The organism is Flavobacterium sedimenticola (assembly GCF_030053345.1).
GTDB lineage: Bacteria > Bacteroidota > Bacteroidia > Flavobacteriales > Flavobacteriaceae > Flavobacterium > Flavobacterium sedimenticola.
Genome location: NZ_JASGBP010000008.1, coordinates 1 through 57,671, shown reverse-complemented (window position 1 = coordinate 57,671; position 57,671 = coordinate 1). Strand labels below are relative to the sequence as shown.

Annotated in this window: 49 protein-coding genes, 1 tRNA gene and 1 rRNA gene (1 of these 51 running past the window's edge); 21 read left to right on the top strand and 30 right to left on the bottom strand. The window is 41.4% G+C overall.

Annotation, left to right across the window (positions count from 1 at the left end; genetic code table 11):
• The 4 genes from obgE to hpt form a co-directional block, all read right to left on the bottom strand.
• Positions 1 to 169, bottom strand: the beginning of a protein-coding gene (obgE, locus tag QHT84_RS11495; RefSeq protein WP_283239716.1) for a GTPase ObgE. Its footprint begins 866 nt before the window's first position; only the first 169 of its 1,035 coding nucleotides appear in the window; its start codon is at positions 167 to 169; its stop codon lies beyond the left edge, outside the window.
• Positions 170 to 237: 68 nt separating this feature from the next.
• On the bottom strand, positions 238 to 1,461 hold the full coding sequence (locus tag QHT84_RS11490; protein WP_407649245.1) for a hemolysin family protein: 1,224 nt from the start codon (positions 1,459 to 1,461) through the stop codon (positions 238 to 240).
• A gap of 144 nt (positions 1,462 to 1,605) precedes the next feature.
• Positions 1,606 to 2,178 (bottom strand): adenylate kinase, encoded by a 573-nt coding sequence (locus tag QHT84_RS11485; RefSeq protein ID WP_283239714.1) that lies wholly within the window; start codon positions 2,176 to 2,178, stop codon positions 1,606 to 1,608.
• Between the two features lie 123 nt (positions 2,179 to 2,301).
• Positions 2,302 to 2,832 carry a hypoxanthine phosphoribosyltransferase gene (gene hpt / locus QHT84_RS11480; protein WP_283239713.1) on the bottom strand — a complete coding sequence of 177 codons (531 nt, stop codon included), beginning with the start codon at positions 2,830 to 2,832 and terminating at the stop codon, positions 2,302 to 2,304.
• 96 nt (positions 2,833 to 2,928) lie between these two features.
• Between hpt and QHT84_RS11475 the strand changes: the two genes are divergently transcribed.
• The 4 genes from QHT84_RS11475 (at position 2,929) to QHT84_RS11460 (ending at position 7,363) form a co-directional block, all read left to right on the top strand.
• Positions 2,929 to 3,462 carry a hypothetical protein gene (locus QHT84_RS11475; protein WP_283239712.1) on the top strand — a complete coding sequence of 178 codons (534 nt, stop codon included), beginning with the start codon at positions 2,929 to 2,931 and terminating at the stop codon, positions 3,460 to 3,462.
• A gap of 46 nt (positions 3,463 to 3,508) precedes the next feature.
• Entirely contained in the window at positions 3,509 to 4,666 is a 1,158-nt protein-coding gene (locus QHT84_RS11470) for a 5-(carboxyamino)imidazole ribonucleotide synthase (RefSeq protein ID WP_283239711.1), read from the top strand.
• Between the two features lie 71 nt (positions 4,667 to 4,737).
• A complete protein-coding gene (gene purE, locus QHT84_RS11465) occupies positions 4,738 to 5,223 on the top strand; it encodes a 5-(carboxyamino)imidazole ribonucleotide mutase (protein ID WP_283239710.1) in 486 nt (161 codons plus the stop codon).
• Between the two features lie 115 nt (positions 5,224 to 5,338).
• On the top strand, positions 5,339 to 7,363 hold the full coding sequence (locus QHT84_RS11460; protein ID WP_283239709.1) for a M3 family metallopeptidase: 2,025 nt from the start codon (positions 5,339 to 5,341) through the stop codon (positions 7,361 to 7,363).
• Positions 7,364 to 7,634: 271 nt separating this feature from the next.
• Here QHT84_RS11460 and QHT84_RS11455 read toward each other — a convergent pair whose 3' ends face one another.
• The 3 genes from QHT84_RS11455 to QHT84_RS11445 all read right to left on the bottom strand — a co-directional run bounded on the left by QHT84_RS11455 (position 7,635) and on the right by QHT84_RS11445 (position 13,118).
• Positions 7,635 to 11,639 (bottom strand): Ig-like domain-containing protein, encoded by a 4,005-nt coding sequence (locus tag QHT84_RS11455; RefSeq protein ID WP_283239708.1) that lies wholly within the window; start codon positions 11,637 to 11,639, stop codon positions 7,635 to 7,637.
• Positions 11,640 to 11,900: 261 nt separating this feature from the next.
• Positions 11,901 to 12,299: a hypothetical protein gene (locus QHT84_RS11450; protein ID WP_283239707.1), complete on the bottom strand. Its 399-nt coding sequence runs from the start codon at positions 12,297 to 12,299 to the stop codon at positions 11,901 to 11,903.
• A 3-nt stretch (positions 12,300 to 12,302) separates the two neighbouring features.
• Entirely contained in the window at positions 12,303 to 13,118 is an 816-nt protein-coding gene (locus QHT84_RS11445; RefSeq protein ID WP_283239706.1) for a UbiA prenyltransferase family protein, read from the bottom strand.
• A gap of 175 nt (positions 13,119 to 13,293) precedes the next feature.
• On the opposite strand from QHT84_RS11445, the gene gcvP reads away from it, so the two are divergent.
• Both gcvP and QHT84_RS11435 read left to right on the top strand, forming a co-directional pair.
• A complete protein-coding gene (gene gcvP / locus QHT84_RS11440; protein ID WP_283239705.1) occupies positions 13,294 to 16,137 on the top strand; it encodes an aminomethyl-transferring glycine dehydrogenase in 2,844 nt (947 codons plus the stop codon).
• 78 nt (positions 16,138 to 16,215) lie between these two features.
• On the top strand, positions 16,216 to 16,593 hold the full coding sequence (locus QHT84_RS11435; protein ID WP_283239704.1) for a group III truncated hemoglobin: 378 nt from the start codon (positions 16,216 to 16,218) through the stop codon (positions 16,591 to 16,593).
• Positions 16,594 to 16,609: 16 nt separating this feature from the next.
• On the opposite strand, the gene QHT84_RS11430 is transcribed toward QHT84_RS11435, so the two are convergent.
• A complete protein-coding gene (locus tag QHT84_RS11430) occupies positions 16,610 to 18,109 on the bottom strand; it encodes a T9SS type A sorting domain-containing protein (RefSeq protein ID WP_283239703.1) in 1,500 nt (499 codons plus the stop codon).
• Between the two features lie 178 nt (positions 18,110 to 18,287).
• Here QHT84_RS11430 and QHT84_RS11425 point away from each other — a divergent pair, with 178 nt between their 5' ends.
• From QHT84_RS11425 to QHT84_RS11405, 5 genes are all read left to right on the top strand, one after another.
• Positions 18,288 to 19,346: a 3-oxoacyl-ACP synthase III family protein gene (locus QHT84_RS11425; protein ID WP_283239702.1), complete on the top strand. Its 1,059-nt coding sequence runs from the start codon at positions 18,288 to 18,290 to the stop codon at positions 19,344 to 19,346.
• 109 nt (positions 19,347 to 19,455) lie between these two features.
• On the top strand, positions 19,456 to 19,977 hold the full coding sequence (locus QHT84_RS11420; protein WP_283239701.1) for a class I SAM-dependent methyltransferase: 522 nt from the start codon (positions 19,456 to 19,458) through the stop codon (positions 19,975 to 19,977).
• A gap of 29 nt (positions 19,978 to 20,006) precedes the next feature.
• Positions 20,007 to 20,855, top strand: a complete 849-nt coding sequence (locus tag QHT84_RS11415; protein WP_283239700.1) for a glycosyltransferase family 2 protein — start codon at positions 20,007 to 20,009, stop codon at positions 20,853 to 20,855.
• A 206-nt stretch (positions 20,856 to 21,061) separates the two neighbouring features.
• Positions 21,062 to 21,808 (top strand): MlaE family ABC transporter permease, encoded by a 747-nt coding sequence (locus QHT84_RS11410; RefSeq protein WP_283239699.1) that lies wholly within the window; start codon positions 21,062 to 21,064, stop codon positions 21,806 to 21,808.
• Positions 21,808 to 22,575 (top strand): ABC transporter ATP-binding protein, encoded by a 768-nt coding sequence (locus QHT84_RS11405; protein WP_283239698.1) that lies wholly within the window; start codon positions 21,808 to 21,810, stop codon positions 22,573 to 22,575. Before QHT84_RS11410 ends, QHT84_RS11405 begins: the two co-directional genes overlap by 1 nt.
• Here QHT84_RS11405 and QHT84_RS11400 read toward each other — a convergent pair whose 3' ends face one another.
• The 15 genes from QHT84_RS11400 to QHT84_RS11330 all read right to left on the bottom strand — a co-directional run bounded on the left by QHT84_RS11400 (position 22,576) and on the right by QHT84_RS11330 (position 36,312).
• Positions 22,576 to 26,031: a T9SS type B sorting domain-containing protein gene (locus QHT84_RS11400; RefSeq protein ID WP_283239697.1), complete on the bottom strand. Its 3,456-nt coding sequence runs from the start codon at positions 26,029 to 26,031 to the stop codon at positions 22,576 to 22,578.
• A 114-nt stretch (positions 26,032 to 26,145) separates the two neighbouring features.
• Positions 26,146 to 27,207, bottom strand: coding sequence for a mannose-1-phosphate guanylyltransferase (locus tag QHT84_RS11395; protein ID WP_283239696.1), 1,062 nt, complete (start codon positions 27,205 to 27,207; stop codon positions 26,146 to 26,148).
• A gap of 57 nt (positions 27,208 to 27,264) precedes the next feature.
• The gene (locus QHT84_RS11390) at positions 27,265 to 27,867 is read right to left on the bottom strand and encodes a SprT-like domain-containing protein (protein WP_283239695.1); all 603 of its coding nucleotides are present in this window, start codon (positions 27,865 to 27,867) and stop codon (positions 27,265 to 27,267) included.
• Positions 27,868 to 27,905: 38 nt separating this feature from the next.
• On the bottom strand, positions 27,906 to 28,586 hold the full coding sequence (locus QHT84_RS11385) for an SDR family NAD(P)-dependent oxidoreductase (protein WP_283239694.1): 681 nt from the start codon (positions 28,584 to 28,586) through the stop codon (positions 27,906 to 27,908).
• A 68-nt stretch (positions 28,587 to 28,654) separates the two neighbouring features.
• Entirely contained in the window at positions 28,655 to 29,302 is a 648-nt protein-coding gene (locus QHT84_RS11380) for a hypothetical protein (protein ID WP_283239693.1), read from the bottom strand.
• Positions 29,302 to 30,336: an ATP-grasp domain-containing protein gene (locus QHT84_RS11375; RefSeq protein ID WP_283239692.1), complete on the bottom strand. Its 1,035-nt coding sequence runs from the start codon at positions 30,334 to 30,336 to the stop codon at positions 29,302 to 29,304. Before QHT84_RS11375 ends, QHT84_RS11380 begins: the two co-directional genes overlap by 1 nt.
• 52 nt (positions 30,337 to 30,388) lie before the next feature.
• Positions 30,389 to 31,099: an NRDE family protein gene (locus tag QHT84_RS11370; protein ID WP_283239691.1), complete on the bottom strand. Its 711-nt coding sequence runs from the start codon at positions 31,097 to 31,099 to the stop codon at positions 30,389 to 30,391.
• Entirely contained in the window at positions 31,087 to 31,575 is a 489-nt protein-coding gene (locus QHT84_RS11365) for a DinB family protein (RefSeq protein WP_283239690.1), read from the bottom strand. The genes QHT84_RS11370 and QHT84_RS11365 overlap by 13 nt, the downstream gene beginning before the upstream one ends.
• Positions 31,576 to 31,624: 49 nt before the next feature.
• Positions 31,625 to 32,014, bottom strand: a complete 390-nt coding sequence (locus QHT84_RS11360) for a DoxX family protein (protein WP_283239689.1) — start codon at positions 32,012 to 32,014, stop codon at positions 31,625 to 31,627.
• 6 nt (positions 32,015 to 32,020) lie between these two features.
• A complete protein-coding gene (locus QHT84_RS11355; RefSeq protein WP_283239688.1) occupies positions 32,021 to 32,488 on the bottom strand; it encodes a YHS domain-containing (seleno)protein in 468 nt (155 codons plus the stop codon).
• Positions 32,489 to 32,572: 84 nt separating this feature from the next.
• Positions 32,573 to 32,998 carry a YHS domain-containing (seleno)protein gene (locus QHT84_RS11350; protein ID WP_283239687.1) on the bottom strand — a complete coding sequence of 142 codons (426 nt, stop codon included), beginning with the start codon at positions 32,996 to 32,998 and terminating at the stop codon, positions 32,573 to 32,575.
• Positions 32,999 to 33,013: 15 nt separating this feature from the next.
• Positions 33,014 to 33,913, bottom strand: a complete 900-nt coding sequence (locus QHT84_RS11345; protein WP_283239686.1) for a PorP/SprF family type IX secretion system membrane protein — start codon at positions 33,911 to 33,913, stop codon at positions 33,014 to 33,016.
• Positions 33,914 to 33,918: 5 nt separating this feature from the next.
• On the bottom strand, positions 33,919 to 34,332 hold the full coding sequence (locus QHT84_RS11340) for a DM13 domain-containing protein (RefSeq protein WP_283239685.1): 414 nt from the start codon (positions 34,330 to 34,332) through the stop codon (positions 33,919 to 33,921).
• Positions 34,333 to 34,413: 81 nt separating this feature from the next.
• Positions 34,414 to 35,091: a Crp/Fnr family transcriptional regulator gene (locus QHT84_RS11335; RefSeq protein WP_283239684.1), complete on the bottom strand. Its 678-nt coding sequence runs from the start codon at positions 35,089 to 35,091 to the stop codon at positions 34,414 to 34,416.
• A gap of 81 nt (positions 35,092 to 35,172) precedes the next feature.
• Positions 35,173 to 36,312 carry an acyl-CoA dehydrogenase family protein gene (locus tag QHT84_RS11330; RefSeq protein WP_283239683.1) on the bottom strand — a complete coding sequence of 380 codons (1,140 nt, stop codon included), beginning with the start codon at positions 36,310 to 36,312 and terminating at the stop codon, positions 35,173 to 35,175.
• A 96-nt stretch (positions 36,313 to 36,408) separates the two neighbouring features.
• On the opposite strand from QHT84_RS11330, the gene QHT84_RS11325 reads away from it, so the two are divergent.
• The 3 genes from QHT84_RS11325 to QHT84_RS11315 all read left to right on the top strand — a co-directional run bounded on the left by QHT84_RS11325 (position 36,409) and on the right by QHT84_RS11315 (position 39,821).
• Entirely contained in the window at positions 36,409 to 37,476 is a 1,068-nt protein-coding gene (locus QHT84_RS11325; RefSeq protein ID WP_283239682.1) for an anhydro-N-acetylmuramic acid kinase, read from the top strand.
• 153 nt (positions 37,477 to 37,629) lie between these two features.
• The gene (locus QHT84_RS11320; RefSeq protein WP_283239681.1) at positions 37,630 to 38,856 is read left to right on the top strand and encodes a Glu/Leu/Phe/Val dehydrogenase dimerization domain-containing protein; all 1,227 of its coding nucleotides are present in this window, start codon (positions 37,630 to 37,632) and stop codon (positions 38,854 to 38,856) included.
• Between the two features lie 77 nt (positions 38,857 to 38,933).
• Positions 38,934 to 39,821, top strand: coding sequence for an energy transducer TonB family protein (locus QHT84_RS11315; protein WP_283239680.1), 888 nt, complete (start codon positions 38,934 to 38,936; stop codon positions 39,819 to 39,821).
• A 57-nt stretch (positions 39,822 to 39,878) separates the two neighbouring features.
• Here QHT84_RS11315 and QHT84_RS11310 read toward each other — a convergent pair whose 3' ends face one another.
• The 3 genes from QHT84_RS11310 to QHT84_RS11300 are packed head-to-tail and all read right to left on the bottom strand — an operon-like array spanning position 39,879 to position 41,523.
• Positions 39,879 to 40,415 (bottom strand): hypothetical protein, encoded by a 537-nt coding sequence (locus QHT84_RS11310; protein WP_283239679.1) that lies wholly within the window; start codon positions 40,413 to 40,415, stop codon positions 39,879 to 39,881.
• 18 nt (positions 40,416 to 40,433) lie between these two features.
• Complete coding sequence (locus QHT84_RS11305) at positions 40,434 to 40,829, bottom strand: ExbD/TolR family protein (protein ID WP_283239678.1); 396 nt, start codon at positions 40,827 to 40,829, stop codon at positions 40,434 to 40,436.
• Positions 40,810 to 41,523 (bottom strand): MotA/TolQ/ExbB proton channel family protein, encoded by a 714-nt coding sequence (locus tag QHT84_RS11300; protein ID WP_407649244.1) that lies wholly within the window; start codon positions 41,521 to 41,523, stop codon positions 40,810 to 40,812. Before QHT84_RS11300 ends, QHT84_RS11305 begins: the two co-directional genes overlap by 20 nt.
• A gap of 130 nt (positions 41,524 to 41,653) precedes the next feature.
• Here QHT84_RS11300 and QHT84_RS11295 point away from each other — a divergent pair, with 130 nt between their 5' ends.
• Positions 41,654 to 42,874, top strand: a complete 1,221-nt coding sequence (locus QHT84_RS11295) for a bifunctional folylpolyglutamate synthase/dihydrofolate synthase (protein WP_283239676.1) — start codon at positions 41,654 to 41,656, stop codon at positions 42,872 to 42,874.
• A 68-nt stretch (positions 42,875 to 42,942) separates the two neighbouring features.
• A tRNA-Val gene (locus tag QHT84_RS11290) sits at positions 42,943 to 43,017 on the top strand.
• A gap of 637 nt (positions 43,018 to 43,654) precedes the next feature.
• Here QHT84_RS11290 and QHT84_RS11285 read toward each other — a convergent pair.
• From QHT84_RS11285 to gldJ, 3 genes are all read right to left on the bottom strand, one after another.
• Entirely contained in the window at positions 43,655 to 45,526 is a 1,872-nt protein-coding gene (locus QHT84_RS11285) for an OmpA family protein (protein ID WP_283239675.1), read from the bottom strand.
• A 68-nt stretch (positions 45,527 to 45,594) separates the two neighbouring features.
• Entirely contained in the window at positions 45,595 to 46,881 is a 1,287-nt protein-coding gene (locus QHT84_RS11280; protein ID WP_283239674.1) for a UDP-N-acetylmuramoyl-tripeptide--D-alanyl-D-alanine ligase, read from the bottom strand.
• Positions 46,882 to 46,942: 61 nt separating this feature from the next.
• Complete coding sequence (gldJ, locus tag QHT84_RS11275; protein WP_283239673.1) at positions 46,943 to 48,670, bottom strand: gliding motility lipoprotein GldJ; 1,728 nt, start codon at positions 48,668 to 48,670, stop codon at positions 46,943 to 46,945.
• A 209-nt stretch (positions 48,671 to 48,879) separates the two neighbouring features.
• On the opposite strand from gldJ, the gene porU reads away from it, so the two are divergent.
• The 5 genes from porU (at position 48,880) to QHT84_RS11250 (ending at position 57,287) form a co-directional block, all read left to right on the top strand.
• The gene (gene porU, locus QHT84_RS11270) at positions 48,880 to 52,740 is read left to right on the top strand and encodes a type IX secretion system sortase PorU (RefSeq protein ID WP_283239672.1); all 3,861 of its coding nucleotides are present in this window, start codon (positions 48,880 to 48,882) and stop codon (positions 52,738 to 52,740) included.
• 37 nt (positions 52,741 to 52,777) lie between these two features.
• On the top strand, positions 52,778 to 53,968 hold the full coding sequence (gene porV / locus QHT84_RS11265) for a type IX secretion system outer membrane channel protein PorV (protein WP_283239671.1): 1,191 nt from the start codon (positions 52,778 to 52,780) through the stop codon (positions 53,966 to 53,968).
• A gap of 67 nt (positions 53,969 to 54,035) precedes the next feature.
• The gene (cdd, locus tag QHT84_RS11260) at positions 54,036 to 54,518 is read left to right on the top strand and encodes a cytidine deaminase (RefSeq protein WP_283239670.1); all 483 of its coding nucleotides are present in this window, start codon (positions 54,036 to 54,038) and stop codon (positions 54,516 to 54,518) included.
• 148 nt (positions 54,519 to 54,666) lie between these two features.
• Positions 54,667 to 55,665 carry a pyruvate dehydrogenase (acetyl-transferring) E1 component subunit alpha gene (pdhA, locus tag QHT84_RS11255; RefSeq protein WP_283239669.1) on the top strand — a complete coding sequence of 333 codons (999 nt, stop codon included), beginning with the start codon at positions 54,667 to 54,669 and terminating at the stop codon, positions 55,663 to 55,665.
• A 2-nt stretch (positions 55,666 to 55,667) separates the two neighbouring features.
• The gene (locus QHT84_RS11250) at positions 55,668 to 57,287 is read left to right on the top strand and encodes a pyruvate dehydrogenase complex dihydrolipoamide acetyltransferase (RefSeq protein ID WP_283239668.1); all 1,620 of its coding nucleotides are present in this window, start codon (positions 55,668 to 55,670) and stop codon (positions 57,285 to 57,287) included.
• Between the two features lie 310 nt (positions 57,288 to 57,597).
• On the opposite strand, the gene rrf is transcribed toward QHT84_RS11250, so the two are convergent.
• Positions 57,598 to 57,671: ribosomal RNA gene (gene rrf / locus QHT84_RS14190) — 5S ribosomal RNA — on the bottom strand; the annotation flags it as partial.

Below are 57,671 nucleotides of genomic sequence, written 5' to 3'. Positions count from 1 at the left end.
ACAGTCCTTTATTCCCTTTGATAATAATGTGACCGCCTCGACCACCATCTCCCCCATCGGGGCCGCCTTTTTCAATAAATTTTTCGCGATGTAAATGCGTAGATCCTTTTCCTCCTTTTCCGGAAGAAACATATATTTTTACGTAATCTACGAAATTTCCTTCTGTCATTATTTCTAGTATTTAGTATTCCGTGTCCCGTGTTCAGTAATTCTGTTTACTGCCTACTGACCCGCTAACTATTCTTTTATCGCTTTTACCAGCACTTTATCAATCTTAACGCCATCCATATCGATGACTTCTATTTCAAACTTGTTCCAGATAAGTTTTTCACCGGTCGTTGGAATATTTCCCAATTCGGTCATAATTAAACCGCTTACTGTGGTGACGTCGTAATCGTTGATGAGTTCATCCATATCGAAATACGTCAGGAAATCGTGCAACGAATAATGGCCGTCTACCAGCCAAGTGCCGTCTTCCCGAGCAATGAGTTTAAACTCGTCTTCGTAAAAATCGGCCGCATCGCCCACCAAGGCTTCCAAAATATCGTTCAACGTGATAATCCCTTGAAAAACACCGTATTCATCGGTCACCAAAGCATAATGCACTTTCGATTTTTTAAAATTCTCTAAGGCTTTATAGGCTGAAGTATGTTCGATAAGATAAACCGGATCTTTAGTAATGCTTTTCAAATCGAATGGTCCTTTTTCAAAAGCGGTGAATAAATCTTTGAGCAACACTATACCGACCACATCGTCTAAATTTTCCTGGCATACCGGATACACCGAATGCAATTCGTCTAACACTTTGGCCTTGATTTCTTCGATAGTGTCATCAAGAGACAAATACACGATAGATTTACGATGTGTCATGAGCGAATTCACTTTGCGATCGCCGATATGAAACACGCGCTCTACAATGTCTTGCTCTATTTCCTGTACTTCTCCGCCTTCGGTTCCTTCTTTGATGATCGCTTTGATTTCTTCCTCGGTGACTTTACCATCAGCAGTAGGTTTGATTTTGAAGACATCCAAAATAAACTCGGTTGATACGGTAAGCAGCCAAATGAACGGCATGGTTACTATGGAAATCATTTTCATCGGAACCGCCACTGCTTTGGCGATGGCTTCGGGATAATTAAGTCCGATTCTTTTGGGCAATAGTTCGCCCAAGACCAAAGAGAAAAAAGTTAAAATCACCACTACAATACCCACGGCCAATGTTTCGGAATACGGTTTTAACGCTGCATATCCTTCTACAAAAAGCTTTACATCGGCGGTAATTTTGTCTCCCGAATAAATACCGGTTAAAATCCCGATAAGAGTAATCCCGATTTGTACTGTAGACAAAAACTTATTCGGCGCATTAGCCAATTCTAAAGCAACTTTGGCATTGGTATTTCCTTTTTTGGCTGCCGTTTCCAAACGATTTTTGCGCGCCGAAATCAATGCGATTTCCGACATCGAAAAAACGCCGTTGAGCAGAATTAAAAAAAGAATAATCAGTAGTTCCATTTGTTATTGGCTGCGAGTTTTGGTTTTGTAAGGTTGCGGGTTCAACTCGACCCGAGCAAAGCGAATTGGCGTAGCAAACACGCAACTCGAAACTTATAAAGTGTCAAATACGTTCGTTAATCTTGCCGTTACTTCCTCAATCGTTCCGATACCGTTTACGGCGTGAAATTTACCTTGTGCTTTGTAAAAATCCATCAAAGGCGCTGTTTTTTCATTGTATTCCTGATAGCGGTTGCGGATTTTTTCTTCGTCCTGATCGTCGGGTCTGCCCGAAGTTTTCCCTCGTTCCAACAAACGAGCCACCAAGATATTATCATCGGCCTCTAAAGCCACCGTGGCGGTAATTTCTTGATTTTTGGTAGCCAAAAAAGCGTCTAAAGCCTCGGCTTGGGCAATCGTTCTGGGAAAACCGTCAAATAAAAAACCGGCCGATTGCGGGTTTTTGTCGACTTCGCTTTGCAACATTTGTATTGTTACTTCATCGGGTACCAGATCGCCTTTGTCCATGTAGGTTTTGGCCAACAATCCTAATTCGGTATTGTTTTTAATATTGAATCGGAAAATATCTCCGGTAGACAAATGGGTGAGGTTGTATTTTTCTTTTAAAAATTCAGCTTGAGTACCTTTTCCGGCACCCGGTTTTCCGAAAAGAACGATATTAATCATTTTGTAAAAGTTATATGTTGTAAGTTGTATGTTATAAGTTATTGTGTTGTGAGTTGTGAGTTGTTGATTAAATCATAGTTAGGGGGTCGTGTACCAAATTTTAACCTAGAACCTACAACAAAATTATTGTGCTAATTGGTAAATATCCGGCAAGTTTCTTCCCAAACCGTCGTAGTCCAAACCATAACCTACGATAAATTTGTCGGGAATTCGGATGCCGACATAGTCGATTTTAATTTCCTTTTTATACGCTTCGGGTTTGAAAAACAGGGTAGCAATTTTTAAGTGCTTTACCTTCTTTTCTTTGAGCATGGTTTTGAGTACTTCGATGGTGTTTCCGGTATCGATAATATCTTCTACAATCACCACGGTTCTTCCTTCCAGATTGTGATTTAAGCCGATAAGTTCTTTTACTTCATTGGTGGTTTGCGTTCCTTCGTAAGACGCCATTTTAACGAAACTCACTTCACACATGCCGCGGTATTTTTTCATTAAGTCGCTCAACACCATAAAAGAGCCGTTTAAAACTCCGATAAAAACAGGTACTTCATCAAAAAAATCATCATCCATTTGCTTGGCCATGTTAGCAATAGCAAAATCAATTTCTTCCGAAGAAATAAAGGGTTCAAAAGTTTTGTCGTGAAGGTGTATCATGATTTTCGGAATTTAAATAAGCTGCAAATTTAAAGAAGTATTAAGTATTAAGGACTAAGTATTAGTACTTTTTTGCAAATTAGATATATTTACGAAATGAATACCGCCTATTACCATTCGATTGCCAACAGCACTGCTCATCGAAAAAGTCGCGATGACCATAAAGATTTTGTTTTGAGTCATCCCGAGTATTTGAAAGACTTGGTGGAAATAGGATTGAACACCCAAGACAAAAACCACCACAAAGCCTGTTGGATTTTAGAGTTGGTATGGGAAGAACGTCTCGAGCTAATCAGGCCTTTTTTGGATGATTTTTGCCATACCTTGTCGAATGTTACCTCGGATTCCGCCATCCGTTCATTGTCGAAAATTTGCTTGTTTTTGGCTCAAAACAAAACCTTAACCCTAACCGAAACCCAAGAAGAACAAATCGTTGAAGCCTGCTTGGATTGGCTTATTCAAACCGATAAAGCCGCGAACGCCGCCTACAGCATGAGAGCGCTGTATTATTTCGGAAAAAAACAGCCTTGGATACACGAAGAATTGAAGCATATAGTATCTCGGGAATTTGTGAATCAAACACCCGGTTATCGCTCGGCTGTGAAAGACCTTTTAAAACGATTGCGATAGTTTTACGGAATACTTATCTTTGTGCCAACAACTACAACAACACAGCATGAACTATTTCTCGTCCGATTTTAAACTCGGTATCCTCGGTGGCGGACAATTAGGCAAAATGATTTTGTCTGAAACCCGAAAATTTGACATTCAAACCTACATTCTCGATTCGAGTAAAGAAGCACCATCACAATTCGGTGCAACCCAATTTTATGTGGGAAGTCTCATGGATTTTGACACGGTATACCAATTTGGCAAACGGGTCGACTTATTGACCATTGAAATCGAAAATGTCAATTTGGATGCGTTAGACCAATTGGAATCGGAAGGCTTACCGGTTTTTCCATCGTCCAAAACGCTGCGCCTTATTCAAAATAAAGGCAAACAGAAGGATTTTTACGTGGCCAATAATATTCCCACTTCACCGCATCAACGATTTGTAGACTTAAAGGCATTAAAAGATGCCGTCACATCGAGCACAGTCGAGATGCCGTTTGTTTGGAAAGCGGCCCAATTTGGCTACGACGGTAACGGAGTAAAAATAGTACGCTCGGCCATAGATTTACACAATCTACCGGAAGCAGAATGCATCGCAGAGCAAATGGTTCCTTTCAAAAATGAATTGGCAGTGATTGTGGCGCGATCGGTTTCCGGTGAAATCAAAACGTATCCGGTGGTGGAAATGGAATTCCACCCCGAAGCCAACCAAGTGGAATACGTCATTTGTCCGGCACGTATTGATGAGAAAGTAGCCCAAAAAGCTACTGATATCGCCTTACAAGTGTCGCAAGCCTTCAACCATGTGGGTCTGTTAGCCGTAGAAATGTTCCAAACCGAAGATGATGAAATTCTGGTAAACGAAGTCGCACCCAGACCACACAACTCCGGTCATTACAGCATAGAAGCCAGTTACACCTCGCAGTTCGAAAATCATTTGCGCGCGATTTTAAATTTGCCTTTGGGAAGCACGGTGAGTAAAGTCGCCGGAATTATGGTAAATTTGGTTGGCGAAGAAGGGTATTCCGGACCGGTGGTTTACCAAAACATCGAAAAAATCTTGGCAATTGACGGTGTTACACCTCACATTTACGGCAAACGCGAAACGCGACCCTTCCGAAAGATGGGACATGTGACTATCGTCAATGAAAATATGATTGAAGCCAGAAAGATTGCGGAAGAAGTGAAAAATAGTATTAGAGTGATCAGTGTTCAGTGATCAGTGTTCAGTCGCAGTTGGTAGTTAAAATTACAACAACTTGAAACATTAAACTTGAAACAAAAAATAAAATGAGTAAAGTAGCCATCATCATGGGTTCGAAATCGGATTTACCGGTTATGCAGGAAGCCATCGACATCTTAAACGGATTTGACATCGAAACGGAAGTCGACATCGTTTCCGCACACCGAACCCCCGAAAAATTATTCGAGTTCAGCAAAAATGCCCACCACCGCGGCATTTCGGTGATTATTGCCGGTGCCGGCGGTGCCGCCCATTTACCGGGTATGGTCGCTTCTATGAGTCCGTTACCGGTGATTGGCGTTCCCGTAAAATCGAGCAATTCCATCGACGGTTGGGATTCGGTTTTGTCAATTTTACAAATGCCGGGCGGCATTCCTGTAGCGACAGTAGCTTTAAACGGCGCCAAAAATGCCGGTATCTTAGCCGCACAAATCATCGGAAGTCACGACAAATGCGTACTCGATAAAATCATCTTCTACAAAGAAAGTTTAAAAGAAGCCGTGCATAAATCTTCGGAGGAACTGAAAAAATAATATTTTTTAGGAGCTGTTTCCCGCTTTCCACAGTATCTCTTCGAGGATACTTGCTCCACACGAACGAAGTGACTGCCGAAGGAATCGGGGCTATAAAACATTTAGCATAAAACACATGAAAATCTTAACCTCAACATTCCACACCAAACACAATACGGCGCCATTCTCCCAAATCAGAATTGAGGATTACCAACCGGCGTTTGAAGAAAGCATTGCCAAAGCCCGAGCCGAAATCGATGCCATAACCCACAATCCGGAAGCGCCAACCTTTGAAAATACCATCGAAGCCTTGGATTTTGCCGGACAAGCCTTAGACCGATTGTCATCTATTTTCTTCAACTTAAATTCGGCTGAGACGTGCGACGAAATGCAAAAAATCGCCCAAGACGTTTCGCCTTTATTGACGGCTTTTGGCAACGACATTACCTTAAACGAAGATTTATTCCAAAGAGTGAAAGCTGTTTACGATCAAAAAGACCGTTTGAATTTAACGCCGGAACAAGCCACTTTACTCGATAAAAAATACAAAAGCTTCACCCGAAACGGGGCGTTGCTTTCGGAAGATAAAAAGGAAATTTTACGTGAAATCGACAAAACCTTAGCCAAACTCAAACTCACTTTCGGTGAAAATGTGTTGGCCGAAACCAACAGTTACAAATTGCACATTTCCAACGAAGCCGATTTAAAAGGGTTACCCGATGGCGCCAAAGAAATGGCCCGTTCCTTAGCCAAAGCCGATGATTTAGACGGCTGGCTGTTCACTTTAGATTTCCCGAGTTATTTGCCGTTTGTAACCTATATAGACAACCGCGAATTGCGCAAAGAAATGGCCCTGGCCGCCGGTAAAAAAGCCTTTCAGGAAAACGATTACGACAATCAGGAAAACGTGAAAAACATTGTGAAATTGCGTCACGAAAGAGCCCAATTATTAGGCTACGAATCGCATGCGCATTTTGTATTGGAAGAACGTATGGCACAAAATCCGGAGAAAGTACAATCGTTTTTGAATGATTTACTGGAAAAAGCCAAACCGGCAGCCCAAAAAGAATTTGCCGAACTGACTGCATTCGCGAAGGAATTAGACGGATTAGAAAGTTTGGAAAAATGGGACGGCGCGTACTATTCGGAAAAATTGAAACAAAAACTATTCAGTTTAGACGATGAGCTATTAAAACCGTATTTCCAATTGGAGAACGTGTTAAACGGTGCGTTTACGGTGGCAGAAAAATTGTTCGGCATTACCTTCAAAGAAGTATTTGATATTGACACCTACCACAAAGACGTACAAACTTTTGAAGTATTGGATTTTGAAGGCCAATTGGTGGCCGTTTTCTATGCCGATTTCTTCCCGAGAAAGGGGAAACGCAATGGCGCTTGGATGACGTCGTTCAAACCGCAATACATCAAAAACGGTGTCAACGAAAGACCTCATGTTTCCATTGTATGCAATTTTACACCACCTACCGAAACCAAACCTTCCCTTTTAACCTTTAATGAGGTAACGACTTTGTTTCACGAATTCGGGCATGCGTTGCACGGGATGTTAGCCAATACGACGTATCCGAGTTTATCAGGAACCTCGGTGTATTGGGATTTTGTGGAATTGCCGAGTCAGATTATGGAAAACTGGTGTTACGAACCGGAAGCCTTGGCCTTGTTTGCCCAACATTACCAAACCGGTGAAGTTATTCCGCAAGAGTATGTCGATAAAATCAAGGAAAGCGCCAGCTTTTTGGAAGGCATGGCTACGTTACGCCAATTGAGTTTCGGGATTTTAGACATGGCGTATCACGCCAAAGCACAAACGATAGATCAGGTAAAAGATTTTGAAAAACAAGCTATGGCCATTGCTACTTTGTATCCGGATGTGGCGGAGAATTGTATGAGTACTTCTTTTTCGCATATTTTCCAAGGCGGTTATTCTTCGGGCTATTACAGTTATAAATGGGCGGAAGTATTAGATGCCGATGCCTTTGCGTATTTCCAGGAGAAAGGGATTTTCAACCCGGAAGTCGCCACCAAATTCAAAGACAACGTACTCTCGAAAGGCGGTACCGAATTGCCGATGGAATTGTACAAGCGTTTCCGTGGGCAAGAACCGAAACCGGAAGCTTTGTTAAAACGCGCCGGATTGATTTAGACTACTTAGACCGTTAGACAAGTTAGAATAATTAGAAACCGGAGTTAAGGCTTCGGTTTTTTTGGTACTCCGGGGTGCGCGTTAGCGATTGAAGCGGTATCCTTTTGTTTTGTCATGCTGAGCTTGTCGAAGCACAAAACAAAAGATTAAGCGAAAAGCGCGGCCCAAAGGACACGAGGCTGGAAGCCGACTGTTCGAAGGGAAACGCCCTAATCTTTTTAAAACAAAAAAGCCACCTTGCGGTGGCTTTCTTTATGAGGAAAAACTCGATTTAGTTTTTCATAATTTTAAGGGTTCTTGAACCATTTTCAGCTTGTACTTTTACAAAGTACGTACCGGCGGCCAAGCGAGCCATATCGATACTTGTGGTAATCGCATTCACATTTTGCGTCGCGATTTTTTGCCCCAACGTATTGAAGATTTCGATAGAAGCAATCGTTCCGTTGTATTCCACATGCAACACATTAGTCACCGGATTCGGATAGTATTGTAATCCGGCCAAGTTGAATGAGTCATTTCCTAAAGTTACGGTTACAGTCACCGCCAAAGCCGTGATGCTGCGACAACCTTCCACTGACGTTTGTACCGCGTAATAGGTTGCTCCATTCACTAATTGCGTAGTAGAAGCCAATTCGTTTACATCGTCTATAGCATCTTCTTCGGAAGCATACCATTGGATGTTGTTTCCAACAGCAACCAAGTCGGCCACAGTGGCATCAGCCAAATCCGTTACTTCAAAAGTCTGTACCGCATCACCGGTTGGTGCCGGAGACGGATTTACAGTGATATCAACAGTATCTTCGGTATAACATCCGGTTACCGGGTTGGTTCCTCTAACGGTATACGTGGCAGAAGCCGAAGGGCTAACAGTGACACTGTTCCCGGTTAAAGCACCCGGGTTCCAAGTCCACGTTAAGTTACCGGCTCCGGTAGAACCCACTTGCCCGGCTAATATTACATTCAAACGTTGCGTAGAAGTAGCCGGCGTTACTGAACCTGCCGTTACCAAATTTTGGATGCTATTCGTAGCCAAAGTAGTACTGGTTACTGCTGAAATCGTCATTGCCCCCGCCGTTGCAGTGTAATAAGTAATAGCATTATTGATACTGTCAGCACCGGTTTGTCTGATATCAACAACTATGTTAGAAGTACCATCCCAAACATAAGGGGTGTCAAATACAATCGTATTTACCCCTACGCTGTGTGCGTAAGTTGCTGGCCCGTACACCGTTGACAATCCTGTAGTTACAAAAGACGTAAGTGTTGTGTTGGTTGTTGTACCGATGCGAATCGCAAAGTTGCCCACATTCGCTCCGTCACCTAAAGTAGTGGTAGTGTAAGCGATAGACGTGATGTTACCTGCTTTCAATCCTAAAGCTTGCAATTCGGCGGCTGTGAATACCGTTTGGTTCCAATATTGTGCCCAACGGTTACAGAAAGCGGTTGGCTGTGTAGTTGCACCGGTTAAAGTGGTGGCAGTTCCTACATTGATGGTTCCCGGAACAGTCGTCTCAGTTAACGCAGTCAAAGTAGTTGATGAACCTTCACAGAATACGGTATTGGTTGCTGAAGCATTGACAACCGGGTTCGGATTGATAGTAACGGTTAAGTCGGTCGTTTCAACACAAGAAGCTCCGGAAGATTGTGACGCTGTCAAAGTATAAACCGTAGTCGTTGCAGGATTGAAAACCCATCCGTTTGTGGCATCTCCGCTCACTCCGGTAGCCGGAGACCAAACATAGGTATCGTAATCAGCACCACCGGTTGCTATAGTAACAGCAGCACTCGAATCGCCTGAACAAACCGCTGCAGTACTGTTAGTACTCAAAGCCAATGTCGGCGGAGCAGTTACCGTAGCTACGACTTCAGTTCTTGCTGAAGTACAAACACTGCTGTATTTTAAATCGTAAAAATAGTAGTAGTTGGCCGTAGTGGTTCCTCCCCATTCAGAAGAAACTACATTTAGGACACCATCAGTTCCGTTATATGGAAAAGTAACGCCTGCGTTATCGCGTATTAAACTAGCACCTGACGTCGCTTTGATCAAAATACGATATCCGTTGCCGGCAGGTACTGCAAAATTCAACGGTATGATGTTAGGTGTAGTAGTTCCTCCTGCCACGACAGCTACATCACCGGTAGCATACAACTCTGTCAAAGCAGCGTTTGTTACCTTGATATTTACTGTTCCGACAGCTGTTGAATATACGGCAACACTTTGCAATTGTACCGGTGCAGTGGCATTGAAAACAATTCCCCAATTATTGAAAGTAGAAGCAGTTGCAGCCGGTGCCGGTGCCGCTTTACCACTTGTTTGGGTCGCTCCCAATGAAGAAGCTTCCGCATAGTAAGAGGTGGTACTCGTGATTGAAGGAGTTGTAAAAGTATTCCCTGTTCCCAGCGCATTGCCACCGGTAGCAGCAGCATACCACTTGATGGTTCCTTCATTGGAAGCAGCCGCTAATGCCACTGTGCCTTGTCCGCAAACCGAGCCCGGAGTAGTCCCTGTAATAACCGGAGGATTACAAGGTGTAGTGAAAGAAACCGTTGCAGAGGTCCAGATACTTGTGGTTCCTGAACCACAATTACTTCTCACCCATACATAATAAGTAGTCGTTGGATCCAAACTAGACACGGAAGCACTAATATTGCCTGCGGTTACATTCCCTGTTGGCGTGGTTCCTGCCGTAGGAGCGACGTTTGTAGTCGACACATAATAATCATACCCATCGGTTGGGTTTGATGTAGAAGCCGTCCAATTCAATGTTGCTGTAAAAGGTGAATTGGCCGTGGCCGTTAACCCTGATGGTGGCAAGCAAGACGGTTGTGCAATTACAGTCAGTTTGTAATCTTCAGCCTCTGTTCTGGTATTGGTACTAGCACAAGCATCGGGTGCAATGGCATTGAAGTCAATTCTGACTCTCATGCGGTAGTCTCCAAGTGCTGTTCCGTTAGGCACAGTAAAACTTCCGGTTTGATTAAATCCGTAAGCTGTAGTAACAAATACTCTTTCAGTGGTGTTATCAAAAATCAAATCGTTATTCCAGTCTACCCAAATGCTGGTTCCAACTGAACCGCCTACAATATCAGAGGCAAAGTTGATGGTTCCTGTTGCATACTGACTTACTGTAGCCGTATCAAAATTATTTTGATATCCGCCGGTAGTATACCCTGAGCCTAAATTTGAAATATTGGTGGCACCTCCTGTCGTGGAGAAATTATTTATGTAGGAAGCATTTGACGTTGACGAAGGTATACAGTAACCGGTAAAAAACGTTACTGAAGCCCATGAACTAAAGTCACCTGCACCACAACTTGACCTTATATAATAGGTATAACTTGTATTGGCCGATAACCCATTTAGATTCGCAGACACTGTTCCAAGAGCATGTACACCACTTGATACCAATCCGGTGGCTCCGCTTCCGGCAGCACCACTGGTTCTGAGCTCATACTCATAACCTTGAGATGGAGCTGATGCAGGTGCCGTCCAGTTTACCACAGCCGAAGCTAAGGTTACTGAACCCGCATTTAAGGCTGTTGGGGCAAAACATGTAGGAACCACTGCAGTAAGTGAGATATTATCCAACGACGCCGGTGGATTTGTTCCTCCACTACCATCATTTTTCCATACAAACACCAAACGTTTGGTCGCACCGGAAACATACGCCAACTGGGCAGCCGTAAATGAATACGTTACCGCAGTTGTTGTGGTTGGAACGGCTGTTCCGTTGCGCTGTAATAAATAATATCCGGTTGTTCCGTTGGTATAACCAGTCCAACCCGTAGTAGTTGTGTTGGTAGTGGTTGGTCCGGCAGTGGTTGGTGTTATAGAGGTATCCATTACATACACCAATAAGTTATCCCAATTACCGTCGTTACCATTTGCTCTCCAATCAAAATTTAAAGTGACGGAAGTGGCACCGGCAGGAAACGTGATATCTCTGTAAAAAGAAGGACGAGAAATAGAACTGTTAGTGTAAGCCCATGAGATTCCCGCATCATTCGAAACATAAGCACCTGCAGTACCCGAGAACCATCCCGGCACTGTTCCCACACTCCAATTATTTGGAGTAGCATTCACCGTTGTCCATCCGTTAGCTGCAAAAGTAGATCCGTTTTCAAATCCACCCTCAGCATTGGGATTAATCAAGACCGTTTGTGCATTGATGCTTTGTCCTATCAACAATACAGCAAAGGTCAAAAAAGAAAAAATGCTCTTCGAGGTCGGGGGCAATTGCCATCGAGAACATTTAGAAAAAGTAAGTTTTTTCATGCAATAAAAAGATTTGGTTAATAGGGCTAATATACTGCTTTTTAAGAGGAAAAAAAACAAAACCAAAAGCTTTAACCATTTTAACTTTGGATAATTAATAAAAACAAAGATTTAACACATTATTGTTCAACTAAAGTTAAAAATGCTGTATATTATTCACTTTCTTAGTATTTAGAGCCTATTAAAGAATCAAGAAAAGTCTTAAACCAATACTGTATTTTATATAATAATTCTTATAAAAACTTAACCCCATGAACCTTATTATTTGTTAATTTTTATTGCTTTAACCAGGAAAGCGTGATACAAGAAAACACTAAATGTGATAATTAGGAAATGATCTAAGAACAACCATAAATCCATCACTCGAAACCAACTATATACCCAAGTGCTTAACAAACCCACAGTCAGCAGCATGGTGTTTTGAAAATACACTACACTCTTTTTGTGAACCATAAACACCAATAAAATAATAAGCAGCAACACCCGATTGACCACTCCCGCAAAAAGCAAAGCCGCCACGGTGTAACCGATAAATACGCCAACCATAGTGTCAAGAAATGCAGGCCAAAGGAAGAGTATTGACAGTGTCCACGCTAAAGTCAGCATACTGAATCTCAATACGGTAAATTGACACCCGAAAAAAAACACAACGTTATTCATAAACTATCCGAGTGAGAGTAACAAAATCATCCAGACTATCGGTATACTCTCTACCCAAAAAGCACTATAGTACTTTGATCTTTGTTCATTTGCAAGCAGCAGAAACAGCATGACGGTTACAGCAATCCCTGTTTTCAAAACAAATACAGTGGGATTGAAATGCACGAACAAAAATTCCAAACCAATAAAAAACAGCATCAAAAAAAGGCCCAACTTTTTGGTTCTACTCACTCCAATTTGTTGCGGCACGGTCTGCAAATGCGGATCATCTTCTTTAAGGTCTATAATTTCAAAAATCAAGATTAACACAAAAATCAAAATAAAACGTTGCACGCCAACGATAAAGACTTCTGTTGAAAATGAGAGTCCGGCATTGATGATTGGTAAAAACAATGTCACTCCTACCCAACACACAGCTACTATGTAAATTTTAACTCCGGCCCAGTTTCTGGCATTTTTGGCATTTGGAAAGAATGGCAACGTGTATAATAGTGTCAATATTAAAAATACCACCGCGATAATTTTAGTAATTTGTGCCAATTGCAAAAAATAAAATACCGCACCCAAAAAAGACACCAAGCTCAACAAAGCAATGGCTTTCAAGGAAGAACTCACTCTTTTTTTTTGAGTGCGCACCAAAGCGTCATACTTAACAAAATTATAGGCCGATATGGTCCCGAAAAAAGCAAAATACGCACAAGCCTGAATTTCAGAAATACCAAACAAAAATCCGGTCATTCGGACTAAAGCATATACTGACAATGCTACATGAATACTGCTGCCAATATAAAAATCGAGGACTTGTTTTACATACCGCATACCTCAAAAATAGTAAAACTGTTAACAACAACCCTTTTCGGTTGAAAAATTATCAAAAATTGACATCCTTTTAACCAAAAAATAAGAGTTTAATAATTACTTTTGTTGCGTTAAAAATCACAACCGATCCGCATCGGTTAAAACACAACTAAACACCTTTAGAAGCAACAATTTAATGAGAACAGACGCCTTTGCATTACGCCACATAGGTCCGCGTGAAAGCGACCTCAACCACATGTTCAAAACCATTGGAGTTGAAAATTTTGACCAACTCATCTACGAAACCATACCGGATGACATTCGCTTGAAAAGCGATTTGAATTTGGACGCTCCGATGACCGAATACGAATACCTGACACATATTCAGGAATTGGGTAAAAAAAATAAAGTATTCAAATCCTATATCGGTTTGGGCTATCACCCAACCATTGTCCCGGCTGTTATTCAACGAAACATTTTTGAAAACCCGGGTTGGTATACCGCTTATACGCCGTATCAAGCTGAAATTGCACAAGGCCGTTTGGAAGCCATTTTGAATTTCCAAACTACGGTTATCGAATTAACCGGAATGGAAATTGCCAATGCTTCGTTGTTAGACGAAGGAACTGCGGCAGCAGAAGCCATGGCTTTATTATTTGATGTTCGCACTCGTGATCAAAAAAAGAATAACGCCAATAAATTCTTCGTTTCTGAAGAAATTTTACCGCAAACCCTGTCGGTTTTGCAAACCCGCTCCACCCCGATTGGTGTGGAATTGGTGGTTGGCAACCACGAAACTTTTGATTTTTCGAATGACTATTTCGGAGCCATTTTACAGTATCCCGGAAAATACGGTCAGGTAAATGATTACAGCGGATTTATCGCTAAAGCGAAATCGGCTGATATCAAAGTAGCGGTAGCCGCCGATATTTTGGCCTTAGCCAAATTAACGCCACCCGGAGAAATGGGTGCCGATGTAGTGGTAGGAACGACGCAGCGTTTTGGTATTCCAATGGGCTACGGTGGTCCGCACGCGGCTTATTTTGCGACCAAAGAAGAATACAAACGCTCTATGCCGGGCAGAATTATCGGTGTTACCATCGACACCAACGGCAATCGTGCTTTGCGTATGGCTTTGCAAACCCGTGAACAACATATCAAACGTGAAAAAGCGACTTCTAACATTTGTACCGCTCAGGTTTTATTGGCGGTAATGGCCGGAATGTATGCCGTATACCACGGACCAAAAGGGTTGCAATACATCGCCAACAAAGTACACGCTTCGGCCGTAACTTTGGCGGAAGCTTTAAATAAATTAGGCGTTTACCAAACCAACTCGGCTTTCTTTGACACCATTTTGGTGAAAGCTGATGCCGCTAAAGTGAAAGCCATCGCTGAGAAAAATGAAGTTAACTTCTTCTATGCCGATGCAGAAACCATTTCCATCTCCATAAACGAAACGACTTCGATAGCCGATTTGAATCAAATCATTACCATTTTTGCAGAAGCAACCGGCAAAGAAGCATTCGTAATTTCGGACTTGAATACCAACACTAATTTCCCGGCTTCATTAGAAAGAACCACCACATTCCTGCAACATGAAGTCTTCAACAACCATCATTCTGAATCCCAGTTGATGCGTTATATCAAAAAATTAGAACGCAAAGATTTGTCGCTTAACCATTCGATGATTTCGTTGGGTTCCTGCACGATGAAACTCAATGCCGCAGCCGAAATGTTGCCTTTATCTATGGCAAATTGGAACAGTATACACCCGTTTGCCCCTGTAGAGCAAGCCGAAGGGTATATCACCATGCTGAAAAAATTGGAGCAACAGCTAAATGTTATTACCGGATTTGCCGGCACTACATTACAACCGAACTCAGGTGCACAAGGCGAATACGCCGGTTTAATGGCCATCCGTGCTTACCATTTATCCCGTGGAGATAACCACCGAAATGTATGTTTGATTCCGGCTTCGGCACACGGAACCAATCCGGCTTCGGCGGCAATGGCCGGCATGCACATCATTGTGACGAAAACCATGGAAAACGGCAATATTGATGTCGAAGATTTGAGAGCAAAAGCTATCGAACACGCGGCGAACTTATCGTGTTTGATGGTGACTTATCCTTCTACACATGGTGTTTTTGAAAGTGCTATTTGCGAAATCACAAAAATCATTCACGACAACGGTGGTTTAGTGTATATGGATGGTGCCAATATGAATGCTCAGGTTGGTTTGACCAATCCGGCCACCATTGGAGCCGATGTTTGTCACCTCAACTTACACAAAACGTTTGCCATTCCTCACGGCGGTGGCGGACCGGGTGTGGGTCCTATTTGTGTAAACGAAAAATTAGTTCCGTTTTTACCGACCAACCCTATTATTAAAGTGGGCGGTGACCAAGCCATCACTGCCATTTCAGCAGCACCGTACGGTTCGGCTTTAGTCTGTTTGATTTCCTATGGTTACATCACCATGTTGGGTGCCGAAGGGCTGAAAAAATCGACAGAGCACGCTATCTTGAACGCCAATTATATGAAAACCCGCTTGGAAGCGCACTACCCGATTTTGTATACGGGAGAATGTGGTCGTGCGGCTCACGAGATGATTTTAGATTGCCGTTCGTTTAAACAAAACGGTATCGAAGTAACCGATATTGCCAAACGTTTGATGGATTACGGCTTCCATGCCCCAACGGTTTCTTTCCCGGTAGCCGGTACGTTGATGGTGGAACCAACCGAATCAGAAGATTTAGCCGAGTTGGATCGTTTTTGTGATGCGCTGATTTCAATCAGAAAAGAAATTGACGCTGCTTCCGCTGATGACGCCAACAATGTATTAAAGAATGCGCCGCATACGTTGGCCATGTTAACTACAGACACTTGGACATTCCCATACACAAGAGAGCAAGCGGCTTATCCGTTAGACTATTTAACCGATAACAAATTTTGGCCAAGCGTTCGCCGAGTAGATGATGCTTATGGCGACCGAAACTTGGTTTGTTCTTGCGCACCGATTGAAGCGTATATGTAACCTATGAATGGCTAATACGAAAATCCCAAATTCTCCCGAAATGTCGGAATAGAGTTTGGGATTTTTACGTTAAAAAAAATGAAAGATTTTCAAACCCAAGACGACTTGTATTTACTCGTGGATGCGTTTTACAAAAAATTGTTGGCGGACAATTCCATTAGTTACATTTTCACTGATGTCGTCAAAATAAAACTTGAAGCGCATTTGCCCATCTTGGTCACGTTTTGGTCACAAGCCATTTTAGGTACCGGCGGCTATACCAAAAACCTGACACAAATTCATTTAGACGTCAATGCCAAATCCTATTTATCACCGGAATTGTTCGCTATTTGGCTTCGTCATTTTTACAATACTGTAGACGAAAACTTCAAAGGAGAAAAGGCCGAACAAATTAAAACCCAAGCATTAAGTATCGGAACGATTATGCAAGTTAAAATAAAAAACGAGAGGAGTTAACCTCTCGTTTCTTTTGTTATTGTTTGATAATCCTTTTTACAATTGAACCCGAATCGTTGGCTAGCTTGAGCACATAAATACCGGCTTGTAAATCTTGTACATTAATTAGATTACTATTTAGTTTATCCTTTCGTATCATTTGTCCCAAATGATTGTATAACTCATAACCGGTCAAAATTTCAACGTTACTTACTTGTAAAAAATCATTTGCCGGATTAGGGTAAACCACTACGTTTTGAAGCGAATTTTCAGGAGAACTCAGTGTCGTATCTACCACACAAATATTAAAACTTGAAGTTGTTATTGGAGTCGAATATTCATTTACCACTCGCACATAATACTCGTTCCCAACCGTATAAGCGCCATAAGTATATGTTTCGCCAGATCCATTGCCATTTGCATTTCTGCAATACACTAACGTTCCGTTACATCCTCCTTCATAAACTTGATAACCATTACTAACATCGACAACAGTGGACAATGAAATGGTCAAGGTGGCATTGGTTGCTGTAAACTTATACCAGACATCTTGTGATGGATTAGGCGAACACAGAAATATAGAACTCACACCATCTAAGGTTGAACCGCTTAAGGCTACCGTATTGGCGGTACAACTACTATTGGGCTGAATCGTGATAGCATTTGAACAATTATCATTTGCAGGCTGTGGATAGCTTTGCACACAAATCGTAAAAGTATTGATAGATGTGGTTGTAAAAGCATTAAAGACTCTGACAAAATAGGTTGTCCCTATTTCAAAGTTATTGAACAGAACACTCTCACTGGAACCACTGGCATTGTTGGAATTTCTACAAAGGAATGACAATCCGCTGCAATTACCAGTTAAAACTTCAAAGCCATTACTTATCCCCGAAGTTCCTGATAAATGAATCCCCATTGTTTTTTCAGTTGCTACAAAACTATACCAAACATCTTGAGATGCATCCGTGGCACATCCGGGAGCAGCATTAGTTATTGTCGCACCGGAAAATGTTCCTTCAACTGCATTACAAGAGGTTGAGGTATTCAAAACAATAGCATTGGCACAATTGTCATTGACCGGCGCCGGATAACTTTGCAAACAAATAGAGAATGTATTGGAAGAAGTTGCTATAAAAGCATTAAAAACTCGAATATAATAGGTGGTTCCTATTTCAAAGTTATTATACAGTAGACTTTCACCCGAACCCGTTGTATTATTAACATTCCTGCAAATGATTACGGATCCGTCACAACTCTCGGTTCTGACTTCAAACCCGTTACTGATTCCGGTGGTTCCAAATAAAACTATACCCATCATTTTCTCAGTAGCAACAAAACTATACCAAACATCCTGAGATGCATCCATGGCACAACTCGGTTTAGGTGTTGATATCGTTGCACCATTAAACGTGCCTTGAACCGTTGTACAAGATGAACCGGGAGTTAAGACTATGGCATTAGCACATAAATCATTTTGAGCATAAATTACTGTTGCACTAAACAAGGCTACTAAGAGAACGTAAAGTTTTTTCATTTCCATATTTTTTTTCAAAAGTAAAACAATCCAAATTATTTACAAAAACGAGAATAATTTATATTTTGTTAAAAAAAGACAGCAAAAAAAAACGAATTCGCAAAAATTAACAATTAACAAACAAAAATGTTAAATATCATTATTAAATCAATAATTTAGTACAACTATTACTTTACACATGAACATTAAAATTACCGGTTCCGGATGCTATATCCCGACCGAAATAGTGACCAATGCCGACTTTACCAAACATGTTTTTTTGAATGATGACGGCACCCCTTTTCCATTGCCTAACGAAGTCATTACCGAAAAGTTTTACGACATCACCGGAATTGAAGAACGGCGTTATGTGACCGATGATTTGTTGACTTCAGACATTGCTACTATCGCTGCCCAAAAAGCCATTGAAGATTCGGGTATTGATCCTGAAACGTTAGATTATATCATTTTCGCCCACAATTTCGGAAACGTTAAAAAAGGCGCCATTCAAACGGATATATTACCAAGCTTAGCTACCCGAGTAAAATTCGATTTGCGCATTAAAAATCCGAAATGTGTGGCCTATGACATGCTTTTTGGTTGTCCGGGATGGGTAGAAGGAGTCATCCAGGCGCAAGCATTTATCAAAGCCGGTATGGCCAAAAAATGCTTGGTCATTGGGGCCGAAACCTTATCACGCGTGGTGGATATGCACGACCGTGACAGTATGATTTATTCCGACGGCGCCGGCGCTACTGTTATTGAAGCCACAGAAGAAGCCGGCGGTATTCTGGCCCATGCCTCAGCTACTTTTACCTATGATGAAGCATACTACTTATTTTTCGGAAATTCATTCAACAAAGAACATGACCCCGATGTGCGTTACATCAAAATGCACGGTCGAAAAATATACGAGTTTGCTCTGAGTCAGGTACCGAAAGCCATGAAAGAATGTGTTGACGCCAGCGGAATAAGCATTAACAACATCAAAAAAGTCCTAATCCACCAAGCCAATGAGAAAATGGACGAAGCCATCATCCAACGCTTTTACAAATTGTTCGGACAAAAGACACCGGAAGGTATCATGCCCATGAGCATTCATAAATTAGGAAATTCGAGCGTAGCTACGGTTCCCACTTTATACGATTTATTGGTAAAAGGACAGTTGGAAGGACATTCGCTCCAAAAAGGCGATGTCATTTTGTTTGCTTCGGTAGGTGCCGGCATGAATGTAAATGCCGTTGTTTATCAAATGTAAAACATAAAAAAGTTGTAGTTTCAAATTGAAAGTTTAAAGTTTCAGGTTATATCACTAATTTTACCCTCGATTTTTCAGCTTGAAACCTGAAACCTGAAACCATTCTAAGATGTACGAGAAGACCTATCCGAGCAAGCGATTCAACCTGACTTTACAGTTTTTAAAAAAACACGTCGCCACCACTGAAACCATACTAGATTTGGGCGTACCAAATCCGTTTTCCAAAATCATGGAAGACAATGGCTATACCGTCATCAATACCAAGGGTGAAGATGTAGACAACGACCAAACCGCTTTGCAAACCGAAAACTATGAGGTCTTTACTGCCTTTGAGATTTTTGAACATTTGCTTAACCCCTACACGGTTTTACAAAACGTAAAAGCCGATAAAGTATTGATTTCCATTCCGTTGCGTTTGTGGTTTTCGCCGGCGTACCGTAGCAAAACCGACATGTGGGACCGCCACTACCATGAATTTGAAGATTGGCAACTCGATTGGTTATTAGAGAAAGCCGGGTATACCATTGTAGACCGAATGAAATTTACGCATCCGGTTAAAAAACTGGGGTTACGACCGTTATTACGATACATCACCCCCCGATATTATTTGGTTTACGCAGTGAGAAAGTGATTGGTAATTAGTGATTGGTAATTAGTCAAATGAAATACTACATCGTCATTCCGGCGCATAACGAAGAAGCCTTCCTGCAGTTCACGTTAGATTCGTTAGCAGCTCAAACGGTTTTGCCTGCCAAAGCCGTAATTGTCAATGATCATTCTACCGACAAAACCGCTGAAATTGTCTTGGCTTTCGCCGAAAAACACTCTTGGATATCACTGGTAAACACCACCTCCGATGCCATACATTTGCCGGGAAGCAAGGTGATTCAGGCGTTTCAGAAGGGATTGGAAACACTGGATGACGACTATGACATTTTGGTAAAAGCCGATGCCGATTTGATTTTCCCTCCCCATTACTTTGAAACCATAATCCAACATTTTCAATCCGATGCTCAAATCGGAATGGTCGGCGGTTTTGCCTACATTGAAAAAAACGGCGACTGGATTTTGGAAAATTTAACCGATAAAGACCATATTCGCGGTGCCTTTAAAGCCTACCGCAAGGCGACATTCCAACAAATCGGTGGTTTGAAACCGGCTATGGGCTGGGACACCGTAGATGAATTGCTTTGTCAATTTTACAACTGGAAAGTCGTTACCGATGAATCTTTGAAAGTCAAGCACCTCAAACCTACCGGAGCCAGTTACAACAAAACGGCGCGTTACAAGCAAGGCGAAGCTTTTTACACATTGGGTTACGGATTTTTTATCACTTCTGTTGCTTCTCTAAAATTAGCGATGCGAAAAGGCAAACCGTTGCTTTTCCTCGATTACATCAAAGGATTTTGGAAAGCGAAATCGGCCAACAAACCATTATTAGTCACAGATGAGCAAGCTAAATTCATTCGAAATTACCGCTGGAAGAAGATGAAAGAGAAGTTGTTCTGAGAAAGTTGCGTTAGGGATTGAAGCAAGTACCATGTACTGCGGAAAGCCCGACCCGAAGGACAGGAGGCTGAAAGCCGACTGCCGAAGGAAACGCCCAAAAACTTATAACTTATAACTTATAACTGCTTCGCCAGTTCAAAAAAATAAAGAAATTTATTTTTTCTCGGGTCATAACTTCTGCTTATTTTTGACATTATTTTAAGCCTATGATGCTCGTTCGCTATTTATCGCAAATCGGAAGGTATTTCCTGATGCTGAGGGAAATTTTCAAGAATCCTACGAAATGGTCGGTGATGCGGCAATTGATTTTTAAGGAGATTGACGACTTAATTATTGACTCTTTGGGAATTGTATGCTTTATCTCTTTCTTTGTGGGTGGCGTTGTTTCGATTCAAACCGCGTTGAATTTGACCAATCCGCTGATTCCGAAATACCTCATTGGGTTTGCCACACGACAGTCGGTCATCTTAGAATTTGCGCCTACCTTTATATCGATTATCATGGCCGGAAAAATGGGTTCGTTTATCACCTCGAGCATAGGAACTATGCGGGTTACCGAGCAAATTGATGCTTTGGAAGTTATGGGTGTCAACTCCTTAAACTATTTGGTGTTTCCTAAATTGATGGCGCTGTTGCTGTATCCATTTGTGATTGGTATCAGTATGTTTTTAGGCATTTTGGGCGGCTGGATTGCCAGTGTGTATGGCGGATTCGCTTCGAGCAATGAATTTATTACCGGAATACAACAAGAATTTATTCCGTTTCACATTTCGTATGCCTTTATCAAAACCTTTGTCTTTGCCTTTTTGTTAGCTACCATTCCGTCTTTTCACGGGTATTATATGAAAGGTGGTGCTTTGGAAGTGGGTAAAGCCAGTACGGTTTCGTTTGTTTGGACTTCGGTGACCATCATTTTAACCAATTATATCATAACCCAATTATTGCTGACCTGATGATAGAAGTTAAAGACGTTGAAAAATCATTTGGGGAATCCAAAGTACTGAAAGGCATTTCTACCGTTTTTGATGCCGGAAAAACCAATTTGATTATCGGTCAGAGTGGTTCCGGAAAAACGGTATTACTCAAAAGCTTGTTGGGTATTCACATGCCCGACAAGGGCACCATTTCGTTTGACGGCCGAATTTATTCCCACTTAACGCCCGATGAAAAAAGAGCGTTACGAACCGAAATAGGAATGGTTTTTCAGGGCAGTGCTTTGTTTGACAGTATGACAGTGGAAGAAAATGTGGGTTTCCCGTTAAAAATGTTTACCGATAAATCGGCCGCCGAAATTAAAGAACGCGTCAATTTTGTGATTAATCGGGTAAATTTAGTCGATGCCAATCATAAAAAACCTTCCGAGATTTCGGGCGGTATGCAAAAGCGTGTCGCCATTGCACGTGCTATTGTGAACAATCCGAAATATTTGTTTTGCGACGAACCCAACTCGGGTCTCGATCCAAAAACGGCTATTGTAATCGACAACCTTATCCATGAGATTACAGTAGAATATAACATTACGACGGTAGTCAATACGCATGACATGAACTCGGTGATGGAAATAGGTGATAAAATTGTATTTTTAAAAGAAGGCGTTTTGGCTTGGGAAGGGACCAAAAAAGAAATTTTCAAAACAGACAATGAAGCGGTAACCGACTTTGTGTATTCGTCGAATTTGTTCAAAAAAATACGAAAATCGCAAAATAAAGAAGACGTATAGTTACTGATTCGCACTTAAAAAAATCCAACCGGCCTTATTTTCTCCGCTTCTGAAATTCAGGATGTAATAATAGGTAGAGTCCGGCAACCGCTCTCCTTGCCTATTTTGACCATGCCATTCGTTGGTATAATTGTCTTTTTCATACACTTTTCGTCCCCATCGATTGTAAATTTCAAGGCGATCTACATCAAAACCGGTTAAGTCGAAACTGTCGTTTAACATATCGTTGTTGGGTGTAATGACGTTGGGAATAAAACAAATGGTTCGAATAATTTCTGTAGATTGAGCCACTGAACACCCGTTTTCATCGGTGACCGTTACCTGATAAACTCCCGTATCGCCTTGCGTAATGACAATCGGATTTTGATTGGCCGTAAAATTATTGGGGCCGGTCCATGCAAAGGAAGCACTCAACGGATTAAATGAATTGGCCAACGGCAACACCGTCACGACGTAGTCCTGATTCAAACACTCTTGTTGCACGGTAAACTCCGGCAAACTGTTTACATTCACTGTCACCGAAGCTTCTCCCGAGGGACAATTTTGCAACATAGCCGAAACGGTGTAGACTCCCGAATTTGCTGAAGATATCGATGGAATGACCGGATTTTGGTTAGAAGATAAAAAACCATTTGGTCCGGTCCATTGATACGAAACACCGGCTTGCGAAACGGCGTATAAATGCAGCGTTCCGGTATCACAAACGATGCTGTCAGCTGAAGCTGTCGGCGTAGCCGGAATTTGGTTTAGGGTAACGGTCACAAAAGCATCATCGGTTTGATTACACGAACCGCTCACTGCATATTGGAACTGATAGGTTCCGAAAGCCACCGAAGCTGAATTCCAAAAATTACCGTTTACGGTTCCGCTATTGGTAATTTCCTGCCAAACGCCACCGGCATCAAAACTTCCCTGTAAAAGCGAAAACAAATCGATAGTTCCTTGACTGCCACAATAGGTATAAATACCATCTAAGCCGGCATTGGGTTGTGTAACCGACACGTTAATGGTATAATCCAAAACCTGATTCAAACAAGACGCCGGGTTGTTACCATAACTGATACTCACATGATAAGTGCCGTTGTGCTGGGCGGCATTAAAAGAAGGAATCACTAACGAACTTGAATTCCCTACTATCACTGTGGCATCGTTATCTTTCCACCATTGGTACTGAAAAAAAGAAAAATCCGGGACCGATAACGTCAAGGTTTCACCATTACAACTTATCGGATTCGCAGTAATGACCATCGGATTGGGATTCGAAATTTCGAACAAACTGTTTAATATGTTGCCACAAGCGTCTTCCACCTGAAAATTGTAAGTCGCCGGTATCAGCCCCGTAAAGACATTAGAGTTGCCGTTTTGAACCAAAAAAGGTTGTCCGTTTCGGGTGGTAATTCGGTATTGAAGCGGATCAAAACCCACAGCCATTACTACGACTTCAAAAGTAGCGCCACATGAAATGGAATATACATCGGTAATCATAGGCAATCCATTGTAATCAAACTCGTGTATCACTTTATAACACATTTGCGAACCCTCACTATTTGAGGCATAGCTCGTAAAAACTTTCAATATTCTGAAATGACCCTGATACGCCAAGTTATAGTTCGTTGTATTATTGGTGAGTAAGACCGAATTTTGAGTTGTCGGCATTGTTCCGTCGGTATAAGCATTTCCCGTAAACGGATGACCCCAAATACCGGTGGCAGGATTTAATTTTTGCAACCAAAATGTAGTCCCAATGATATTGGTGCTCGAATGCATAAGGTTTAAATCAAATGAACCGCAATTCGGAATAATATCGACAGCCGTATCATCCTGATACCCTAAAATGGTAAATGCAATATTTTCAATTGTATTACAAGAATTGGTAGCCTGAATCACATAATCCCCGGCCGGAAGCGAATTCAAAATCAGAACACCGTTTATCATGATGAAAGATGCCAAATCGTGTGGCAACGGAAATCCGTAGGTCGGCGGAGCTGAAATCATATTCGCTGTAACAAACTGCCAATTGATTCGAACAGTGCCCAAACCTTCCTGACAACCCTCTAAAACATCAATGGTTACAGGCTGTGGCGGCGGTAATAACGCAATAACCAACACATGCGATTCACCACACAAATCAATCACATTAAAAGTATACATTCCTACCGGTATGGCATTAAAACCTATATAATTGGAGGAATTGATTGAACCGGTATAATCATGTGGTAAAGGAATCGGGTAATTAGCCGGTCCCGAAACCATAATTACCTGTTGGATGTCGTAAATAATGAGAGAACCCGTAATGCAATTGATGTTAAATTCAATATGAGAAGGCGGCGGTGGCGGTGTTATTATAATTTCTATGGTAAACACCTGCGGAATCCCACAAATATCTATAGTCTCAAAGACATAAGTTCCTCCGATGAGTCCACCCGCCGAAACCATGTTATTGATAATTTGAGAGGTATAACTAATCGGTAAAGATGTCGAAAAACCCGCCGGAGCTGAGACTAAAGTAACTGCTGAAACATTAAAAAAAACAGCTCTTTTGTGCAAACAACCGTCCGGAAGTATCAAATACCCGGCTTCTACAGATAAATTATCGACCACGCCGTTCAACGTATAAACAACACCACAGCCATCGGTAATCGTAAAGGTATAATTGTACGGTTGCGGATTGTATAACGGAATAATTTGCGTAAAACCGATGCCCGAATTAACCGTTTGATTAAATGTAACCGGCGGTCCTGACGGCGGAAAAACCGTGGTTGTAATCTGCAAAGGAAACTTAACAATCCCTTGCGGATACGCTAGCAGCGATGTGAAATCGGCTCCTACTCTCACCGAATTGCAACCGGATAAAGCAGGTTCATCGACATCAAAAACGATAGCCGGGTTGGTATATTGTACCGTAAAGGTTTGCACTACGCCTTCACCGCAATTATCATAAACCCTAATTTGATAGGTTCCGGTAGTAAGACTTGTAAAAACATTTGACGGTTGCGATGGCTTAATGACCGGTCCCGAAAATATTTCATAACTCACGGCTGTTCCTGTAATCGTATTCACCGTAATGGTTCCGTCGAAGCCGCAAATCTCGTTGGCGCTGGTCATTTGGTACGTCAACGTATCTACATCATCTTCTATGATTACATCTTGTTGTTGTGTCCCGGTATTCCCATTTAAAGATTGTGTAGCTACGATTCTGTAAGTACCCGAATTAAGTCCCGACAACGTATTGGTCGATTGCAGCGATATGGGTGTAGTGGTATTGGGCAAAAGATAAATAGCATAAACTACAGTAGAACCCGGAACTGTATTGGAAACCGAAAAAGTGAGTGATCCGTTATTCGGACAGGTTTCATTGGTATGTGAAACGGTAAGGGTAAAATTTGATAATTGACTGAATACAAGTTGCGAAAAAAACAACAAAAAGAGAGAAAACTTGAGTTTGAAGCCCACCATATACCACATCAAATTTTTAAAAATGAATATCCGTGGAAGGTACAACAAAAAAAAGATTTACTGCGTAAATTCTTAGTTTTTAACGTATCTGGATGAGCAAACTCGACTTCCGAATTATAATTCGTTGGCTTTGGCGGTGATTTTTTTGATGTCTTGCTCTTTGCTTTTCGGGTAAATCATCAATACATTTTCGTTGTCCACAATGATGTAATCATCCAAACCATCAATAACCACTAACTTCTTGGCATCGGAACGAATAATATTATTAGACGCATTTTCCAAAATTACAGTGGCATTGACCACCGCATTATTTTGATCGTCTTTATCTAATTTTTCGTGTAACGAACCCCAAGTTCCCAAATCGTTCCAATCGAAAGTGGCAGGCAAGACATACACATTGTCCGCTTTTTCCATCACAGCATAATCAATCGAAATATTGTCGGCTTTGGCATAATGCTCTTGAATAAATTGTCTTTCGCTGTTCGTGTTATAGCTATCAAAACCCAACTGAAATAAGGCTTTCATTTGGGGCTGAAATATTGAAAAAGCTTCGGTAATCGACTGTACACTCCAGATAAAAATACCGCCGTTCCACAAGAAATTACCCGCTTCCAAAAAAGCTTTGGCGGTTTCGTAATTGGGCTTTTCGCGAAACTGATTCACTTTTTTTATCGGACTTGTATCGTTTTTGTCAAACTCGATATACCCAAATCCGGTATTGGGAAATGTAGGCTGAATGCCCAAAGTCATTAAAGCCGGTTCTTTTTCACAAAAATCAAAACACTGTTGTAAATCGTGGGTAAAAGCCGCTTCATCTTCAATCCAATGATCGCTCGGCGCCACTACCATCAGGGCGTTAGGGTTTTTTTTCTGAATTTTCAACGAAGCATACAAAATACACGGCGCCGTATTACGCATCGCGGGTTCCAACACTACTTGCTCTTGTTTTACCATCGGCAATTGTTCTAATACCAAACCGTTGTAGCGCTCGTTGGTCAGAATGAAGATGTTTTCTACCGGTATCAACTTTGACAGGCGACTGAATGTTTTTTGAATCAAGGTTTCTCCCGAGCCCAACATATCATGGAATTGTTTCGGAAAATCGGTGGTGCTTACCGGCCAAAATCGGGAACCGACACCGCCGGCCATGAGTACTGCGTAATAATTGTTGTTCATTTTTTTTGGAGTAACTGAGTTGCTAAGGTACTAAGTTGCTGAGTTTTTTTTGCAAATTTAACCCGGAATTATTTCCACCTCAGCGTTGGCGTTAAACAAATACAACCGTCCGGTTTTGACTTCGAGGCATTCGTAACGCTTTACGCGAAGTCCTTTCTTTTGAAAAACCCTGCCGTTTTTAATCCGGAAATAACTACCGCTCGGCACTTCGTGTACAAAATGAATATCGGGTTTGCGTTCGTCAAATTGTTTCAATGCAAAAGCCAATCGAGCATCGGTATCGCTACTCGCCGTGGGATTCCGGAAATGATTGGCCACCAAAGGCAACACCGAATGCGGAAAAATTTCCGGTCGAATAAATGGCACCATCAACCGTTGAAACGTATGCTTCCATTCGTTCCCGTGCGGTTTAATTGAGCGTCCGAATTTTTCGTAAGCGACTAAATGTGCCATTTCATGAACTAACGTAATCAGAAAGCGGTATTTATTTAAATTGGCATTCACCGTAATCTCGTGCTTTCCGCCTACGGCTCGGCGATAATCTCCGTGACGTGTTTGGCGTTCATTCACAATCTTCAAATGCACATTGTTGTTTTTGATTAATTCAAAACAAGGCAACACGGCATGTTCGGGCAAGTATTTGGCTAAGACTTCGCTCAAAGGATTACGAGTTTCAAGTTTAAGGTTTCAGGTTAAAATTAGGGCGTTGAGGAAGACACTTGGATAACTTTTCCGTTGTGGTATTTGTTCCCGGTTAGGGCGAAATGGGCAATATAATCGGCCATTTCTTCGGCAGAAATAGGCGCTTCATAACCCGGAAACGCTTCTTGCAGCATTTCGGTATTCACGGCTCCGAGAGCTAACACATTAAACGCAATGCCCTGCTCTTTGTATTCTTCCGCTAACAATTCCGAAAGCGTAATCACGGCGCCTTTACTCGAACTGTACGCCGCTAATCCGGCAAACTTCATGCTGCCTTGAATGCCGCCCATCGAACTGATGGTTACCACGTGGCTACCCTTTTGGAGGTAAGGTAAGCACACTCGCGTCAAATTAGCCACGCCAAAAACATTCACACGGTACACAATTTCAAAATCTTCTTGGGATGTTTGGGAAAACGGGCGGTTGAGCAAACTACCGGCATTGTGAATAATAACATCCACTTTTTTCCAAGCCTGCGTAAGAAACTTTTCAACCTCAGCCAATGCTTCTTCTTTGCCCAAGTCCACCGACAAACAAGTAATGTTTTCGTTTTCGATTAAAGCTTGCGGCGTTTTACGAGATATGGCTAACACTTGATGTCCGGCTTTGGCCAATTGCAACGCCAATTCGTAGCCAATACCACGTGACGTTCCGGTGATGATGATGTTTTTACTCACAACTTTAAATTGTTTTTTGGCGTTCGTGAATCTTCGATTTCATGTGTTTCTTTATTGTCGTAAATATACTAAAAGTAAGGATTTGAAAACCATCCGTAATATTTCTTCCCAAATTTAATTCCCTGAAAAATTCCGAATCCTATAAAGACCAACGGAATAATGATTTGCATTAAATATTTGGCCAAAAAAGCAACATTCGAGGCGAAATAATGCAATGACAGAATTAGTGCCAACATCCCGCAGAAGGTTCCGATTATCGTACCCAAAACAAAAAGATATTTTATTGAACCCGAAATGTTTATATACTTACCGTTTAAAAGCCAAAGATTCCAGCCCGTCCAAAACGGAATTTGAATAAAATTGAGGCAACTCAACGCCATTCCCAATAGGAAAGGCGCATACTTCAAATGAATCGAAAAATCGCTTTTGGCATTGGCACTCGAATAAAAAACATAGGCCAGCAAAAACATAAATAAGATTGAAAATCCCTCTATAAACTTGGTTAGTTTTTTGTTAGCAGCCAAAGTATCCGCAAAAATTAAGGTGCAATAAATCACAAAAAGCTCTATCAGTATCACGCCCGACAAATACAAAATAGTAGGTGACAAACCTAGCTTTTCATACACCTGAAAACCCACAACGTTCAAGTAGCCCAAGGGAATCGACCCAATGAAACTCACTAAAAATCCAATGACTATGTTTTTAAGGTTTTGCATTAAAAATTGACAATCTTGTTGCTTTGTTCCAAATGTAAGCTATACTGCTCCATGCCCGTTTTATGCGGCAGATAATCGTAACCGCGTTTGTGATTTTCCACACTAATTTCAAACATATATGTAATGTGTCGCGCCAATTCTTTCCAGGCAAAAAAAAGCGAATGTTTCGGGTCGTAAATGTGCGTTGGTTCACTGGCTGCACCGTTTAATTCAACGATGGCAAAATTTTTCCCTTGCTCAAGCTCTTCCCAAGTGAGATACATGATATCCAATCGACCGAAATAAAAACCATCAATTTGCAAGCACATGTCGTCTATCACCTTTGTCAGTTGCGGTGAAATTAAATGACTGTAATCTAAAAACTTCGCTCCCCGCGCATGGTTGCCATACGGCACCAAATTGCGTTTTTCGCCTTTGGGCAAAATGTCTTTTAACCTATGACCATGTTCCTTTTGCAATGCTTTTAATTGCAACTCATAACGCGGATTGGCTTTTACTAATTCTTCTACGGTAGCACGTCCATCGCCTTCAACGATGAGGAATTCTTTGGCTACGATTCCGGTGATTCTTCCGTTTTTTTCGTGTGGATAACGCACATAAAAAATGCCGACTTCCTTGGGAAACGGAATCAAATCCTGTATTAAATAATCAAAATTGACTTTGCGATGGTACCTTTTTAAATCTTCTATACTTTCGATTTTTTTCACAGCAGAACCACGCAAACCTATGTCGGGCTTGGCGATGAGCGGAAATTCGATTTTGGAATTAGTAAGAATAGCTTCCACGGCTTCAAAAGGCAACTGCTCAGCGATAAAATCTGTTTTGGGATAAAATTGAGGCGGAATCAAATCGTATATTTCCTTTTTGCTATCCATAAAAAATCCACCGTTTCGCATGGTTGGATTGCAAGTGTTGAAAAAGAAAATACTTCGGGATTTCAAAGCATAAAACGCCCAAAGAAAATAAATAGGGATATACACAATCGTAAACGGCCAATATTCCCAATGGAAGAGTTTGTGAAGGAAGAGTCTCAAGGTTACGGGTTCAAAGTTTCAGATTTCAAGTTTCAGATTTCAAGTTTCAGACTTATACAGATATAAAAACGTTGCTATACTCTTTTTCGGCAATTAAATCTGAATAACGGATTGCAACTTTATTTTGTTCCAAAATGGTTTGTGTGATGCTCAGTGTTTTTAAGATGTCATTCCGGTTGATGACCAAGCCATGTTCGGTATTTTCTTCTTCGGTGTATCGGTGAAAATTAAAAAGTTCTGCTTCATTGACTTCGGGTTTCATCTCTAAAAAAGTATGAAACCAATGGGCCCGCTTTTCCCGAATTTCTTTAGTATATAAAGTCGAAGATGACCAAATATGACTTTGGTTGGCGTCTAATTCGATACTGCTTTTATCCGATTCATTCCAACGCAATTGATATAACTTTTGCCTTTCAAACAACACCAGAGTAAACGGTTCGATATGGTGCAAGTTAATGGCTTGCCAAGCTTGCAAAGGCGATTCGCTACCCATCAAATCGAGCACTATTAAGCCCCGACTTTTGCGATAACTATCTTTAAAAACATGACGCTCTTCGGCACCGTTAAGTAATACCAACACCGTGGAATGCTCGTCAATAGCGTACCAAGTACCGCCGGCTTTGTTGTCTTTAGGGAAAATAACATTTTTATTATTCACCTGATACGTTCTGGGTTCGATGGCATTGGGCCGCAAGACCTTTTCATCCCTATTGGACGTTATGATGATTTTACCATTGGCATTTACAAAACTTACTGTGCACATTGTTTACGGTATTCGATGGTGGAACGTGCTACGCCAAAATTGTCATCCACTTTAACAGAATCAATTTGCAATAAAGCCACTTTAATTAAAGCCTGATGGTGGATACAATGCTCTAAATTATACAAAAGTTCGCGATGGTAATTGGTGTTAATCACTACAGTATCACCGTCCATATAGTGTTGTAAAAGCAATGGTTTGTCGGGTTTATCGATACGGCTCATAATCGTTGCGATACACGAATAGGCAAAAGCCGTATTGGTTTGAATTAAGGCATCTCGATTGCGTTGATCGTAATTGATGGTCCCCAATTGGTATTGTGTTTCCAAGCATTGAAACAATTCTATAATATGGCGCGTGTGTTGTCCGATGGTCGCATTGGAAAGCTCTTGACAAGGACAACAATACTCCTCATCGGATAACATTGACACTACATCAGATAATTCCTCAAGGGTTTTTCGGATAGAAGAAATGAGCATGTTTATACTTCGCTTTTATTTAAAATACGTTTTCAGATACAGTATAGTTTTAAAATTTTAATTGCAGTAAACCGGAAAGCTTCTCACGTTCTCTGAATACCAAAATCAAACAACACAACAGCGTGATTGCTGCCAAAACAAACAAAGTTCCTCCATCGTTCTGAATTTCAATACCTAACACAAATATATGCGAAAAAACAGCACCCAACATCGTCCCTAATCCTAAAAGTGCTCCCAACAAAGTAGTTCTCGGTATTAAAATTAAAATGGAAGCAATTAATTCGACTACACCCGAACCAATTCGACCATAAGGTTCGATGCCTAGGGTTTGAAAAATATAGACACTTTCTGATGCGCCGGAAAACTTAAAAAAAAGGGTTTGTAAAAGGATTACCACTGCGGTGAGTTTAACAATCCAAATAAAAAATTGGTTTTTCATGATGTTTTAGTTTGCGTTGAAGATTTTTTTCCAATTCGCATCAGCTTTTCGATTAAGATTAGCCTCATCTTTGTTCCAAGACTTCAGGGTGTTGTTAAAATACGCATTGTAGAATAAAAACAATTTCCCGTTGACGATTTTAAAAGTTTGCGGATCAACTTCCACCTTCTCCCCGTTTGCACCCATGGCATACGCACACCATCCACCGTATTGCGGTTCATAACTCGACGGATTTTTCTTGAACGTTTCCTTGTTATCGTTGGAAGCAAAATAATAGGTAACGCCTTCAAATGTGGCAGCAATTGATGATTTTCCCTTCACGGCTTTTTTCTGAGTAAAATAAGCCACCGGATCGTAACCTTGAAGCGCGATTCCCTTTTCAAGGTTAAGTTCTTTCGTTCTTTTGGCTACGGATTGAGCCGATACCAGTGTTGCCGTTAATGCAACAAAGAGGAATACGATTATTTTTTTCATGATTTCTTAATTTTTATAATTTAGTGACAAAAGTATACCTGATTCAAATACTGTTTTGGTCAGCTACTGTATTACATTTATCTATTATTTGTTTTTGATTTTTTCCCAGTTTTCATTCGCTTTCAAAATACGTTCATCGCGTTGTTTCAGCCACTCTGCTTTAATCTCAAGACTGTAATTGAGATACAATTTATCATTTACTATTGTAAAAGCATTTGGATTAATAGGTGCTTTGTAACCCTTAGACAACCCATAAGCGCAATAGCCTCCATATTGGGGCACAAACTTAGATGGATCTTGAAGAAAAAGCACTTTATGGGCTTCCTTACTAAAGAAATAAGTCGCATTATCAAAAGTGGCGCTGATTTCTTTGTTGCCTGCTATGGCTTTACCGTCTTCAAAATAGGCCACAGGATCATAGCCTTGTATGGCTATTCCGTTTTTTAGATTATTCTGAGCACCCATACTCAAGGTGATCAATACCAAACATAGTTGCATTAACTGTTTCATGATTTTTGAATGAATTTAAAATGAATACTGATAGTGTAGTCCGGCAACAAAACTTCTGGTTAAACCATCCGGTCTTATGGTTCTGACGACAAAAGGGGTTGCCAAAGAAAGTTCTATTGAACTTTGAGGAGAAAGTTTACAGGAAGTCAACAAATTTCCGTTAATCGTCAATCCGTCCGAACCTCTAATCTTTTCGCGTTCACCAAAGATACTTTCATAGCTGTCCTCTCCCAGGTGATAGATGAACAAGACGTTGGGTTTGAAAGTAATTTTTTGGTTTGCCACCGGTATGGAATAGATGGCCCGAACCAAAGCATCGGGTTGGCGGTGAAACAAATTGGTTGACGGAAAATCATCGGTACCCGCATATTCGCTGAAATAAGAATTTTTATTTAAATTAACGACTGGTATTTGAAGCGCGCCATTGAAACTCCATTGTTTGTACTGATAATTGGCTCCGACAAATACATCGATGGTTCCCAAGCTCGATTGATAATCCAGCGGCAGGGAATAACCGTTAATTTTTAAGTTGGATGCCGTAAAAGGAAACTTCAACCCCAACAAAGCACTCCATTGCCGTTGGTTCTTTTCTGTAAAGGCATAATTCCCAACTAAAAACGCATCACCAAATTGACTTCGGGTGCCAAAACTTCCCGAGGCAGTTGAAAAAGTTACTTTAGCCGTAAACGAATACTGTTCGTTGAATCGTTTGGTATACGAAACGTAAGGCGAAACATAAACCAAATCGGCTTCTCCCAAACTGTAAATTGCGGAAATTTCCAGTTTGTTTTTAAAGGCCGTTTTCTCTTGTTGAAATCCTTTGTTGATGGAACAAATTCCGGCATCACTACATCCTTGAGCATACCCAATATTTACAAGGAGCGCACCTGTTATTATCAATAGCTTTTTTTTCATGGCCTTCAGTTTTGCTGTAATTCCGCTATGGCAAACAAATGATTGTATTGCTGACAATGGATTAAAACATGGGAATACGCACTCACTTGAATTCCAGCTGGAATCGTATATACTGTTTGTTGGGTTAAATTTCCCAGGTTTACAAATTGCGTAGGCGCAGCAGATTTAGACAAATAGACTTTCAAATCAGGGCCATCGGAAATAGAAAAATTCTCCAATTGTACCTTAAATTGGTTATTTTCAAAATAGATTTTGGCTTCACCACTAACCATAATACCGGAAGTAGGCACAAAACTGCCGTAGTACCATAACATGGATTCCGGGTTTATTGTTTCCGTATTCTGATTTTGTGTAAGCACGCCTTCTTCTTGGCAAGACAAAAAATAAAGAAATAAAATGGATAACAGTGCTTTTTTCATCGCTTTCGTTTTTACAGTCACAAAGCTATAACGAAGCAAAAAGCGGAATTGTCGGGTAGTTTACATTTGACCCAAAAAAAATTAAAACTTCGAAATATCTTCGATGATAATTTCTTTTCGACCGTAATGCATCAGGCCGTTTTCTTCCAGTTCATTTAACAGAACGGTAGCCGTTTGACGCGATGTACAGATAATTTGGGCGATGTCGTTTTGGGTCAGGTAATTTTCAATGATAATTCTGTTACCGTCGCGTTTGCCGTCGCGCTCTGCCCAATCTTTTATAAAAGTAAGCAAGCGGGTTTTGGCATCTTTAGACACCAAATTGGCGTAATTATTTTTGATGCGCTTTAACTTTAACCCCACAAACTTGGTATAGGACAAGGCCAAACCGGGATTGCGCAACAACAAATCTTCAAAGTCAGATAACAGAAAACTACAAATGATGATGTCATCGGTCAGTGCTTTGGCATATTCGTTTGAGTTTTTATCATTTTCCAGCGTTAATTCGCCAAACAGATCGCCTTTTTCGATAATGTCTTTGATGGTTTCGTTCCCGTTTTCATCCACGGAAACAATTTTGATTTTGCCTTTTTTGAGCAAAAAAACACGCGGTACATCCGAAGAAGAGAAATAAATGATATCGCCTTTCTTGGCTTTTTTAAAACCGGTAATGATACACAACTGCTTAATTTGGTTCATGCTCAATGTCCAAAACAACTTGTGATCGCGGAGGTACCAATATTTAAGTTCTTCATACATAGCGTAAATGTATACATTTTTAGAAATAAAAAACCCTTCCAAAAAAAATTGAAAGGGTTTTTGTTTTGATTCTTATTTTGATTACGAAACCAATCCTCTGGAAATTACAATTCTCTGTATTTCAGAAGTACCTTCGTAAATCTGCGTGATTTTAGCATCGCGCATCATTCGTTCTACGTGGTATTCGGCTACATACCCGTTTCCTCCGTGAATTTGTACGGCTTCGTTAGCCACTTCCAACGCCACTTCAGAAGCATATAACTTAGCCATCGCACCACTGTGTGCAATGTCTTTGCCTTCGTCTTTTTCAGCAGCAGCTTTCATGATTAATAGTTTAGCCGCGGTGATTTTCACATACATATCGGCCAATTTAAAAGCAATCGCTTGATGTTTGAAAATTTCTTTGCCGAACGCTTTTCTCTCGTTAGCGTATTTCAACGCCAATTCGTAAGCGCCCGTGGCGATACCTAATGCTTGAGACGCAATTCCGATTCTACCGCCGTTCAAGACATTCATGGCAAAGTTGAACCCGAAACCATCCGGTCCGATACGATTTTCTTTTGGCACTTTTACGTCGGTAAACATCAACGAATGCGTGTCACTGCCGCGGATACCCATTTTCTTTTCTTTTGGTCCGATTTCAAAACCTTCCCAACCTTTTTCTACGATAAAGGCATTGATTCCTTTGTGTCCTTTTTCCACATCGGTTTGTGCCATTACCAAATAGGTAGATGCGGTGCCTCCGTTGGTAATCCAGTTTTTGGTTCCGTTAAGCAAATAGTAATCGCCCATGTCTTTGGCGGTGGTTTTTTGCGAAGAAGCATCACTTCCGGCTTCCGGCTCCGACAAACAGAACGCACCAATGACTTCTCCTTTGGCCAACGGCACCAAGTATTTCATTTTTTGTTCTTCCGAACAGTATTTTTCCATTCCGGCACACACCAAAGAGTTGTTCACCGACATGATTACGGCAGCCGAAGCATCTACTTTGGCAATTTCGGTCATCGCCAATACATAAGAAACGCTGTCCAAACCGGCTCCGCCGTATTTCGGATCCACCATCATTCCCATAAACCCTAATTCCGCCATCATTTTGACTTGTTCGGTGGGAAACTTCGAATGTTCGTCTCTTTCTATTACGCCCGGCAACAATTCGGCTTGTGCAAAATCACGGGCCGCTTGCTGAATCATTAACTGCTCTTCGGTTAAATTAAAATCCATATATTGTAACGGTTATTGTTTGTTGTTTCTTTACTTTTGGTGCGCAAAAATAGGATTTAAAAGTTAGAATTTCAAACGTTTTCGTAATTTTAGCCAATGTTGAAAGAAAGTTATACGGTTGTCGGTGTGATGTCGGGTACTTCGCTCGATGGCGTCGATTTGGCGCACATCCGTTTCGCGGTAAATCACCAAAAATGGAGCTACGAAATTCTGGAAAGCGAGACCATCCCGTACACTGAAGATTGGTTAAACAAATTACGCACTGCGGTTGATTTTTCCAAACCGGCATTAAAACAACTCAACCACGACTACACCACCCTTTTAGGTAACATCATCAAAGATTTTATCCAAAAAAATAAAATCAAAAATCTCGATGCCGTTTGCAGTCACGGCCACACGATTTTGCACCAACCGCAAAACGGTTTCACTTTGCAAATCGGCAACTTAAAAGAAATTGCAACGATAGTAGGTCAAACCGTGGTGTGTGATTTTCGTGTGCAAGATGTAAAGCTCGGCGGTCAAGGTGCGCCTTTGGTGCCTATTGGGGACCGAATTTTATTTGCCGACTACGACTATTGCCTGAATTTAGGCGGATTTTCCAATATCTCTTTTGAACAAGACGGGAAGCGTATTGCGTTTGACATTTCGCCGGTGAATACCGTATTGAACTTTTACGCCAATCGTCTCGGCTTACCGTATGACGACAAAGGGGAAATCGCGCGCAGCGGGGAAACCGATATGGCCTTGTTGGAAGAATTGGACAACTTGTCGTACTACCAAAAACCGTATCCGAAATCGTTGGGCTTTGAATTTGTGAAAACCATCGTCTTGCCTTTGTTGGAAAGTTACGACCTTTCAGTTGAAGACAAAATGCACACGTTTATCAAACACATCGCCAAGCAAACCGCTTATGCTTTGCCCGAAAGAAAAGGCAAAATGTTGGTAACGGGCGGCGGCGCCTACAATACTTTTTTGTTGGAATGTATGCAAAATTATCTGTCTGAAATGACCATAGTAGTACCCGAGACCAAGACCTTAGAATACAAAGAAGCCTTGATTTTCGGGTTACTCGGCGTTTTAAAATTGCGCAAAGAAATCAATGTTTTGAGTAGCGTTACCGGGGCGAAAAAAGATCATAGCAGTGGCGTCATATTTCGTCCTTGATCGTGCCTGAAAATTCAAAATTTATTGCATTTCAAACCAATTTCATCATTTGCAATTCCTGATTCATAATTCTCAAATCCCTATATTTGCACCACAAACTAAATTACAAGCTAACTAAAACAAAGAATCTGAAGTGAGCTCAGATGATACACAATGAAAGACTTATTAAAAAAATTCGAAAACAAACAACCTGAAATTGTATTCCACTGGAAAGATAACGAAACCGATGCCGAAGGATGGACCGTAATTAACAGCCTTCGCGGTGGTGCAGCCGGTGGCGGAACCCGTATGCGCAAAGGATTGGACATGAACGAAGTATTGTCGTTGGCCAAAACCATGGAAGTAAAATTCTCGGTTTCCGGACCGGCCATTGGCGGTGCCAAATCGGGTATCAACTTTGACCCGAACGACCCGCGTAAAAAAGGTGTTTTACAACGTTGGTATAAAGCCGTTTCGCCACTATTGAAAAGCTATTACGGTACCGGAGGCGATTTGAATGTGGACGAAATCCACGAAGTTATTCCAATGACAGAGGAATGTGGTGTTTGGCATCCGCAAGAAGGGGTGTTTAACGGCCATTTCAAACCGACAGAAGCCGACAAAATCAACCGCATCGGACAATTGCGTCAAGGCGTAATTAAGGTCATCGAAAACCCAAAATTTTCTCCCGATGTGTTGCGCAAATACACAGTAGCCGATATGATTACCGGTTATGGTGTAGCCGAGGCCGTTCGTCATTATTACGATATATACGGCGGTGATGTACAAGGCAAAAAAGCCATCGTACAGGGTTTTGGCAACGTAGGTTCGGCCGCCGCTTTTTATTTGGCCGATATGGGTGCCAAAGTCGTAGGTATTATCGACCGAGACGGTGGTGTCATCAATGAAGAAGGTTTTTCATTTGAAGAAATCAAACGTTTATTTTTAAATAAAGACGGTAACAAATTGGTAGCTCAAAACATGATTCCGTTTGCCGAAATTAATGAAAGCATTTGGAAATTGGGTGCCGAAATTTTTGCCCCGTGTGCGGCTTCGAGATTGGTGACCAAAGACCAAGTCGATACCATGATTGCCTCGGGACTGGATGTCATTTCGTGTGGCGCCAATGTACCGTTTGCCGACAAAGAAATTTTCTTTGGTCCGATTATGGAAGAAACCGACAGCAAAGTGAGTTTGATTCCGGATTTCATCTCCAACTGCGGTATGGCTCGCGTTTTCGCTTATTTTATGGAGAAAAAAGTGCAGATGACCGACGAAGCAATCTTCTACGACATCTCGGAAACCATCAAAAAAGCCTTGGAAAAAGCCCATGGATTGAATTCGAGCAAGAAAAACATTAGTGCTACCGCTTTTGAAATTGCCTTGAAACAGTTAGTTTAATATATTTTTAAGCCAACTGTCTACAATATTTACTATTTTTAAGCGTTATATTGTAATAAACAACCAACAGGACAGCAATGAGTTTCGAATTATCTGAAAACGACAAAAAATCTTTAGCCATAACCACAGTGGTTTATGCCTTATTGTTACTGTTACTCTTTTTCTTGCGCTTTTGGCCTCCGGCCAACATGAAATTGATGGGCGGTGGCGGCGGTGGCGGTATTGAGATGAACTTTGGCGATAGTGATTACGGCATGGGCAATAATTACAAAAGTGAGGTTTTGAATGCGACCAATCAAACGAAGGTCACACCCACGACAACGTCTCCCGATGACGATGTGATTTCGGATGATACCGATGACGAAACCAATGTGGCCATTCCTAAAAAAGACAATGTCAAAGCACCGGTTGTTCCTAAAAAAGAGGTCAAACCCACACCCGAAAAACCGAAAGTTTCTCCTAATGCTAACGATGCATTATCGAGTATATTAAACGGCAATCGTGGCGGTGACGGAAACGATACGCGTGGCGGCAATAAAGGAAACGCTAACGGCAACTTAAACTCGAGCGGTTATTACGGCAGTGGCAGCGGTACCGGCAGTGGCGGCGGGAACGGTTCGGGTAACGGAACCGGAAGCGGTTCGGGAAGCGGCTCCGGCAGTGGGAGCGGAAGTGGTGGCGGCAACGGCAGCGGCTCCGGATATTCATTAGGCAACCGAAAAGCATTGAGCAAGCCACAACCCGATTACACGTGTCAGGAACAAGGACGCGTTGCTGTACAAGTGACCGTAGACCGAAACGGAAACACTATAAGTGTAACGGCGGGTGTTCAAGGAACCACGAATACTGCAAAATGTTTGCTTGACCAAGCGCGAATTGCAGCCATGCAAACCAAATGGCAAGCCGATAGCAATGCGCCTGAAAAGCAGGTTGGAAAAATAATTTACACCTTCAGCTTGAATTAAAACATAAAAAAATCCCATTCGAATGAATGGGATTTTTATTTTACTATAGCATCAATTTTACCAACCGTCAGCTTTCTTTTTCTTATCCATAAAAGTAACTAAACTTTTATTCAACTCGTTAAAAAGTGATTCGTATGCGGCCGGCACGTCATCTTTATACTTTTTTAAACTGCCGTCTTTATTGTAATACTCGGAAAAGTCATTTAAGTCATGCATCACAACAGTTGTTGCATTGTTAGGCTTCTCGGTAAGTCCGATGGCTTCGAATTTGAATCGGCCGTCCTTAAAGTTAATTTCAATCGTAAACGTGGCATACGTACACACATTCGTTCCACCGGCTTTACTGCAAAGAAAGTTCTCCTTGCCGCCTTCAATCACTAATTTTTCGCCTTCGACAGCAGTCACGACTTTGTAGCCTTTTTTGCTGTTCTCTTTCACCCAAGCCAAGGCCAAATTATAAGTATCTTTAGCCGAACCTTCAAAAGTAGTCACGATATAATCGGTTAATCCTTCTTTCGAAAAGTTAAATTCGGTATCTTGAGCAAAGGTCATGGATGTAAAAAACGCCATGACGGCTAACGCTTTTAGTTTCATCTTTGATTTATTAAAAATTTATTTAGGACTGGTTGCGATGACAAATTTGAGTTTATTTTTCACGCCTATTTGCAATACATCTACCAAATCTTGCACCTGCATGGTGGCCGGAATTCGAATGACAACGGTTTGTTGCTTTTCGGGATCCATTTTAGCCAGTAATTTGGTTTCCAATTGGTCAAAAATCACTTCCTCTTTGTCAATAAAAAAGCGCTTTTCTTCGGTTACCGAAAGCGTAATCAACTGCTTGTTGGTTTTTTCGTTGGTTTTCGATTTCGGCAGGGTCATTCGAATTACATTCGGATTGGCCAAAGTAGAAATGATCAGAAAAAACAACAACAGGAAAAACATAATGTCGCTCAACGAAGATGTGGCGACTTCTGCATGAAATCGTTTATTTCGCTTTATTGGCATGTGGTCGTTGAATTATGTTGACAAACTCTAATACTTGCTTTTGAATCACCAAGGAGAAATTATCAATTTTTCCGTTGAACAAGTGATAAGCTGCGTAGGCAATAATCCCTACAATCAAACCGGCTCCACTACTAATCATTTTCTCGTATAAACCGCCGGAAATATTTCCAATACTGATGTCTTCGGTTACCGAAATACTGTAGAAAATTTTAATTACTCCCGAAATGGTTCCGATAAACCCAATTGTTGGCGCAATCCCTGCAATCAAACCTAATTGGCCTAACTTTTTTTCCATATAACCAATTTCGATATTGGCGGCGCGTTCCATATTGGATTCGATTTCATTGATATGACGGCCAATGGTCAAAACACCTTCTTTAATAATTGTTCCTTGTGCATTTCCGGCTCTTTCTGCCGAATTCACCGCCATATCAATATTGGCATTGTTCAAATGATTACGGATATCCGACATCAAATGATTGTCGATTTTGGCTGCTTTGTGAATGTAGATGTAACGCTCAAAAATAATGTAAAGCGTATAAAACAATAAAAGAGCAATCGGAATCAAAAAAATCCCTCCTTTAAAAATAAACTCTAAAACGGAAACTTCATTGGTTAAAGCGGCATTGGTGGCGTCTGCTGTAGGTATGTTTTGAGCCAAACTATCCACTTGCAACTGTAAAAAGGTACTGATCATATTTATTAAATTTTGGGCTGTTAATTCTGAAAATAGTTTCAAATTTGTACGAACCAAATAGGCTTCACAATATAAACGAAAAAAAAATTAAAAAAGTATAGCTCTTGAATATTTTTTCCCAAAAATTATGAACTACGAAGAAACGCTACAGTGGATGTTTAATAAGCTCCCGATGTACCAAACACAAGGTGCTTCGGCCTATCGGAAAGACATCTCCAATACGGTTTTGTTAGCCAATCATTTGGGTAATCCCGAAAAAAAACTGCGTTGTATTCATGTGGCCGGAACCAACGGCAAAGGCTCTACTTCACATCTTTTGGCCTCTGTACTTCAGGAAGCCGGCTATAAAGTCGGACTTTATACGTCACCTCATTTAAAAGATTACCGCGAGCGCATCAAAATCAACGGCGAACCCATATCGGAAGCTGCCGTTTGCGAATTCATAGCCCGGAACCAATCGTTCTTTGAAGCACACCATTTGAGTTTTTTTGAGATGACTGTGGGTTTGGCTTTGGATTATTTTGCTCGACAAAAAACCGACATTAATGTGATTGAAGTAGGCATGGGCGGCCGGTTAGACTCCACCAACATCATCACGCCGCTACTCTCGGTCATCACCAATATCGGCTTAGATCACACCCAGTTTTTGGGTGACACGCTGGAAGCCATTGCTTTTGAAAAGGCCGGTATTATCAAAAACGAGGTCCCTGTGGTGATTGGCGAATACGGACCGGAAACCCAACCGGTTTTTAAGACGAAAGCGCAAGAAGCACATGCGGAGATATACTTTGCCTCTGATTTGATTCGGGATGTCTATCCCTCTGCTTTATTAGGCGATTACCAAATCCACAACCGCAAAACGGTTCAGCAAGCCCTAACCGTGCTGACGCAAAAAAATGAAATTCAAATTACGGAAAGGCATATTAAAAATGGATTTTTAAACGTTATTTCGAATACCGGACTTCAAGGCCGATGGCAACAATTGGGAACCCATCCGAAAATTATTGCCGACACGGCGCATAATGCGCACGGCTTAACCATCGTCATGAATCAGCTGAAAAAAGAAATTTTTAATCAATTGCATATCGTTTTGGGCGTGGTTAACGATAAAAATCTGGAAGAAATACTGCCGTTATTCCCTAAAGACGCTATCTATTACTTTTGCAAACCAAATATTCCGCGCGGATTGGATGCCGAAATTTTAAAACAAAACGCCGAGAAATTCAAACTTAAAGGTCAAATATATAATTCTGTTTCAAACGCTTATGAGAACAGTAAAAAAAAGGCAGCTGTCAACGACCTCATTTATGTAGGTGGCAGCACCTTCGTCGTTGCAGAAATTTTGTAATTTTTTTTCAATTTAATTTGCATTATCAAAAAACTGCCCTATATTTGCACCGCAATCAAGCACTAATCGGGCGATTAGCTCAGCTGGTTCAGAGCATCTCGTTTACACCGAGAGGGTCGGGGGTTCGAATCCCTCATCGCCCACAAGAAAACCGAAACATTAGTTTCGGTTTTTTTATTTTACAGCCGAATCCAATGCACGCTTTGGAACGAGGCGGTTAATAAAAAAAGTAAACACGGCATGACCGTGTTTTGGTTTTCTTGTTCAGGGTTCCCCAAAACGGAATCACCGAAGGTAATCCCGCATAACATGCCAATCTGACGTGAACTAAAGTTCGCCTACCTGAAGCCCACCGGGCTTCCTCCTTTTAATTTCAAATCTCATCGCCCACAAGAAAACCGAAACATTAGTTTCGGTTTTTTTATTTTACAGCCGAATCCAATGCACGCTTTGGAACGAGGCGGTTAATAAAAAAAGTAAACACGGCATGACCGTGTTTTGGTTTTCTTGTTCAGGGTTCCCCAAAACGGAATCACCGAAGGTAATCCCGCATAACATGCCAATCTGATGCGAACTAAAGTTCACCTACCTGAAGCCCACCAGCAACGCAAATCACCTTTGGGATTTTATTTTTCGGAGCACCCCAAACCATCTCAACAGAACCATCGCCCCGCCATCCGTTGTATCTCACTTCGTGAGGATGCCACTGCTGTCGGGGCTATGCCTGACCTTTACGGCTTTTAACCGCATAAAAAATACCTCCGGAATGGAGGCGTTTTTTTATTTTTTGACTATCATAAACTCCGATCGTCTGTTTTGCGCATCTTGTTCGGGAGTGCATTTCTTGCCGCATTTTACTTTTTGTTCCGTGCTGCCGTATCCTTTTCCGGAAATTCGATCCGGAGTAATTCCTTTAGAAATGACATACTGAACCGTAGACTGTGCTCGTCTTTCTGACAACGATAAATTATACGCATCAGAGCCGTTAGAATCGGTGTGCGATTTGACAAAAATGACCATGGCCGGATTTTCTTTCATCACTTTAACCAATTTATCCAATTCGGTCGCTCCTTGCGCTGTTATATTGCTCTTATCGTATTCAAAATAAATCGATTTCAAAATCACTTCTGTCTCAGTAATGATGACCGAAGTCGGTACCAGAGGCACTTCTACAATCGTTTCTCCGGACTGCAACGGAGCTATAGCGGCATCGGCCACTTCAAAATTTTTGGCTTTAACCTGAAGGCCGTAGTCCACTTTACAATCAATGTCATACGTTACTCTGCCCGAAGCATCTGATTGTTCGGCAGCAATCACATTTCCTTTACCATCCAAAATAGCCACCGAAGCTTCCGCAATAGGCGCTTTCGTTTTACTATTGGTCACCACAATTATCGCTTTGGCTCGGCAAGTCGGGATAGCTTGGTAAATAGCATCTGAACCGTTTCGGTTAGACGAAAAATAACCCACACGCTTTTCTTGATTAAAACTGAATGAGAAATCATCCTTCTCGCTGTTAATGGGTTTTCCCATGTTTTCAGGCTGAGTCGTTTGGTTTAAATCGATTTTAAACACATCATAACCACCATAGCCTTGACGACCCATGGAAGCAAAATACAGCGTATTGTTTTCGGCAATAAAAGGGAAATTTTCTCGGGAAGCGGTATTGACCAAAGCCCCTAAATTTTCGGGTTTCCCGTAGCTGTTACCCGTGATACTTACCTTCCAAATATCGGATTCCCCAAAACCCCCAGGCATATCGGAAGCAAAATAAAGGGTTTTGCCGTCGGCACTCAAACTCGGATTGGTAACGGAGTAGGTGGTACTGTTAAACGGCAGTGCTTCGACTACATTCCATTTGCCATCCGTTTTAACCGCTTTATAAATCCCTTGTCTACCAATTTTGATATTGGCCTTCTTGTTTTTCTCATATTGTCCTTCACTGTGACTGTCACGCGCAAAATACATCGTATTGCCGTCTTGGCTCAATGTAATCGGTCCGTCGTGAAAGGCTGTGTTGAGTTCTTTAACCGGCGTAGCTTCCGACAACGTCCCATTGGCATTTCTGCCGACCCGATAAATATCCAAATACGGCTGGTTGTTCCATTTATCCGTTCTGTTGGAGGCATTTCGGGTACTTGCAAAATACAGCTGATTATCCTGAGTCAACAACGCCCCGAAATTACTCTCGTCTTTCGCGTTAATATTGGTATCGGCTACATCAAAAGCCTTGGAGCTTGTTAAACTCGGAATGTAATCGGGATTGGCCAAATGCTCTTTTGCCCGTTCGTCCTTGGGCAACATTTTGGCAAACACATCCATTATCTTGTTGGCTTCCTGATATTTTCCCAATGCTTTTAGAGTTTGAGCATAGTGATAATACGTTTCGGCATCGACTGTTTTCCCTTTAATCGCTTTGGCAAACCATTTGGATGCATTTTCGGCATCAAAAACATTATAGTAACTTTCACCCAAGCGGGAAAAGATGTAAGTGTTCGCATTTTTGCTCTCCGCTAATTTGAGATATTCTTCAATGGCACCCACATATTGATAGGTGTCAAAAAGCATATCGGCCTTAACAGTTGTTTTATCTTGGGCTGATAAATGCGACATAAACAATAATGCACAAGCCGTAAGTAGTATGTTTTTCATGTGTAGAGTTTTAAAATCCAAGGAAATGCTACAGTAAATATAATTCAAAAAACAACACGTTTTGTTCTTTAGGCTAAATGCTCGAGAACTCGTTCTAAAGCCATCCCACGGGAACCTTTAATGAGTAAAACAGTATGGTCAAAAGAATGTGATGCCAAAAAACGAGTAAAGTCCTCAAACGATTCATAAAAATGAAGTCGGTTATCTCGGGTTGTATTGGCAAAAAAATCTTTTCCGATAAAATAACAGTCAAAATCGGCTTGCTGCTGCATCAAATCAACAATAGCTTTATGCTCCTGCAGGCTCTCTGCTCCCAGTTCATACATATCACCAAGAATGGCCACCTTGTTCGATTTTTTCAATTGTATAAAATTTTCCAAAGCAACTTTCATACTGCTAGGGTTGGCATTGTACGCATCTAAAATGATTTCATTGGTTCCTTTTTGCAATAATTGAGAACGATTATTTTCGGGTAGGTAACCTTCGATAGCGCTCTTGATATTTTCTATGGGAACGCCGAAATAATGCCCGATGGTTATCGCGGCACTAATATTATTGGCGTTATACAATCCAATCAAATGAGATTGTATAGTGACTCCATAAGCTTTAATTTGAACCAACGGATTGGCGCTAACGGCCTCTATAAAAACATCAGCCGTTTGATGTATCCGACTAAAGGTATACCGATTAAAATGAGCCGTTTTGGTGTCTTGTATGGCATCATCCAAATTGACAAAAGCCATTTTATGAGAGCCTATTAAATAATCGTACATTTCACTCTTGCCTTTAATCACACCTTCCACGCCACCAAAACCCTCGAGATGCGCTTTCCCGAAATTGGTAATAAAACCATAATCCGGTTGGGCTATATTACATAAAAAATCAATCTCCTTTTGATGATTCGCACCCATCTCTACGATACCAATTTCAGTTTCCGGGGTAAACGAAAGCAAGGTAAGCGGCACCCCGATATGATTGTTTAAATTCCCAACTGTGGCTTTGGTTTTGAACTTTTGGGATAATACTGCATGAATTAGCTCCTTGGTGGTGGTTTTGCCATTACTTCCCGTTAATGCTATTATAGGAAGCTTGAGGTATTCTCGGTGGAAAGTCGCTAACTTTTGCAGGGTTTCCAGACTGTTGTCAACCAAAATAGTTCTTTCATCAATACAATAGTCTTTGTTGTCTATAATGACATAAGCCGCTCCTTTTTGCAAGGCTTCTGCAGCAAAGGTATTGGCATCAAAACGTTCTCCTTTAATAGCCACAAAAATTGAATTCGGTTCAATTTTTCGGGTATCGATGGAAATGACAGGATGTTGTAAAAATAAATTGTGAATTTGTGGCAGGGTCATTTTCTACTCTTTATCTAAAAATAAAAGCCCTAAAAAGGGCTTTTACATATATCGAACAAAATTATTTTCTTTTCTTGTTGCGAGCTGATTTTTTGTGATCCGATTTAGGACCTACTCTCGACATGGCGCAACGGAAACCAATATAATCTGTGGCAATATCCTGAGGGAAGTACCTTCTTTGAGCAGGATCTAACCAATAAGCCCTGTCTCTCCAAGAACCGCCTTTGTAAACACGTACATTGTCGTTTACCAAAGTTGTTCTTTTGTTAGACTTGTCATATTTTTTAACCATGTTCCCTAAGCTGTCGGTAGACACATTGTGCTTAGGAGAATCATACATTCTTTGATCATCTCTCAATTTTCCTTTTTCATCACCTTCTTCAGAACCGAACTTAAAGTAACGGGTAGATTGTTTATCACCATCACGATAGTTTCTGTTATCTGATTTGTCAAAGTTTTGTCTCAAATAGGTTTCTTTATCATCTACCGGCACTTGAGCGATTTGACCAGGGAAATTGCGTGCTACAATTTTACCGTTAGACAAGGTATCAAACTGTTGTGTCTCAGCAGAAACTAATTCCACTTTTCCGTCTTCCCCAATCTTGTTTTTCATGTATACGTTACCTCTGTAATAGTTGAAGTCATTGGCTTCATCATCCACAATTGGTCTGTATACGTCGGCCACCCATTCGGCAACGTTTCCGGCCATATCATACAAACCGAAATCATTTGGTGGATACGATTTCACTTTATTGGTAATATCAGCACCGTCATCAGACCAACCGGCAATTCCGCCGTAATCCCCTTTACCTTGCTTGAAGTTAGCCAATTGATCGCCTCGCACCTGTCTTTTACCCGAACGAGTGTAGGCTCCTGACCATGGATATTTTTTCTGTCCTTTGTACGTATTATATTCTCTTTGCCCAACATCGGCTGCAGCTGCATACTCCCATTCTGCTTCAGTTGGCAATCGGTATTCCGGTAAAATTAATCCGGAAGTTCTTTGAGCATATACATTTTTAGGGCTGTTTCCTGCTGTATTGTTGGCTCCGGCATCAGCTGATTTTTTAGCAGGCGCTCCTTTTTGTCCTTTTTTCAACACAATTTTCTCGTCGCCACCCATAGCGGTAGATGGTGAAGCCAAATAAGCCTCTGTACTGAACACCTTATCAGCACTCACATCAGTTACCTTAGCATCTTTTTTCAAGTAGCGTTGTTCTTCTAAAATTTTCTCGTTTACGCGGTCTGTTCTCCATTTGGCAAACTCAGTGGCTTGAATCCAATTCACTCCTACTACAGGATATTCCGCATAAGCCGGATGTCTCAAATAGTTGTTGGTCATCGTTTCGTTATATCCCAAACGATTTCTCCACACCAAAGTGTCGGGAGAAGCGCCTTCATAAATGTTTTTGTAATTTTCCTGATCCGGTGGAAACACGGTTTTTAACCAACTCAAATACTCCATGTACATCATGTTGGTCACCTCGGTTTCGTCCATATAAAAAGACATCACGTGTTGCTGATTAGGCGTGTTGTTCCAATCGTGCATCACATCATCCTGAACCTTACCCATTGTAAATGTTCCACCTTCAACCAACACCAAACCCGGTCCTGTAGCTTGTTTTTTAAACTTAGAGGCATACTGAAAACCACCCTTTTTATCGTTGATTTTCCACCCCGTTGCTCTGGAACCGCCTTTAGAATCGGATTTTTTACTACAACTAGTAAAACCAATCATTATCACTAGTGACAGTAATAATTTTACAGCAATAATTTTGTTTACTTTCATAATTCTTTTTAGTAGGTAAAAATTTAGAGGCGCAATATAAGAATTAACATTTACATTGCAACATCTTTTTTAATTAATACTAAATTCGCCGTTTACAGACGCATTTCATATACAACGCAAAAATAATAGTTTTATTGTATTTTGTTTCAAAAAAAAAAAAATTTTGCTTTCTTATACTTTTTTGGTGAATTTTACGTTTATTACAGACTATGAAAAAGATATTTATTGTTTTACTTATACTCTCTGCATGTAGCGCTATTTCACAAGAGGAGGGAAAAATCACGCTGAATTGGACAGAAAAAAAAGCCTATCCCTATGGTAATTCATCTTATTCATTACCCCAATTTAATCCGGAAAATTTTCAATTCAACAACTACAACAAAACACTTCAATATGTGTTGAAAATCAAGTTGACCAATCCGGCCAACAATAATGCGCTTCAACTGAGCAATCTCGTTTTTGAAAACATTGATGAAAGCCAATTAGGCTCGTTATCGACCAAAGACATTCCTAGTTCCATACGTCAATCCTTTAAAAATATAACTGCCCGAGATTTGTATTTCGGATTGATAACGCTTTCTCCTATTATTAAGGACGGAAACACCTATAAAAAACTAGTCTCTTTTGACTACGCCATTTCTCGAAGCAGTGAAAGAATACAAAACACGCAAAACAATGTCTCCGCCATCACCAACTCTGTTTTGGCTACCGGTAGTTGGTATCGTTTTTATGTTGAAAAATCAGGCGTGTACAAAATCTCCAAAAGCTTTTTGCAAAGTTTAGGTCTTAACACCAATGTTGACCCCCGAAAAATTAAAATTTACGGCAACGGCGGACGAATGTTACCGCTCCTCAACTCCGTTTCTTATCCCATGGACTTGGAAGAAAACGCCATACAGTTTATAGGAGAAAACGATGGTATCTTCGATAGTCAAGATTACATTCTTTTTTATGCTGAAGGTGTTGATAATTGGAATGAAGACTATTTGAGCAATAATAACATCTATGGGGATCGCTCCTATTATTATGTAACCGCCCAAGGCAGTAACGGAAAAAGAATCGCCGACATGACACAACCTTCCGGAGCGGCAACTGTCAGTATTACCACTTTTAACGACTATCTTTTTCACGAAGAAGACAACAACAATTTGGAAAAATTAGGACGAATGTGGTTTGGCGAAGATTTCAGCATTGACAATCAAAGAGATTTTAACTTCAAAATACCCAATGTTGTAACTGCTACGCCAATGCAATTGATGGTTCACGTAGCTTCTATTACCAGCAGCAGCACTGACTATAAAATAGAGACCAACGGACAAGTGGCCGGAACAATCAACATTGTTGTACCGCCGTCAACAGGTGAGCAAGGCGTTTTTGACAAATCGTTTACCACTAATGTTACCGGAACCGAAGACTTTAAAGTGACTATTACGTATGACAATTTGGGCGTGCCTACAGCCAGAGGATTTTTAGACTTTATCAACATCAAAGCGACCAGAAACCTCAAAGGATACGGCAAACAATTCAGATTTCAATACGATATGGCCGCTTCTTTAGCAGGCATTGGCGAGTATCAAATTACTACCGCAAACAACATTACGCAAGTTTGGGACATTACCGATATTTATAATGTAACCAAAATTGAAAACAGCGGTCAAAGTAATTTTTCCTTCAAATCTGATTTAGGAGCCATCAAAAAATACATCGCTGTTGACCCGGCTGATTACTACAGTCCGTTAAAAGAGTCTAAAACTAAAGTCGATAATCAAAACATCAAAGGCACTGTATTCAATAATGCACAAGGTCAATTTGAAGACATAGATTATCTGATAGTATCTCCAAAATTTCTGGCAACTCAAGCCGAGAAGTTAGCTAACTTTCATCGAAACTACGCCGGGCTTAAAGTCAGAGTTGTTACCCTAGAGAGCATCTATCAGGAATTTTCGTCCGGAAAACAAGACATCGGTGCCATCCGAAACTTTGTTAAATATGTGTACAACAACGCCTCATCTGCGGACAATCGTGTAAAATATCTAAATCTTTTCGGCGATGGCTCGTATGATTTTAAAGACCGTGTGGCCAACAACACCAATATTGTTCCGGTATACCAAGCCATCAACAGCTTCACCGAAGGCGAAATATCATTTGCCACTGATGATTTTTACGGTATGATGGATGACGACGAAGGCCGACTTGACGTTGGATTTTACTTTCTCAACAGCCCGTTGGGTTCCAATATTGATGTGGGTGGAATTGACATCGCAGTAGGGCGAATGATTGTGAGCTCAGTACAACAAGCCGAAGAAATGGTCAACAAAGTCATCGAATACCACGACATTAAATCCTATGGCAGTTGGCGCACCAACTACGTGGCTATCTCTGATGATTCAGACAAAACGACCGACAGTACGCTACAAGACAGACAAAATAATTTGACTGATGTTATTGTGACACAGAAACCCTTTATAAACTTCAAAAAAATCTTGTTAGACTCGTACCAACAGGAAACCTCTGCCGGCGGGAAACGGTATCCGAAAGCTCGGGAAGAAATTTTCTCGGCATTCGAGAAAGGAGCCTTGGTGTTTAATTATTTAGGACATGGTGGCGAAGACGGTTTATCAGGGGAGCGCATTTGGGAAAAATCCGATGGACAAAATTTGGCCAACCGATACAAATATCCGCTATTCATCACCATTACTTGTGATTTCTCCCGATTTGACAACCCATACCGCCCAACGGCCGGCGAATACACTTATTGGAATCCAAGAGGCGGTGCCATTTCAATGATTACCACCGTTCGTTCCATCGGTCAAGGCAATGCCGAGGTTTTCAACGATCGATTGGCCCAATATTTATTTGCTTACGGCAGCAACACCTACACCTCGATAGCTGAAGCGCTTCGTTTAGCTAAAAACTACAGCCCAAACCGTTCCACCAATGTCGTTTTCTATTTAGGTGATCCGGCCTTAATGCTGGCTATCCCTAAACCTAAAGTGGTTTTAACCAAAGTTAACGACATGCCGATAACCGGTCCGATTGACGATTTTAAATCGTTAGCATTTGTCAAATTAGCCGGTGAAGTTTTAGACGAAAACAACAACTTACTCCCAACCTATAACGGAGAGTTATCTGTTAATGTTTTTGATAAAAACGTAGTTCGATCCACATTGAACAACGACAGTTACAGTCCGCCGATAAATTTCACCAATTTAGGAGAAACCATTTTCAGAGGCAATGCTTCTATCAATGCCGGGAAGTTTGAGTTTGGGTTTGTAGTACCTCGCGATATTCGGATACCGGTAGACAACGGAAGAATCAGCTTCTATGCGAAGAGAAATCAAATCTTACTCGACAAAACCGGATACAATACGGACATTAAAATCGGAGGCATCAATCCCAACGCCGTAGCAGACAACACCGGTCCGCGGGTAAGATTATACATGAATGATGAAACGTTTGTCAATGGTGGCATTACCAACGAATCCCCTTTCTTTTTAGCGATATTGGAAGACGAGCACGGCATCAATACCGCCAGTGGAATCGGTCATGACATTGTAGGAATCTTAGACGGCGACGAAAGCAATCCGTACATCATGAATGATTATTACGAAACCGAGTTGGATGATTACACCAAAGGAAGAGTATACTTCCCTTACCGAAACCTAGCGCCGGGATTACACACCATTACTTTCAAAGCTTGGGATGTGTACAATAATCCGATTACAGCCGAAATTCAATTTGTGGTGGTGGGTGATGACAAGGTAGCATTGAGTAATGTGTTAAACTATCCTAACCCTTTCGTGAATTATACCGAATTTTGGTTTTCACACAACAGACCTTTTGAACCCTTGGAAGTTCAGGTTCAAGTGATGACTATTACCGGTAAAATTGTATGGACTAAAAATCAAACCGTGACCACCGATGGTTTTCTTTCCAGAGACATTACATGGGACGGTAAAGACGACTTTGGTGACCGCATCGGGAAGGGCGTTTATGTTTATAAACTGACCGTAAAGTCCACTTTATCGAATAAAAAAGCAGAAAAAATAGAAAAACTTGTTATCCTTTAGGAAAATACTATATTTGTTAACTTTTATAAAAATGACGATGAAAAAAATTGCAATCTTATTTCTACTACTATCCACTATACCTTCTATAAACGCCCAACAAGACAGTAGAGTTATTACCACCGGAGTTCCGTTTTTGTTAATCGCTGCCGATGCTCGTGCTGCCGGTATGGCCGATCAAGGAGTGGCTACTTCTGCAGATGCTTTTTCACAACAGTGGAATCCGGCCAAATATGCGTTTGCGTTAGACAAACAAGGCTTTACCGCCAGTTATACTCCCTATCTAACTGATTTAGTTAACGACATCTCGTTAGGTCAAGCTACCTATTACAACAGAATCAACGAAAGAAGTGCATTTGCCGGTAGCTTACGTTATTTTGGTTTAGGAGAAATTGAGCTCCGACAAAATGCCGAGGATCAACCTCAAATTGTAAAGCCGAATGAATTGGCTTTAGACGCGTCTTATTCCTTGAAATTGAGTGAAAAATTCGCCATGGCAGTTAGTGGAAGATACATCCGCTCAGCACTTAGAATTCCGACCGGAGAAGGCGATGCCAAACCGGCCAGTAGTTTTGCCGTAGATATTTCCGGGTTTTACCAAGGTGAAGAAACGGCACTAGCCGATTTTAACGGAAGATTGCGATTGGGTTTCAACTTTCAAAATTTAGGTCCGAAAATCAATTACGATGCCGGATCATCTGATGACAATAGTGCCAACTTCCTGCCGGCTAACATGCGATTGGGGGGTGGGTACGACTTCATTTTTGACGAATACAACAAAGTATCGGTAAGTTTAGAATTGGCCAAGTTGTTGGTACCAACGCCTCAAAGTGCCGATTTGGATGGCGATGGCTTAATCACTACTCAGGAAGAAATTGATTTACGAGATCAAAACAACCGAGAATATAACAAGGTAAATTGGGTTTCCGGTATTTTTAAATCGTTTAACGATGCCCCGGGAGGTTTTAGCGAAGAACTCAAAGAGTTTACGTACTCCTTAGGTGCTGAGTATTTATACCAAGAATCATTTGCCATGCGTTTGGGTTATTTCCACGAAAGTCCGGAAAAAGGCGCCCGACAATTTTTCTCTTTGGGTGCCGGATTCAAATACAACGTAGTTAAAGTAGATGTATCGTATTTGTTCTCGGCTTCAAAAGTGAAAAACCCGCTTGAAAACACCCTGCGCTTTTCGCTCACGTTTAGCTTTGGTGACAAATACGAAGAATATTAATAGTTAATAGGTACAACAAACAACATCCAAATTTCTCTTTTGAAATTTGGATTTTTTTTCCTCAATAATGAAACACATAAACATCAACACCTCCTTTACGGTTTTTGCTTCGGCCGAAGAACTGCCGCTGGAAATTCAATCCTTAATGAAAGAAGCCGTTGCCATCCGAAAAAAAGCCTATGCCCCCTACTCTCATTTCAGAGTCGGCGCTGCGATACTCTTGGATAACGGCAAAATTGTTTTAGGTTCTAATCAGGAAAATGCCGCTTACCCGTCGGGTTTGTGCGCAGAGAGAGTCGCTATTTTTCAAAGCGGCGCCATCTATCCCGATGCTAAGATTGTAAAAATGGCTATCTCTGCGGCTTCCGATACCAACGAAACCAAATCTCCGATTCCGCCATGCGGTGCATGTCGCCAATCCATTTCAGAATATGAGTTCAAACAAGACCAAAGTATCGAGATTTATTTTATGGGAGAAACCGGAGAGGTTTACAAATCCGATTCGATTAAAAATTTACTACCGCTCAGCTTCGACAAAAACTTCCTGTAGAAAGTAAAATTTACTGCTATTAAATTTTACTTCTTACGGGGAATGTTTTACTTTTGCCTTCCGACAGTTCGGAACGCAAATTTGTGTGAGGAAACTATTTGCTTTTACTTAAAACAAAGATTCAAAAACACGTTAGCAAACAATCAAAATGAAAGAAATTACGAAAGATGTTTACTTAAAATGGTATGAAGACATGCTGTTTTGGAGAAAGTTTGAAGACAAACTGGCTGCGTTATATATTCAGCAAAAAGTAAGAGGGTTTCTTCACCTGTACAATGGTCAAGAAGCTGTACTGGCGGGTGCTTTACACGCCATGGACCTATCCAAAGACAAGATGATTACAGCCTACCGAAACCACGTGCAACCTATCGGTATGGGTGTAGATCCCAAAGCCGTAATGGCCGAGTTACTGGGTAAAGTAACCGGAACTTCCAAAGGTATGGGAGGATCCATGCACATCTTTTCTAAAGAACACGGATTTTACGGAGGTCATGGTATCGTAGGAGCACAAATTCCTGTTGGTGCCGGAATGGCTTTCGCCGATAAATATTTTAATACCGGTGGTGTAACCCTAACCTATTTTGGGGATGGTGCCGCCCGTCAAGGTTCCTTACACGAAGCCTTCAATATGGCCATGTTGTGGAAATTACCCGTAGTTTTCATCTGTGAAAATAACGGGTATGCGATGGGAACATCGGTAGAAAGAACCGCTAACCACACCGATATCTGGAAATTAGGTTTAGGCTACGAAATGCCTTGCGGTCCGGTAGACGGCATGAATCCGGTAAAAGTGGCCGAAGCCATGCACGAAGCCATAGAACGAGCACGCCGTGGCGACGGACCTACTTTCCTCGAAATGAAAACCTATCGTTACAGAGGTCATTCGATGTCGGATGCCCAATTGTATCGCACCAAAGAAGAAGTGGATGAATACAAAAAAATAGATCCGATTACGCAAGTTCTCGATATCATCAAAGAGAAAAAATATGCCACTGACGCTGAAATTGAAGTGATTGACGAGCGTGTTAAAGATTTAGTAGAAGAGTGTGCCACCTTCGCAGAAGAATCTCCGTTCCCCGAAGCACAACAATTGTATGATGTGGTTTACGAACAAGAAAATTATCCTTTCATTCCTCACAGATTATAAGTATGGCAACAAAAGTAACCATGCCGCGTTTAAGCGACACGATGACCGAAGGAACCGTTGCTACTTGGTTAAAAAAAGTGGGCGACAAAGTTTCTGAAGGTGATATTCTAGCAGAAATTGAAACCGACAAAGCGACCATGGAATTTGAGTCGTTCAATGCCGGAACTTTATTATACATCGGTATCCAAGAAGGAGAAACCGCTGCCGTTGATTCGCTTTTAGCCATCATTGGCAAAGAAGGTGAAGATATTTCAGGATTAATTTCTGGAACAACTACTGAAGCACAAACCGAAGCTCCAGCTCAAACAGAACCCGCAACCAACAACCCGCAACCCGCAACCTCTTTACCAAAAGGTGTTGTAGTAGTAACCATGCCGCGTTTGAGCGATACGATGACTGAAGGAACTGTAGCTACTTGGCTGAAAAAAATAGGTGACGAAGTGAAAGAAGGCGATATCCTGGCCGAAATCGAAACCGATAAAGCCACGATGGAATTCGAATCTTTCAATGCCGGAACTTTATTGTATATTGGTATTCAAGAAGGACAATCGGCACCCGTAGACAGCGTTTTAGCCATCATAGGGCCTGCCGGAACTGACATTGCCGGTGTGGCAGAAAACTTCAAAAAAGGAGTTGTTGCACCAGCTTCGGCTCCAACAGAAAGCGCCTCCGCTCCAACAACAGCTGCACCGATTGCCGTTGCAGATACTGCTTCAGCCGGAAGAATATTCGCTTCTCCATTAGCCAAACAAATCGCTAAGGATAAAGGTATCAATTTAGCTCAGGTAAAAGGGACCGGTGAAAACGGAAGGATTACCAAAAGCGATGTAGAAAACTTCACTCCGGCATCTGTTGCTGCTGCGCCGAGTCAAACAGCTCAACCGGCAACCGACATTCAACAACCAACAACTGTTGTTAAACCATTCGTACCGGCCGGAGAAAAATTCTCCGAGGAAATCAAAAACTCGCAAATGCGTAAAACCATTGCGCGTCGTTTGGCCGAATCGAAATTCACGGCTCCGCATTACTACTTAACTATTGAGGTAAGTATGGATGAAGCGATGAAATCGCGCGCGGTTATAAATACCGTACCCGACACCAAAGTATCGTTCAATGATATGGTGGTAAAAGCTTGTGCGATGGCTTTGAAAAAACACCCGCAAGTAAACTCACAATGGAGAGAAGATGCGATGATTATCAATCACCATGTAAATATTGGCGTAGCTGTAGCTGTTGAAGACGGCTTGGTTGTTCCGGTTTTGAACTTTACCGATCAAATGAGTTTATCCCAAATTGGTGCCGCGGTTAAAGATTTAGCCGGAAAAGCCAAAAACAAGAAACTGACTCCGGCCGAAATGGAAGGCAGCACCTTTACGGTTTCCAACTTAGGCATGTTCGGTATCCAATCGTTTACCTCCATCATTAACCAGCCTAATTCGGCTATTCTTTCTGTAGGGGCTATCGAAGAAAAACCGGTGGTGAAAAACGGTCAAATCGTGGTGGGCAACACCATGACCCTGACTTTAGCCTGCGACCACAGAACCGTTGATGGTGCTACCGGAGCGCAATTTTTGCAAACGTTACGGATTTATCTCGAAAATCCGGTAACCATGTTAGCATAACAAAAAAGAATACCTTATAAACAAGTAAAACCCGCTCCAAAGAGTGGGTTTTTTTATTGGGCGTGTCTCGTTCCAAAAAACGAGACCGGGCTGTCCGTTTTATCTTTTTACTGTTACAAGCTTTATGCTAATTTAGACACTCTTTTAAACAGTAAAAAGGATGCCACTGCCATCCCTCACGCGAACCATCGCTCTAATAACAAACCTTTGAAATTAAAAGGAGCAAGCCCGGTGGGCTTGAGGTAGTTTTGATTTATCAAAACCATATAAAACAAGAAACCCCATCCGTTAGGATAGGGTTTCAAAAAAAAAAAGGCGGCGACATACTCTCCCACATTACTGCAGTACCATCTGCGCAGTCGGGCTTAACTTCTCTGTTCGGAA

What these genes read in the sequence shown, in the direction of transcription:
- QHT84_RS11490 (WP_407649245.1), bottom strand. Translation starts at nt 1,461, where the DNA reads ATGTCGGAAATCGCATTGATTTCGGCGCGCAAAAATCGTTTGGAAACG.
- QHT84_RS11485 (WP_283239714.1), bottom strand. Translation starts at nt 2,178, where the DNA reads ATGATTAATATCGTTCTTTTCGGAAAACCGGGTGCCGGAAAAGGTACT.
- hpt (WP_283239713.1), bottom strand. Translation starts at nt 2,832, where the DNA reads ATGATACACCTTCACGACAAAACTTTTGAACCCTTTATTTCTTCGGAA.
- QHT84_RS11475 (WP_283239712.1), top strand. Translation starts at nt 2,929, where the DNA reads ATGAATACCGCCTATTACCATTCGATTGCCAACAGCACTGCTCATCGA.
- QHT84_RS11470 (WP_283239711.1), top strand. Translation starts at nt 3,509, where the DNA reads ATGAACTATTTCTCGTCCGATTTTAAACTCGGTATCCTCGGTGGCGGA.
- purE (WP_283239710.1), top strand. Translation starts at nt 4,738, where the DNA reads ATGAGTAAAGTAGCCATCATCATGGGTTCGAAATCGGATTTACCGGTT.
- QHT84_RS11460 (WP_283239709.1), top strand. Translation starts at nt 5,339, where the DNA reads ATGAAAATCTTAACCTCAACATTCCACACCAAACACAATACGGCGCCA.
- QHT84_RS11455 (WP_283239708.1), bottom strand. Translation starts at nt 11,639, where the DNA reads ATGAAAAAACTTACTTTTTCTAAATGTTCTCGATGGCAATTGCCCCCG.
- QHT84_RS11450 (WP_283239707.1), bottom strand. Translation starts at nt 12,299, where the DNA reads ATGAATAACGTTGTGTTTTTTTTCGGGTGTCAATTTACCGTATTGAGA.
- QHT84_RS11445 (WP_283239706.1), bottom strand. Translation starts at nt 13,118, where the DNA reads ATGCGGTATGTAAAACAAGTCCTCGATTTTTATATTGGCAGCAGTATT.
- gcvP (WP_283239705.1), top strand. Translation starts at nt 13,294, where the DNA reads ATGAGAACAGACGCCTTTGCATTACGCCACATAGGTCCGCGTGAAAGC.
- QHT84_RS11435 (WP_283239704.1), top strand. Translation starts at nt 16,216, where the DNA reads ATGAAAGATTTTCAAACCCAAGACGACTTGTATTTACTCGTGGATGCG.
- QHT84_RS11430 (WP_283239703.1), bottom strand. Translation starts at nt 18,109, where the DNA reads ATGAAAAAACTTTACGTTCTCTTAGTAGCCTTGTTTAGTGCAACAGTA.
- QHT84_RS11425 (WP_283239702.1), top strand. Translation starts at nt 18,288, where the DNA reads ATGAACATTAAAATTACCGGTTCCGGATGCTATATCCCGACCGAAATA.
- QHT84_RS11420 (WP_283239701.1), top strand. Translation starts at nt 19,456, where the DNA reads ATGTACGAGAAGACCTATCCGAGCAAGCGATTCAACCTGACTTTACAG.
- QHT84_RS11415 (WP_283239700.1), top strand. Translation starts at nt 20,007, where the DNA reads ATGAAATACTACATCGTCATTCCGGCGCATAACGAAGAAGCCTTCCTG.
- QHT84_RS11410 (WP_283239699.1), top strand. Translation starts at nt 21,062, where the DNA reads ATGATGCTCGTTCGCTATTTATCGCAAATCGGAAGGTATTTCCTGATG.
- QHT84_RS11405 (WP_283239698.1), top strand. Translation starts at nt 21,808, where the DNA reads ATGATAGAAGTTAAAGACGTTGAAAAATCATTTGGGGAATCCAAAGTA.
- QHT84_RS11400 (WP_283239697.1), bottom strand. Translation starts at nt 26,031, where the DNA reads ATGGTGGGCTTCAAACTCAAGTTTTCTCTCTTTTTGTTGTTTTTTTCG.
- QHT84_RS11395 (WP_283239696.1), bottom strand. Translation starts at nt 27,207, where the DNA reads ATGAACAACAATTATTACGCAGTACTCATGGCCGGCGGTGTCGGTTCC.
- QHT84_RS11380 (WP_283239693.1), bottom strand. Translation starts at nt 29,302, where the DNA reads ATGCAAAACCTTAAAAACATAGTCATTGGATTTTTAGTGAGTTTCATT.
- QHT84_RS11370 (WP_283239691.1), bottom strand. Translation starts at nt 31,099, where the DNA reads ATGTGCACAGTAAGTTTTGTAAATGCCAATGGTAAAATCATCATAACG.
- QHT84_RS11365 (WP_283239690.1), bottom strand. Translation starts at nt 31,575, where the DNA reads ATGCTCATTTCTTCTATCCGAAAAACCCTTGAGGAATTATCTGATGTA.
- QHT84_RS11360 (WP_283239689.1), bottom strand. Translation starts at nt 32,014, where the DNA reads ATGAAAAACCAATTTTTTATTTGGATTGTTAAACTCACCGCAGTGGTA.
- QHT84_RS11355 (WP_283239688.1), bottom strand. Translation starts at nt 32,488, where the DNA reads ATGAAAAAAATAATCGTATTCCTCTTTGTTGCATTAACGGCAACACTG.
- QHT84_RS11350 (WP_283239687.1), bottom strand. Translation starts at nt 32,998, where the DNA reads ATGAAACAGTTAATGCAACTATGTTTGGTATTGATCACCTTGAGTATG.
- QHT84_RS11345 (WP_283239686.1), bottom strand. Translation starts at nt 33,913, where the DNA reads ATGAAAAAAAAGCTATTGATAATAACAGGTGCGCTCCTTGTAAATATT.
- QHT84_RS11340 (WP_283239685.1), bottom strand. Translation starts at nt 34,332, where the DNA reads ATGAAAAAAGCACTGTTATCCATTTTATTTCTTTATTTTTTGTCTTGC.
- QHT84_RS11335 (WP_283239684.1), bottom strand. Translation starts at nt 35,091, where the DNA reads ATGTATGAAGAACTTAAATATTGGTACCTCCGCGATCACAAGTTGTTT.
- QHT84_RS11330 (WP_283239683.1), bottom strand. Translation starts at nt 36,312, where the DNA reads ATGGATTTTAATTTAACCGAAGAGCAGTTAATGATTCAGCAAGCGGCC.
- QHT84_RS11325 (WP_283239682.1), top strand. Translation starts at nt 36,409, where the DNA reads ATGTTGAAAGAAAGTTATACGGTTGTCGGTGTGATGTCGGGTACTTCG.
- QHT84_RS11320 (WP_283239681.1), top strand. Translation starts at nt 37,630, where the DNA reads ATGAAAGACTTATTAAAAAAATTCGAAAACAAACAACCTGAAATTGTA.
- QHT84_RS11315 (WP_283239680.1), top strand. Translation starts at nt 38,934, where the DNA reads ATGAGTTTCGAATTATCTGAAAACGACAAAAAATCTTTAGCCATAACC.
- QHT84_RS11310 (WP_283239679.1), bottom strand. Translation starts at nt 40,415, where the DNA reads ATGAAACTAAAAGCGTTAGCCGTCATGGCGTTTTTTACATCCATGACC.
- QHT84_RS11305 (WP_283239678.1), bottom strand. Translation starts at nt 40,829, where the DNA reads ATGCCAATAAAGCGAAATAAACGATTTCATGCAGAAGTCGCCACATCT.
- QHT84_RS11295 (WP_283239676.1), top strand. Translation starts at nt 41,654, where the DNA reads ATGAACTACGAAGAAACGCTACAGTGGATGTTTAATAAGCTCCCGATG.
- QHT84_RS11285 (WP_283239675.1), bottom strand. Translation starts at nt 45,526, where the DNA reads ATGAAAAACATACTACTTACGGCTTGTGCATTATTGTTTATGTCGCAT.
- QHT84_RS11280 (WP_283239674.1), bottom strand. Translation starts at nt 46,881, where the DNA reads ATGACCCTGCCACAAATTCACAATTTATTTTTACAACATCCTGTCATT.
- gldJ (WP_283239673.1), bottom strand. Translation starts at nt 48,670, where the DNA reads ATGAAAGTAAACAAAATTATTGCTGTAAAATTATTACTGTCACTAGTG.
- porU (WP_283239672.1), top strand. Translation starts at nt 48,880, where the DNA reads ATGAAAAAGATATTTATTGTTTTACTTATACTCTCTGCATGTAGCGCT.
- porV (WP_283239671.1), top strand. Translation starts at nt 52,778, where the DNA reads ATGAAAAAAATTGCAATCTTATTTCTACTACTATCCACTATACCTTCT.
- cdd (WP_283239670.1), top strand. Translation starts at nt 54,036, where the DNA reads ATGAAACACATAAACATCAACACCTCCTTTACGGTTTTTGCTTCGGCC.
- pdhA (WP_283239669.1), top strand. Translation starts at nt 54,667, where the DNA reads ATGAAAGAAATTACGAAAGATGTTTACTTAAAATGGTATGAAGACATG.
- QHT84_RS11250 (WP_283239668.1), top strand. Translation starts at nt 55,668, where the DNA reads ATGGCAACAAAAGTAACCATGCCGCGTTTAAGCGACACGATGACCGAA.